This window comes from Pseudomonas sp. GW823-FHT06E10 (assembly GCF_058794995.1).
In genome coordinates this window covers 1-44,603 of record NZ_JBXAHJ010000025.1, presented here as the reverse complement: position 1 = coordinate 44,603, position 44,603 = coordinate 1, and the positions used below count along the sequence as shown (strand labels likewise).

Genomic DNA, 44,603 nt, shown 5'->3' with positions numbered 1-44,603 from the left:
GTTGTTTGGTCATCTGACACCTCGATCTGGCGAGCATTCTCGCCTAAATGGGTGTCCGGTTTCATTAGACCACTACAACGACCTGTTTGCACCAAAAGCGTCAACGTTCCGAACTATTTTTCATTTTCCTCTGTTGTCCATGCACCATACTTCTCAGCGTACTGACTATGTGACTGCGACCCGAGTGTAGATTGGGCTGAACAAGTATAAAAATGGTGAGCGCAATGAATTGTTTTATCTGTGTAAACGTCGCGGAGCGTATTGAATGCCAAGGTCCATGGGAGGAGAGAGATTGTCCGGAGTGCGGGCGCTATAGAGTTGCCGATGCGCTTATTTTGACTCTGATGGAGCAGGGCCAGATTTTTGATGTCAGCAAAACAAGAAGCTGGCTTGAAGGTCGACGTAAAAACGGTGCCATTCCGTCTATTGAAATACATCAAGCGCTATTGTTGCCTTGAAAGAGTCATTCCAGGCAGCCGTTCAATGCCACACGTCCTGTTATGCGCATTAATCTGCCATGGGGGAATCACAGGTGGATTCGGGTGCTGTACCGGTGCTGGCAGACCAGGACGTCCTACGATGAAATCGCCTATTTGAACGCATTGAGGTAGCTTGGGTCACCGCTCCTCAAGAGCCTTGATTTGGGTTGACTGACTTCCTCAGGGCGTGAAGCTGCCCTTTGACGCACGCAGTCCGACTGGTTGCTCGTAGAAGCTTTACGCAAAATTTACGGGGCCTTGAGGTTGGGCATCCGATACTGCGCGGTGCTAATTTGGAATGCTCTGTTATGTCCCTCGCAGCCATTCGGCTTATCGGCTTCATCTTAGGCATTTTTCTGATCACGCTGGCCGTAAGCATGGCTATTCCCATGATCACACTGGTGGCCTATGAGCGTAGCGACGATCTGTCGGCCTTTCTCTGGTCGAGTTTGATTACCTTCATCTGTGGCCTCCTGTTGATCGTGCGGGGACGCCCGGATACTGGCCAGCTTCGCCCGAGGGATATGTACCTGCTGACGACTGGCAGTTGGGTCGTTGTGTGTACCTTCGCAGCGTTGCCAATGGTGTTGATCAGCGATATCAGCTACACCGATGCATTCTTTGAAACGATGTCTGGCATCACAACCACGGGCTCGACCGTGCTCACCGGTTTGGATACCTCATCTCCCGGCTTGTTGATATGGCGCTCCATGCTGCATTGGTTGGGAGGCATCGGTTTTATCGGCATGGCTGTGGCGATCCTTCCACTGTTGCGCGTAGGCGGCATGCGTCTGTTCCAGACAGAGTCCTCAGACTGGTCGGAGAAAGTGACGCCACGTTCCCATGTAGCAGCCAAGTACATTCTTCTGCTCTATCTGGGGCTTACTGGTATCGGAGCTTTGGCGCTCTGGCTCGCTGGAATGACGCCATTTGAAGCGGTCAATCATGCAATGTCGTTGATCTCTACCGGGGGATTCTCAACGTCGGACGCCTCACTCGGGCATTGGACGCAACCAACGATTCACTGGGTGGCAGTGGCTATCATGATTCTGGGCAGCCTGCCTTTCACCTTGTACGTCGCGACATTGCGGGGCCATCGGCGTGCGCTGATTCAGGATCACCAGGTACGCGGATTTATCGGGTTCTTGCTCGTCACATCGCTGGCTGTGGGTACCTGGCTATGTTTTCACAGCGATTACGGATGGTGGGATGCGTTTCGTATCGTGGCAGTCAATGTGACCTCGGTCGTCACGACCACCGGAATTGCGGTTGGCGACTACACCTTGTGGGGCAGCTTCGCTGTCTTGCTGTTTTTCTATTTGACCTTCGTCGGTGGATGTTCCGGCTCCACTGCAGGCGGTCTTAAAATCTTCCGTTTTCAGGTGGCTGCCGCTCTACTGGTCAGTAGTTTGAAGCAGTTGATCCATCCTCGAGCCGTGATTCAGAAGAAGTACAACGGTCATCCCATCGACGAGGAGATCCTGCGCTCGCTTTTGACCTTCTCGTTTTTCTTCACCATCACCATTGCCGCCATCGCCTTGGGCCTGGCTCTCATTGGGCTGGATTGGACGACTGCCTTAAGTGGTGCCGCTACGGCGGTGTGTAACGTTGGGCCGGGGCTTGGCACGATCATTGGGCCGGCTGGTAATTTCTCCTCATTACCGGATGCCGCCAAATGGCTACTGACCGTTGGAATGCTCCTAGGGAGACTGGAAATCCTGACTGTGTTGGTGCTCGTAACTCCGGTTTTCTGGAGATATTGATCCACCTTGTCGGGCTCTGAGTCTAAAAGGTGCATGGGGGACGAAATAAACTGGTCGATACCCACCCAAGGGGCAGCGAGTACTTCCATAGAGAGATCAGTAGTCGTTTGGATTGCCGCTGTTGGCCGATTTCTGCCGCTGGCGAAGGGCGACTGGCGGGGGATGAGCCTGCTGTTCCCCATGGAGAAGCTATTCGAGCGCTATGTAGAAGGCTGGCTGCGGCAGCAGTTGCTGCCTGCCGCGGATTTAAAACCGCAATCTGCGAGCGCATACCTGTGCAAGCATGACAGCGATCAGATGTTCTGCCTGAAGCCGGATTTGTTGATCGATACGCCTGAGCAGCGTTGGATTCTGGATACCAAGTGGAAGCGGGTTGATGCCAGCAAGTCTGGCAAGAACTACGACCTCAGTCAGAGCGATTTCTATCAGCTGTTTGCCTACGGCCATAAGTATCGCAACGGCTCAGGCGTGCCTAGGCTGGTGCTGATTTATCCGTATTGGTCAGGGTTGAAAGGAGCACTGCCCGTTTTCGATTATGGGAATGACATGAACTTGTGGGTGTTGCCCTTTAATCTCGATGACGACAGCTTGGTAGATGCGGGGTTCGCTGGGATTCCTGTGCGGCTGGAAAGCCACTCTCAAATCACTCACTCTGCCAGCGAGGTGCGCTCGGTCATGTCTCAGTCCGGTAAGCTGTGCTTCTAAAAGTGCTTGGTCATACCAAAAGGAAGAAAAAGTCATTCTATTCATGGTGATCAAGCGATTGCAGCATATGCTCAAGCTTTGGCTAGATCAGATCTACGGCCTGGATCGACTGTTGCGTGGCAAGCTAATGCTAAAAGATGCCGTGGTAACGCCGGAGCAGGTGAGCGAGAGTGACATGATTCAGGCCGTGGGGTTGTAATTTGATGTTCAGCGCGTTCAATGTTCACCGAGAAGTTGGTCTTTCTGTCATTTGTTGGCTAGCGGTTTTGCTGTGGCGCAATCTGTTCAGCTCATCTTCACAATAATTAGAGAGGTAGGAATGCAGGTACTATCGAAGGAGCAGGGGGTATTCGAACTGACCTTGTTGAACGCCGAGCTTTCTCGCGATCAAATTGATGATTTCGTGGTCATGGGTGTATCTCGGGGCATTCCGGTTGAAATCATGACCCGTCTGCAAGGCCTATGGAATTTGACCAAGGAGATCGCAGGTGAGGTTGTGGCGATCGGCAAGATCGTTGTGCGGAAGATTTTCGATTTTCTGAAGGCGAACCCTAATCTATCCATTGGTATTGCTCTTGGGGCTGCGGTAGGAGCGTTGATTTCAGGTATTCCGTTCCTCGGGCCACTATTAGCTCCGCTTTCGGCTGGCCTTTCTATGCTTTATGGCGCAGCTGTGGGTTCAACGCTCGATCAAGGAATCCCATCTAATGATCCTTTTGTCGCAGCAACACTATTGGCTAGGAAGTTCTTCGAGCTGATTCAATCGATTTTTCTATCCATCAACGAATACTTTGCTGCTCCCTAGGAGAGGTTATGGGGATTGATTCTTATCTGACGCGGTTGAAATATGCCAAACAGTCTGTTCAGGAGCGCATTGAGGCTGAGATGCCCCGCGCCAAGGAGTTGCTGGAGAAATCGGTATCAGCGTCGGCGGCGATAACTACAAAAGCGGCGAGTGCTATTTCTGAGGGATGCTCCAATGCCGCTGTAAGGGCGAAAGAGCTCATTGAAAGTGAAGAGGCTAAAGCCGCAGGCACGAAGATAAAGGATGCTGGCCAACGGGCAAATCACTTATTGGCTGACACTGGAACCAAGGCCCTGGATTACTTGAGGAAATCTCCTTCCGCACCCAGCAGCTCTGTAGAGTTGACAGAGCCTGAACGGGACACCCGTCTGGCAATAGACAAGTTGAGTGCTCGAGATAAAGTCGGTGTCGCTGGTGAAGGTCTTGCAGCGCTTGGCGGTGCGGCTGCGGGAGTAGCGGCGGCGGGAACTATTGCGGGGGCGGCAGGTGCAACCACGCTTCTTGGCTCAACTACACTCGCCAGTGTTTTTGGTGGGGTGTTCCTGACTGCGACTCCCGTAGGTTGGGTGATAGGCTCGGCAGTGCTTGCAGGCGCTGCAGGCTATGGAATCGCCAAGTTGGTTCGTTCCGGCAGTGAACATGATCAGGTTCGCCGCGAAGTCATCCAGCGCCTGAGCGGTCGACTTGCGGCTCTCCAAGCAGATGCGATCACTGCTGATTGCAAGGTCGAACTGAATCAGCTCCTGGCTTTGATTGTGGGAACAGAGGCGATTACTGAAGAGGCTGCAGCCAGAATGGTGACGCTAGTGGAAAACGGTTCTTTGAGACCTGAGCTTGCGTTGGAGAGAATCAAAGCAATCGCACTGGCCAAGGGTGTTATTGAGATACTTTGATGGTGGATGACCTTCACTTGGTCGTTTTTTACTGTGGGCTTCAGTATTACAAGAAAAAATAACTCAGGATCGTTGATCGTCTTATGCCATGCAAGATTCGATAATTAACGATGCTGGGTCAAGTCAAATGCTGACTGGCATCTCCGCACAGATTTTACTTAACGGGTTGAATATTTTTAATGTCTGAAATGGATTTATGATTATGCCATTTTTTAAAGATTTGAAAATAGTAGTTTTATCCACTGGCAAAGCCATCAGTTGCGCTGTTGGGGTTTTAGCGGAGCTCGCTGCTGAAGCTGAAAAGGCGATGAGTGATCGTGATAAAAGGAGTGCAATTGAGCGGTTGGAAGAGGAGATTGAGTGTGGAGGTTTTTCTAGTGCAGCTCATGAAGCCGAAAAAAAGAAAGCCCTTGTGGCCAAGTATGACGAGTTGATAAGAGTTGTCGGGGCTCATGATTCAGGAGTTTTAGCGAAGAAAAGTATGTTGATGATTGAAATAGACTCACTGGAGCAGCAGCGTCATTCTTTACTTAAGGAATATCATCTTTCGGGTGTGCTCAGGCGCTCGGTTAGTACCTATGATGGAAAGAGGCACGGGGTGTGTGAATACAGGTATGAAAATGGCGCATTGAAAACTCAAGCAAATTTCAAAGGTGGTATACTGCATGGGAGCTTTAGAAACTATTACGATGATGGAGGTCTTAGATTTAAGGCGGACTTTGCATGCGGCGATGTAGCCTATGCTTGTTTTGTAATGAGGGAGGGTGCTGAGGTAATTACTGTGAAAAGAGATGATAGGGTGGGAGGTTTGATTGAAGTAAACATACGGCTTTGGAATGGAGTTGGCTTGGGGCGGGTTTATTGGTCGTCTGGAAAGATTCGAGGGAAGATGCTTTTTGCAGTTAAGGCTTTCTTTAACGTAAAAGCGCATCTTTCATTTTATCGTGCCCGAAAGGGCTGCTCAGAGCACGCTGATTATCTCGAGTTGATGAGCTTGCTTGGAACTGCTGTAATGCCCTCTGGCGATAATCTTGTCGGCCTTGATGCTTAGGATTTTCCGGAAATATTATTCTGAATCGCTGAAACCACTCTAATAAATGTTTAAAAAACGCCATGATTGGTCGGTAGTTCGTCAGAGGCTCCGATCAACTGCTCCCTCCTAGCGTCAAAGAATTGGAAGCTTCCGCCAAATTTATCTTGCATAACTTAAGAGCGATAAATAAGTGGGGGAACATACGTCCCTCTACTAGTTGCGGTATGCAGGTCTTCGATTTTTCTACTGAGAATCAGCTGCAACGTGGCATGCGCAGCGTGCTTTTGATCCTAAGGCCAATACCTGCCCGCAGTATCCGCTCTGCCAGTTCGGCATCTGCGATGCAGATGATACCGCGCTCATTCAAGGTGAAAAGCGATTCGGAAAGTCGGCCCTGGTTGCGGGCTTGAATGATCGCGGCCTTCGATATGCCAACGCGGCGGGCGATCTCGCTGATAGTGCATCGCATCACCTTTCACCTCGTTGCTAGCTTTTTGTAAGCATAGGTCAATTGATCGCTCTTTTCGTGCCTAGGGCTCGGTGAGGGCTGAGTTTTGACTACGTGTCCGCAGAGTTTTGAAAACTCACGCAAGGGTTTTTCGGGCAATCGTAGCGCCCTGAGCTTCCCGTTTTCCAGCTTGCGGGGTTACCGCCAGAAGCATTGTTGATCAGGTTGATGCGTTTTGAGCTGCATCAAAATTTAGCTTCCGATATCTCGCTGAAGCGGTGTTCTGTGAGTGACTATCCGATGTGTGATGGATTTCGTGAGTAGGATTGGTGAGTATAGTGAGTTAACTCAGAGATAATAATTCACTAATCGGAGTAGATATGAACGATTCATACTCAAAGCCACTCATGAGCGCCGTCGCTGAATTCATCCAGACACCCACGAAGGATAACCAGTGCCGATTGCTTCTGGCGGCCGACGACTATCGAGAGCAATGGATAGTCGCTCAAGCCTCCTCAACAGCTACCGTAAAGAGGCCTGCGGGCGGCACTCCATCGACATCCTATAATCGTCGGCTCGAAGTCGAGAGGGTGGTTGATGGCATTCCGGTAAAACTTGCATTGCAGCAACGTACCAGTTCGTCAGTCGATCTGCCTTGGTGGACATTGAGTTTTCGCACAAGGTATTCCAGCGGCTCGAACCGCCGTTTCTACCTGACAAAAGATGGCTGCTGGACAATTCCGGCGAAGGTCGCCCTAAGCATGATGGAAGAAATCGAGGCCCTCGGTGGAATGGACGAGGAGTACTTCGATCATCGTAGAAGGCCAGATTTTGAAACGCTGGTTTCTTGCGATATGACGCCTGAGCAAAAAGCCGAAGAGCTATCGAAAATAACCGGACCTGACGAAGACTTTGGGCAAAGTCCATTTTTTGTGATCGCTCACGACCCACATAAAGACTGGAAGAAAGTTCTTATCGTGAACACCGACACGGATTCCGCTACATTCCGCTCGATCACGGCGAATCCGGACTATATGCCAAGGAAAGCCCTAAGACCCGGTCAAGGCTGGTGGCTCGACAATTCCATGATCGATCTTAACATTCAGCAAATGCGAGAAATTTATTCTCAGTTGCGCAAGTACCTAAAAAATGACGCGCTGAATACCGCATTTGGTTTATTGCACAGACTTGACCCATAGCTGATGCTCTACTCAAGCTCGGGATGGGGCTTCTTCATGGCGCGGTTGGGATGGGTTGAGACAGGTCGTCGATCGGGCCGTTGGCTATTTATACAGCGGCTCCCTAGGTGTCGAGGTATTAATTCGCGTATAAAGCGGCGCCAGCTTTAGCATTGCGCGGAATACCACTCTATTGGAATAAATTAATTACAGCGTTGGCGGTCCCGACGATTAGTATCGTCCAAAATATAATCTTCAACAATATATACAGGTCTAAAGTGCGAGCTATCAATTTATCTAGTTGCTCGCGATTAGCAGGCATTTCTGTCAAGGTCTTGAGTCGGTCGCTTTCACTAATTTTGTCAGCAGTGATAAGTGGCATTGTAAAGGCGTATTTGCGCACAGGCATTTGTTTGATATTTTTGTTGTCCCACCTCTTCGGGCTGGAATCACTCGCGTGGGTTTCAATTTCGCGTACATCGACTTCAATTTTTGATGGGAGTTTTCCCTGGCGAGCGGCGTTAATCAGCTCGGCAAATTTTTGCCGCGGAAGTATAATTGACACTGCAATACTCGATGGAGTTCGATACATGGTTTTGTCATTGCGCTCAAAGTAGAGTAGGTTTCCAATGTCTTCAGTTGGCTCGGTGGTTTGGCTAGATATTATTTGAACAGTTTTATTAATATCTTCAATGTTTTCGCCTGTCGAAAGCTCCAGAGCGTGGTAACAATCAGCGCTATATAAGAGGGAGTCTACGGATCCTAATCCGTAACAAAGATATAAAGTCACGTCTGTTGGAGTGAATTTCAACTTGGCCATGCTGTTTCACCTCGCAGTAATCGCTAGTGTTCTGTCCCATAATGGTTATAGCTGATAGGCGCATTTGAGTCACCGCCGTAGGCCGGACTCTGCCGATAATGGGTCAGAACGAATGAAAACGACAGGTCAGGTCGAAAGCAAACGGGTGGTCGCACCGCATCTTCGGTCCAAGGCGAGGCTTCACATTAAAGTCAGGCATTTTGTCGAATACTGGTCACTAGTTTTGCGCGATGAAGTCGACGGAAATCGGGCTTCGAATTACCCGTGATCAAAAAAGGTAAAAAAGTACCTTGGCGGGGGGGGGATAGGTATTGTTGCACGTCAATGGCGTGCCACTATGGGGTGGGGCGTTGTGAATATGGATGACTGGATTTTTCCGTCAGTCCAGGCACTTGTAATAGCCCTGAGTTGTTAGTTGGATGGTGCGGAGCAATGGGTACTGCTCAGGAATAGCGTTGTTTACCATTTTTCCGCACGCACTCACCCGTTTTTTTACCTGAGACATGAACTCGTCAATTGACAGGATCTTCGCGCCACATAGTTCGTCTCGATTTTTAGGATGAGTGATAAGCACGGCGATTCGCTCAACTGGAGTTGTTGGGTCTAGCCATGGGAATACGCTGGTGAACATGTGTCGCTCGCCTGAATCAAATTTTTTCTTGAATCGGCGTTCTCTGGTTTCCCATGAATGCGCGTCGATGGATGGCTCGATATGAACAAGGTGTTTGGTCGTTGGATGAAATGCCAGAACGTCCAACTCCATCTCCCAGCCCCCATGAGTGAGTTTGCCAACCTTGAGGTTCCTTTTTACCAAGTAGCCAGTCCAGTCGTAGTACTCGGCAATGAGATCTTCTAGATGCGACATACCTATGGTTCCTCAGAAAGCCTAACGAAAAATAGACCCTACCTGGTGCCTTACAGGCCAGAAGAGTTTGGTTGATAACGTTCTGAAGGCAAGGCTCCTCGCTGCTCTGGCCGGTTGATCGGGGTTACCTCAGCCCCTGGAGTCAGCGGCATTACTTGATTGGCATCCCGCCATTGGTGCAGATCCATGAAGCCGGTCAGGGTTTCTACCAGTAGCGCATAGCTGGCGCTGTCGATGTGCTCGCGTGGTAGGATCACTGCTGCCAGCACCCAGTATCAGGACCCGGCCAGTGGAGAGCTGCTGATCTCGCACCTGGACAACCCCAACGTGCCGGAAGGCTTGCCGCCGGTGCACACCGACCGCCATCTCTACCCGGACCGCACGGCCGCTGATGAGGCCGCGAAGGCGCGTCTGGCGGCGTTCAATCGTTCCACCGCCTCGGTCCGCATGGACCTGCCGGGCCGGACCGACCTGTTTGCCGAAATCATGATCGAGGCGCTGGGATTCAAGCTTGGGCTCGATGGTGAGTACCTGGTGGAGTCGGTGAATCACACGTTCACCCCGTCCGGATGGACGGCGTCGGTGGAGTGCAATGGGGGTAAGGAGGGCAAGGCCAAGGCGTCAGGGAAGCCGCAGAAAGTCGTGCTCGAAGTGCCGGTTTGATTACCCCGGCGAGTGAATCGTGCTGGGTCAAAAAAGTCTCACCCTGAAATAAAAGGAGCGGCCAGGCTGGATGCGTCAACATCCCGCCTGGCCATCGTCCCCGCAGATTGTCCCTGATGGCAGGGAGGGAGTAGATCAGAGCTTGGTGTCGCGAGCCCTCCATGGTGAATCCAGCATGCTAGCGTGCGCGCTTGGAGGAAGATGGTGTGCGGTCTGCGGAATGTCGAAGAAAAGGGGTTATGCCCATTCGGCATGGGGGAGTGAAACCGCCGCTGGGACCAGTTCAGGAACCAGCGGGTTCATTTCTGTGCGTTACTGGTGATTACTCAAGCCAATTTACCCCAGCAAACACTGATCACAAGCAATCATGAAGATGCATTTCATACCGCATCGTGATGCTACTTGCGCACGTTTTGGTACAGCATCAAGCGTGAGGTTTCATGCATGGCGCGGGTCAACGCTGACAGCCGCTTGAACTCTTCAGGGTGTTGCTCAGCGACGTTGTCCAGCGGTGTCGGCGAGGCGAGGTCATGGAGACTTGGCGAGCTGCCGTCGTGTTCCATCTGTACCAAGTAGTGCTGAGTCACGCCGGCAATCAGCGGGAAGGTGCCTTCACGCAACACCAATGGCACCACGCGTTCGCCTTCGGGCGCAGGCTGCTGAATATCACGGCCCATACCGCTGTTGCGAAACCCAAGGCCGGCCATACCTGCCACGGTTGGCAGCAAGTCCACCAGGCCGACGGCTTCCTCGACCTTGCGCGTCCCGATCATGCCTGGCGCGTGGATGATCATCGGCACCGCGTTGCTTTCCAGACCCAGTTGCTCGTAGGCCGGTGCCAGGAAGGGGATCTGGGCGATACGGGTGTTGTGGTCACCGAACAGCACGAAAATAGTGTTTTCGTACCAGCCGCCGGCCTTGGCAATTTCTATCAAGCGCCCGATGTTGAAGTCGAGCAAACGCACGGCGTTGTATTGTTCAACACTACGCGAGCCTGCCGCCTGGACTTCCTCTAGGGTAGGGTACTTAACCTCGAATCCGTCGTTGCTCCTTGGAATCGTGAAGGGGCGATGGTTGCCGGCCGTTTGTATATAGGCGAAGAACGGTTTGTCCTTGGGTAGCGCTTGCAGGATCTGGTCGGTCTCCTTGAACAGGTCCAGATCCGAGATCCCCCAGACATCCACCACTGGGGATTTCCAGTCCCGCTCTTCGTACAGGCGAACGCCGTCGATACTTTGCTTGATCAACGCATTCATGTTGGCCCAACCGGAGTTTCCGCCAATGGTGTAGATTTTCTCGTAGCCGGTGAAGGCATTTATCAGCGTGTTTTGATTGGTGATCAGTGGATTACGCGTCGCGGTATCCTGTCGAGTAACGTCTGGCACCCCGCTAATGCTGGCCCAGACTGTTTTTGCGGTCCCCGTGACAGGCACGTAGAAGTGCTTGAAGAACCAGCTTTGCGTGGCCAGGCGATCGATATTCGGCGTCGGATTAATCGGGTTGCCATAGGCCCCGACGGCGCTGGTACCCAACGACTCAAGCATGACGAACACTACGTTCGGTGGCCGCGATCCCGGTACTTTGTAGGGCTGTGGCGCCTGGTGGCGGACGAAGTTCAGGGTCTGTGGGTCGGGTTGGTCGACGCCCAGATAGTTGGCCATGACCGCGTAAAGTTCGCGCACTTTCGCTTCGTCATAACGCGAAGGACCGACCTTGACGGTGTCGTAGAGGAAAATCACCGGGTTCAGGCCCAATGCGGCGATCTGGTTATTGCCCGAGAAGAACGCATCGCTCCAGCGCAACGGCACCGGGTTTTCAAGATTCAAGTGTTCGACTCGACCCAAAATACCCAGCAGCACCAGCACGACCATCAACGCACTGCCCCACGTTACGGAGAGCGGGTGAATGACTTTGCCGGGGCGGTCTAGCGTGACGCGCTCCATACGCACCAGGGCCAATGTCACGAGCGCGACGGTTGCCAGCCAACCCAATGAAATCCAGACAACCGGGTAGGTTTGCCAGACCATATCACGGGATATTTGCGCATCCTCGATGAAGCGCAATACCGTGGCGTTGATCCTCACGCCGAGGTACGCGTAATGGCCAAAATCGATGATGTAGATCAGCACCAGAGCGCTGAGGGCGGCGACCAGATACACCCGGGCGATGCAGCGAAGGAGGCGGCTGCCGATCAGGTTCCAGCGAGGGACCCAGGCCAACAACGCCAATGGCAGCATGACCAGAATGGCCAGGCGCAAGTCGAAACGAAAGCCGATGCCCAATGTTTCCAGGACGGCATTTTCCTCGCTCAGGGCTTTGGCTTCGAAACCGGAAAATCCGAAAAAGAACACTACCCGCAGGAGTGCAAACAGCACAAATGCGATCGCTGTTGCGCCCAGCCAGTATTGCAACCGTCTCGATTTCAGCCAGCCCATCGACGTTTCCCTATTAAGAATTTCGTTAAATTTCAAGCGGATCAGGTTCGCGTTGGGCCGCGCAGCGTGATGAGTCGGCGATACCCCCATCGCGTCGCAACAATCAGCAGTGCCAGACAGCAATACAGGCCCAGCAGCGGATCAATCAAGTAATCCCAATAATTGTGGGAAGGTTTGATCCCCGCGATAAAGGCCAGGGTCGCACTGGTCAACAACACGACGCCCAGGTAATTGCGCAGGTAAAACAGGCTGAATGTCAGCAGTGCGACGACAAATAACAGAGGGCGCGGGCTGAAACCCCGCCGGTAAGGATCCAGATCGCTCAAGCCCAGCGTTGCCGGGTATAGCACCAGTGCCATTACGGCGAAAAGGATCAGCACGCCAGTTTGATCATGCTGCACAGGTGGCAACACATTCAGTCGACGTAAACAGCCCCACCCCATGAACACCAATGAGGTGATCGCAAGGTCATCCATGTGGCTGCGCAAGTAAGCGGCCAGCGAAATTCCGTCCAGTGGTATGAAGCTGACGGTCAGCAATGCAAGCAAAAGCGCGATACGCCAGACCCTGCTCAAGCCAAAAGACGGCAGTACCAGGAAGATGATCATTGCGAAGCTGACATGGGCTTGCCACAGACTAATCATTTGAGACGCTCGGACAGCCACGCATCGTTAAAGGTGACGTGTTTGATGAAGGTGTTGTTCCAGGTATAAACCAAGTGATACATCCCGTCGGGGCTGCGGATGAAGTACGGGTATTCATATTCAAACTCACACCCTTCGTTTTTGCAGACGCGTTTGTCCAAGTTGCCGAGGAATTGCGCCTCCAGCGGTTGGCGGAGCTTGCCACTGGAATTGCGGAAATCTTTGCCAATGAGTTCCTTGTAGGCGAGAGGCGAATACGGATCGCCTTCGGGATCCGGTGATTTGTCCAGATCGTGCACCGAGCGCCAAACGCCCATTTTTGCATCGGTGGCATAAAGGCTGAGCTTGAAGCGCCCCTCTTGCAGGTCATTGAGCGCTACCAGTAGTTCGTGTTCAGGCGTCGCAACGGCCGCCAACGAGGAATTCGGGTTCGAAGGCGCGAGCGGATGAGGCTCACTCCAAGTTTGCCCGGCATCCTCGGTACGGCTCGCCAGGACTCGGTGGTGTGTGTCGCCCGCATAGCGCAACAAGGCGATAGCGCGCTGGCCGTCCAGCGGAACGACCGCGGGTTGCAATGAATTATTGCCGTGGCTGATGCGGTATTTATCGATAACTTCACCGTCTGCGCTCAAGTACAGGTATTCGGCAAACTTACCTAGAAATTCGTGGTAGACCGGCAAGCCGATGGAGCCATCGGCATGAAACACCGGTGCCGACCGGACCAGGGTGCTGATGTTCAGAAAAGGTGAAGTGATCAATTGGCGCGGCGCCGACCAATTCACGCCCAAGTCGTCTGAAACCATCACATTGACCGCGCTGCCGGCCCAGCCGCCCATGGACACAGAGACGAAGAACAGCCACAGGCGATTGTCCGGCGCGAGTGCAATGACCGGGTTACCCAGTTTTCGAATGTATTTTCGAGTGCTTTCCTGGGTCGACTCACGTGTTGCCATGACCTGTTCTTCCCCCCACTCGCCGGTGCTCACGTTGAACCGGGCGGAGCGCACCTGCACATCGGCGGCGCCTTCGCGAGTGCCGGCGAACCAGACCGCCATCAAGCTGCCGTCAGGCAGGGCTGTTATCGCCGAAGAATGCACGAAGTCCACCAGCCCGGAGGAAGCGAAACGGCTGGTATAAATGGGCTTGGCTGTTTCATCTGCCTTAGGCAAAACCGGACTTATCAGGGCAAAGGAAGAATGCTTGGGGGCAGGGTGGGTGAGCCATGCACCCGCAAAGAGGCAAGCAAGGGCCAGGTAAACACCTAGGGCAGGAATGCTGGGGAGCTTTATGCGCATAATTTGGGCGTTGGCATCTCATGGCCAGATAAAGGGCAACAAGCTAACACTCGGTAGTACAGAATCGGACTTTATGAATTTCTATTCTGTAAGCAGTTGTTTTAAAGGGGCTGCCCTGTCGGCGAACAATGACTGATTGAGTCGCTAACACTACCGGGTTAGATGCATTGCGCATTTATCCAAGATACTCGTTAGCTATCTCTACCGCTGGTCGCAAAGTAGGGCTTGAACAACGAGAATCAGAAAAAAGCTGAATGGACGCTTCGCTCGATCGGTATTGATAATTGTTTCTCTAACTTTTATACGGTTGATCGCAATGGTTGTCTGTGCGGTTCGTAGACATTTTTGACAGGCTGCTTTTGGCCCAGAGTGTGTAAAAACGCTTTCGCGAACCCTTGCTATGATTTCTGAGGATTTCATCGCCGGGATCGCCCATGAAGCGCTTTATCCAAGGTGAACATCGAGGCCAAGGCACCTTACTTCCCGAGAGCCTCGACGACTACGTCAGCGATACCAATCCGGTGCGCGTAGTCGACGTCTTCGTCGACGAACTTGACCTGGTCAAACTGGGTTTTGACGGTGCCATTCCTGCCGACACAGGCCGACCGGCTTACCATCCCGCGATCTTGCTGAAGATCTACATCTACGGTTATCTCAACCGCATCCAGTCGAGCCGATGGCTGGAGCGAGAAGCCCAGCGCAACGTCGAGCTGATGTGGCTGACCGGGCGTTTGATGCCGGATTTCAAGACCATCGCCAACTTCCGAAAAGACAACAGCAAGGCCATCCGAGGCGTCTGTCGCCCGTTCGTTGTGCTGTGTCAGCAGTTGGGACTGTTTGGAGAAAATCTGGTCGCCATCGATGGCAGTAAATTCAAAGCCGTCAACAACCGCGACCGCAATTTCACCAGCGCCAAACTGAAGCGGCGCATGGAAGAAATTGAATCGAGCATCGACCGTTACCTGACGGCACTCGATGCTGCCGATCGGCAAGAGCCCACAGCTTCCGAGCCCAGCGCCGTGCGGCTGGAAGAGAAAATCGCCAAGCTCAAAACGCAAATGAAGGAGCTTCAGGCGATCGAAATCCAGCTCAATGAATCGCCGGATAAACAGGTTTCACTGACCGACCCAGACGCTCGCTCCATGATGACGCGCGGCACGGGAATCGTCGGCTACAACGTACAAACAGCGGTCGATACGCAGCACCATTTGATCGTTGCACATGAGGTGACCAACGTCGGTTCCGACCGCGATCAACTCAGCACAATGGCCAAGCAGGCCCGCGAGGCCATAGCGTCAGAAACGTTGTCGGTAGTGGCTGACCGAGGTTATTTCAAAAGCGAACAAATCCTCGCTTGTCACGATGCCGGCATCACCGCCTACGTGCCCAAGCCGATGACCTCTGGAGCCAAGGCTGACGGGCGTTTCAATAACGACGCGTTCATCTATGACGCGGCAAAAAACCAATACATTTGCCCGGCTGGCGAGGCGCTGATCTGGCGCTATTCCAACATTGAAAAAGGCTTGAAGTTGCACCGTTACTGGAGTTCGAAATGCCAGGGCTGCACGTTGAAAGCACAGTGCACGCCGAGCACGGAGCGACGAGTTCGACGCTGGGAGCATGAAGCCGTCTTAGAGGAAATGCAGCTTCGGCTGCCCCACCGCCGACACCAGGCCCTTGCCCATGCCTTGATTCTCGTAAATGGTTATGGCTTGGTCTTCGGTAACGGCCGTGAGAATGCCACCACCCTCATCAACGAATATCTGGCCGGCTTCATCCTGTACGAGCTTGGGCATGATCATTCCTCACTGGTGGCCGCCGTAGGAGCGGCATGGCAACATGCTTGAACCTGATTTGAGCGGCTGCCAAACAGCCGCCTTGCATCACCTGGGGCTTCTAGCGCCCCAAATGATGATCGAGCGCAATCATACCTTCGCGGCCACCTTCTCCAACCAGAATGCGTGGTAGGCGTCTCGGGTTCGCTGCACCCATACCCGGCGCTGTTCCACCAGTTGGGAAGGGCTCAGGCCATCCAGGCTAAGCCCACGGCGTTCGAGCTGGCCGAAGTAGCGGTTATCCGCGCCGTTGCAGAAGTTGCAGGCGCAGACTATGTACGCCGGATCATCGCGCTGTGGGTGGCCCTTGGGCAGCAGGTGATCCCACGACATGGCCGCCCAGGCGTCGAAGGATGCCGTCCCGTCTAGCCCGCAAAACACGCATTTGAAGCCGTCGCGCTCAAGTATTTTGAAGGCATAGCCGCGCAGGCTGTCGCTGTATTTTTTCACGCCGCCACCTCGCCAAATACCGACCAGCCGCCCTCAAACCCTTCGCTGGCCGGATACGTCCAGTGCACTCCGCCGTCTCTTGCAGGCGTGAACTTTGGCCCGAAGCGCTCCGGCTGATCGGCCAACACGTTACCTGGAACAATGCAGTACTGCGCCGCTTCATCAGGTTTGTTCACCAGGACGAAGACGTAAACGCACGTCCTGATAACTCGATGGGAACGAAGCCAGAAGGTGCCATTGCGGTCGCACTTGGCTTTGACCTGAACGGCGAACGAGCACCCCGTCTCGGGATTGAAGGCGAGGATATCGACGTCTTTTGCATTGCCCATCGTCAGCGCCGAATGCAAGCCGCGCTTGCTCAGCTCAGCCGCGACCAGGAACTCACCAGCCACGCCGGTCATTTGCCTGTCAGCTCGTTTCTTGATTGTCATCTATTCACCTAAAAGGCCCGTTTGTAGCCAGCTCTCAGAACTGCGGCCCGGTGCATTGGCCGTTGAGCATCTGGCCATAGCAGGTCGCTATCGGTTGCGCTGCGCCGGTGCTGCCATGACACACACCATTGACCACCGCGCCGATGCAATCCTATGCGCGGTATACCGGCTGGCCGTACTGCTGCATCTGCACTTGCTGCTGCATAGGTGTTGTTTGTCGCGGCAAATCGAGCGAATTCCGCCATTGCAAGTAGTCGCGACGGGCGTCGATAAGTTCGGAGCAGCCTGTCGTGGATATCAACGCCAGCGCCAGTAGGAATGGCATAACTTTGTTCATATCGGCTTCATATCGCGTATGGGGTTCCGTATCGACGGACCCAGCCTGTACATTTTGGCAGCCGCTACGAGGACCTGATTGACCCCGGTCAACACCCGGTCGACGGTGAGGAAGTTCCCCTCGTCGCAGGCTGTTTGCTTTCACTGAGATAAAATGCAGCCGGTTGCCATCTTTCAGCTCAAGCAAAACTCTGCTCGGGCCGACACGGTCACGATACTCGAAACATAGTGCCTGCTTGTTCCAAGTGGCGCCCCCTGGATACTCATCATGGAAGGCTTCTTTCTGGCTATTAAAGGCCTCGTCAATAAACTGGGCGTCGTTATGCGCTAGCCCCACCAAGCTGATCAGATACGTACTCACTGAATCGCGCACCGGTTTCCGATGTTTCCAGTACGACATAAGCGCTGCCGCAAAATAGCGAGTTAAGCCGTTTCATGTCCGCGATCAGTTCCAGATGCAGGGAACTGGTTTCGATACTCTGCACCACCTTGCGCTGCAAGCGGCTGATGTGGGCATGGGCCAGTCGCCGCTCCAGTGCGCGGAAACGTCGTTTCTCACGCAGTAGTTGTCGCGCGCTTTCCCGATCGGCGCTGACAAATACCGCCAGTCCCAGATGCAGGTTCGACAGCAGCTGGCTGTGCAGCCCGGTCAACTCCTCCAGTCCGACTTCGGAAAAAGAGCGCCGCTGCGAGGTATTCTGCTGCTGGATCCTGCGCAGCATGCGCTCGATCAGATCACTGGCCAGTTTGAGGTTGAGCACCAATTCGATGATTTCTGCCCAGCGCCGGCTGTCTTCCTCGCAGAGGTCTTCCCGGGGCATTTGTGCCAGATAGTGCTTGATTGTGCTGCACAACACTTCGACATCGTCATAGAGGCGGCGTACTTCCAGGGTGACCGCCGCTTGCGTTCCACGCAGTACTCCTTGCATGGCGATCAGCATACTTTCGATCAGGTCACCCAAACGCAGAGTTTCGCGTACGGCATTGGCCAGCGCCAGACTCGGGGTCATTAGTGCTGCCGCGTCCAGATACCGAGGTTTGGTTATGCCGTTGGTTTCTGGGCGTTCGGGCAATAGCCAGGAACACAGACGGGCCATCGGCTTGACGCTGGGTAGCATCAGCAGGCAACGCAGAGTGTTGTAGGACAGATGGAAGCTGATCACCAGGCTTTGTGGGCTGGAGCCGAACGTGTCCATCCACTTCACCAATAGATCCAGCACTGGAATGATCAACAACAGACCAATCAACTTGAACAGTAGGCTTCCCAGCGCTACCTGTCGTCCGGCGATGTTTTGCGTGCTGGTGCTCAGGAATGCCAGTAGGCCGCTGCCGATGTTTGCACCGATCACCAGACCGATCGCCACCGGCAGACTGATGATGTCCGAGCCAGCCAGAGTTGCGGTCAGCAGCACGGCAGCGAGGCTGGAGTAGGAAATCAGCGCGAACATCGCGCCGACCAAGGCATCGAGCATCAGATCCCCCGTCAGCGAGGCAAAAAGTACTTTCACGCCTGACGCATGTGTGATGGGCTGTGCGGACGTAACAATCAATTGGAGCGCCAGAATGATCAGGCCCAGGCCGATCCCTACCCGTCCAAGCTGCCCGGCGGGGGTTTGCTTGCGCGAGAGAAAAAAGATCACCCCGAGAAAAATTAACAGCGGTGACAGCCAGGCCAGATCGAAGGTCAGCACACGGGCCATCAAGGCTGTGCCGACATCCGCGCCGAGCATGATCGTCAACGCTGGCGTCAATGTCATCAGGCCTTGGCCGACGAATGAAGTGACCAGCATTGCCGTGGCGTTACTGCTCTGTACCAAAGCGGTGACCAGAATCCCGGCGATGAAGGCTAAGGGGCGCTTGGCCATGTTCTGGCTGAGTATGTGGCGCAACTGTGAACCGTACACCCGCATGATGCCGGTACGGACAATGTGCGTACCCCAAATCAGTAGGGCAACGGCAGAAAGCAAATCAAGCAGGGTCAGCATAAAAAACCCCAACGGTTGAGGATTGGAAGTGCAGCGTATGAAAAGCGACGTGTTATCTCCTGAGGCGTTTAGCACTCACCCAAGGAGTCGCTGATTAACGTCAATCAGCGACACCATCCTGATAAATCAAGGATCGCAGGCCGTTGAGGCCGAACGGATCGCAGCGGTCGTACTGCGACTTGTTGAGAACAACAGCAAGTTCGTACGTGAGAGAAAGCAAGCCAGAGAGAACATCAAACACCACCTGCTTAAATCATTTCAATCGGGGTTGAATTCAGGGTAGAAAACGGCCAGGGGTTAGCTGGGCATGGCTTACACTCTCTAATTGAGTAAACACCGCTGGTTGTCACGTGAGGTTCAGGCGCTTGCGTGGTTGGCCAATGCCAACTCGGCCAAGGTTCTGAATTCGGCGAGCAGGCCTCGTACATAGGTGATTTGATTATTCGCCCAACGGTGTTCCTCAACCATCATTCGCTCCATCGAGAAGCCTGGAGGAAGTGCCGTTTCGCTCATCTCCCGGTAAGGAATGAAAGGGTCAGCGGCTTCTCCGATATGACGGAAAGCTGGGGCTATGTAATGGTTTTCCTGTTCAAGGATGAATGCGATCACCTGCGGGGTTAACTCCCCTAGCATTAACAGCTCAAACAGCATGCGTGCGTTGGGCAGATCATCCTCGTCAGAGCCCTGCAGGACGCCGTAATGGCCGAATCCATTTTGCTCCGGAACAATGCGCACACCCTTGAGGTGGGCTTGGCGAATATGCGGGGCCATAGTTTGAAGCGCGGGCAGAGGAGCTTCACAGGCGTTGATCATGTTGCCGAAGTCGAACAATGCATGAAGTCGAGGGTGGTTGAGCCGGTTCAGTAGCTCTGCAATTTCACCGCTTTTGAGTTCCTCATGCTGCTCAAAATCGAAGAACAGATCGTGTTCATCTGCCTGTTTTGCGAGGTAATGCAGGTCTGACTCAATAATGTCCATAACCCCAGACAGAGTCCCCTCATAGCGTGAGTAAACGCGGATGTTCTGGCTGCCAAGGGTCTTGGCAATGGCGATGACTTGATCGACATCTTTTCTCCGTGTACTACTGATTTCCAGGTGCACATCCAGGCCCAGACAATTGGCCTTTTCTGCAAACTCGCGCAACTGTGCCTGCGTCATTTGGCTAAGGCTGTTTTCCTCGCCATCGAGCAAGTGCAAGCTGAGGCCTTGCAACTCGTGGCGATAGGCGAAGTCCAGCATGTCGGCAGGCGTGAGACGTCCATTGTTTAGGTTGGCCAGTAGGGGATAACTATGAGCAAACAAGCGCAGCTGCCCGAGCCTGTCGAGCAGTTGGCGGGCGAGTGCTTCGGTCAGTGCAGGAGGCGCCTCAGCCCCGACAGCCTTGTGGGTCAATAAGGCATTGAATCGTTTTTGGATAGCGTTCATTCGAGTCATTCCAGGGTATAGGTGGCGGGTCTACCGGGGCAGCCTTTATGTGTTATTTCCAGCTATGAATCGGCCACCCGGCCTGTTCCGCCTGATCACGCAGCACTGCGTCCGGGTTGACCACATTGGGGTGATCGACCTTCAACAACAGAGCCAGGTCATTACGCGAATCGGAATAGAACGCTGCGCCTTCGAGGCTTTCCCCTTCGGTATTCAGCCATTCCAGCAAACGCGTGACTTTGCCTTCGCGGTAGGTCAGTACGCCCTGGGTCGAGCCTGTATAGACGCCATGCTTGACCTCCAGCTCGATGGCCAATACTTCGTCGACGCCGATCCGTTCAGCTATCGGTTTTACCAGGTGCAAGCCAGAGGCCGAGATCACCAGTATCCTGTCACCCGCCGCACGATGGGCGGCGATTGTAGTGCAGGCGTCGTTGTAGATGATGGGGACAATGAAGTCCTCGATCCAGTGGCCGATCAGGTGTTTGACGTCTTCCGGCGTGCGGCTGACCAAGGGTTCCAGACTGAAGGCCATGTAGTCTTCCATTGACAGTTGCCCGGTGTTATAGGCAGCCATCAGTTCATTGTTCTTGCGCATGAATGATGCAGGGTCAACCCAGCCGAAGCGGCCCATCTGTTCGTTCCACAAGCTGGCGCAGTCGCCGTCGATCAGGGTTTCGTCCAGATCGAAAATTGCTAAAGTCATTAATGCGGTCCTCTAAAAATTCTTGCGACACCGGGTGCATGGTCGTCAGGCAAGTCTTTGGTGCCTGACAGTCAGGCTTGCGTACGAATCGTTTGATGCGGTGCCTCAGGCCACCTCACAAAGCGCCGACGCTTCGATGTTCAGGGTGACGCGTCGACCGTTGGGGTGTAAGTCGTCGGCGGAGCGGTTGAGCACGTCGACCACCAGTTCCACGCCACGGGCTTCAACTCGGTAACGAATCACGTTGCCCAGCAAACTGTGGCTGCACACTTCGCCGTCCAGCTCGCCGCTCAGGCTCAACTGGATGGCTTCCGGGCGAATCGCCAAGCGGCACTTGATCGGCCGCTGCAGTAGACGACTGGCGCATTCGGCGTCCAGCAGGTTGTAGTTACCGATGAAACCGGCGGCAAATACATCCACCGGCGCGGTGTACAGGGTTTCGGCGTCGCCGCTCTGCACAATCCGGCCTTGGTTCATCAGGAAGATCCGATCACTCATGGTCAGCGCTTCCTCTTGATCGTGGGTCACGAAAATCGTGGTCAAGCCCAGTTCACGTTGAATGGCGCGGATCTGTTCACGAAGATGTTTACGAATCCGTGCATCGAGCGCCGACAGCGGCTCATCAAGCAGAAGCAAGCGCGGCTGGGTCACCAACGAACGCGCCAGCGCTACACGCTGACACTGGCCGCCGGACATTTGGTGCGGATAGCGGTTGGCGAAGTCGGTTAGTTCCACCAACCGGAGGATTTCTGCCACGCGCTTGTGGCTGTCGTCACTGTTGATTTTTTGCATGCGCAAGCCGAACGCGACGTTTTGCTCGACGGTCATATTCGGAAACAACGCGTAGCTCTGGAACACCATACCAATGCCGCGCTTTTGCGGTGGGATCGGGACCAGGTCCTGACCGTCCAGCAGAATGCTGCCACTGGTGACCGACGTCAGGCCTGCGATGCAGCGCAACAGAGTGGACTTTCCACAACCGGATGGGCCGAGGAGAGTAACGAATTCGCCTTTATTAATTACGCAGTTGATGTCACTGAATACCGCGGTACCGGCGTAGTTCTTTTGCAGGTGTTCAACGCTGACGAAGTTCATTGGCTTTGGTCCTTATTCAGTAAATTGGCAACCCAGGTCAGCACTAGGACGAACACGAAGTAAGAAATCACCAGTGCACTGGTAAAGTGGCCGCTGCTGTTGCCCATGTTGTTCAGGTAAACCTGCAGGGTTTCGTAGCGGGTACCCACCAGGATGTTGGCGAATACGAATTCACCGAGTAGGAAGGAGAACGACAGCAGCAAAGCAATCATCAAGCCCTTACGCAGGTTCGGCAGCACCACCAGGAACGCTGCTCGCCAGGTGCTGGCACCGAGTAGTTGCGAAGCGTCCATCAGGTCGGTCAAGTTGATCGCTTGCAGGTTGTTGGTGATGGCCCTGTACATGAACGGCAGTGCCACGGTGAAGTAGCAACCAATCAGAATCCACGGCGTGCCAACCATGGCTAGCGGTCCTGAACCGTAGAGCTGCAACAGGCCCACCGACGACACCACGGGTGGCACCGCGAACGGCAGCAGAATCAGGATGTTCATCAGTGCGTCGAGCTTGGGAAAGTGATAATGCACCACGAACAGCAGTGGCAGGATCAGCACCACAGAGAAGATCAGCGAACCGATACACACCAGCAGCGACTGACCAAAAGCGCTCAGGAAGCGTGGGTCACTCCACAGTTGTGCGTACCACTTGATCGTGAATCCGCTGGGCAAAATGGTCGCCGACCAACTGCTGGAAATTGAGTAGATAAAGGTGCCTGCCAGCGGCAGCAAAAGAATGGCAAATATCAAGTACACCACTGCTCGGTGATAGACACCGGCGGGATCGAGTTCAACGCGAGACATGGTAGCTCCTCTTCAATAGCCACTGGTGGATGATGGTCACCAGCGTCATCAGGCCCACCAGAATCGCCGCCAGGGCGCTGGCCATGTTCGGGTCCAGGGAAATGTCGCCGGAAACCATCGCCGCGATACGGATCGGCAGCACGTTAAAGTTGCCGGTGGTCAGTGTGTACACCGTAGCGTAGGCGCCGAGGGCGTTGGCCAGCAGGATCACGAAGGTGCCCAGCAGCGCAGGCGTCAGCACTGGTAGACCGATATGCCGCCAGAACTGCCAGCCATTGGCACCGAGCAGCGAGGCAGACTCCCGCCAGTCCTCACGCAAGGCGTCGAAGGCTGGGTAAAGCAGCAACACACCCAACGGAATCTGGAAGTAGGTGTAGAGAATGATCAGGCCGGTTTTCGAGTAAAGATTGAAATCTTGAATGATCCCAGCCTGTTTGAGCATGATCGTAAAGGTGCCGTTGAACCCCAGCAGGATGATGAAGGCAAAGGCCAGCGGCACCCCAGAAAAATTGCTGGTCATGTTGGCGAAAGCGTTGACGAAATTGCGCAGTCGCGAGCTGACCCGACGCAAGGAATAAGCACCGAGCACCGCGATGATGATGCCGAACAGGCTCGACCAAAAACTGATCTCAAGGCTGTGCCCGATCGCTTGCCGATAAAACCGCGAATTGAACACTTCGGCGAAGTTTGACAGGCCCCAGCCGTTGGCTTCCGATTGCACGCTATTGAGCAGCACCCACACCAGCGGGGCAATCTGGAACACGATGAAAAACACAGCGAAGGGCACCACGCATAGCGCCGCCAGCCATTTACCTCGAACTGAATTCACTTGAGTAACTCCCTGCATATAGGTTTGTTGTGAGTCACGCCGAGCAGTTCGCAAACGGTGCCGCAGATTTCAGTCTGTTTCGGTGCCGCGCTGGCATTGAAACTGAAGCCGTTGCCGAGGACGAACAACGGCACTTCTCGTTCTTGCGGTAGCAGCCCGTTGTGAGAGCGATCGTTGTTCATGCCGTGGTCGGCCGTTACCAGCACTTGGTAATCGGCATCCAGCCAGCCTTGCAGGTAGTCGGCCAGGATGATGTCGACGGAGCGGGCGCTGTTGCGGTATTGCGGGGTGTCGAGGCCATGTTTGTGCCCGGCGTCGTCGATGTTCATGGGGTGCACCAGTAAAAAGTTCGGTGCGTGGCGCAGGCGCAGGTCTTCGGCGTCGGCGAACAGATGCGAGTCCGGGTAGTGATCGTTCCAGTAGAAATGGGCGTGCTGGATCGGCAGGTCGTAGTCGTCAGTGTGGCGGTCCCTGGCAGCGACAAACGGTGAACGGTTGTACAGCTCGCTGATCCAGTGATAGGCCGCCGCGGCGGTTGTCAGGCCGGCATCGGTGGCGTAATGAAAAATGCTGCGCTGATTGGACAGGCGCGAGACGTTGTTGTGGACGATGCCACTGTCAATGGGTGTCACACCGGTCAGGATGCATTCGTAAAGCGGACGGGACAGAGCAGGCAGTTCACACTCCAGTTTGTAGAGCGCCGCGCGTCCTGCGCCGACATAAGCCTGCAGGTGCCCCATGGCGTAGCGCGCAATCTCATAGTTGAGTCCGTCGAGCACGACAAGGATGACGTTGTGATTCATGGGGAAACTCCGGGGACCGTATTGAACACACACCACTGCGTAGGAGCGAACTTGAAGCGGTGTGTCGCACACCGCCATAGTGGACAAGTCCGCTCCTACAGGGTGTGGCCTTACTTCATTTCGACGATAACAGTCTCGTTCCACTTCTTGGGCAGCGCCTTTGACGTATTTTCCCATGCGTCGGCGTCTGTGATCGGTTTGACCTTTTTGTACTGTTCGTTGGGTAGCAGTTTGGCCTGCACGTCGGGCGGCAACGTCAGGTGTTCTGCACGAATTGGACGGGCGTTGCCGCGCGCCAGATTGATCTGGCCAGCATCGCTGAAGATGTATTCACGGGTTAGCTTGGCGGCATTCGGGTTCTTGGCGTATTTATTGATGATGGTGGTGTAGCCAGAAATCACCGAGCCGTCAGACGGGATCAGCACCTCGAAGTCATCCGGATTGACCATCTTGGCGCGATAACTCAGGCCGTTGAAGTCCCAGACTACGCCGACTTCGATTTCACCTTTTTCAATGGTGGCGATCGTTGGACTGGACAGTGACAGGCGATCTTGCTTGGCGAGTTCAGAAAACAACATAAGCCCCGGCCCAATGTTCTTTTCGTCACCGCCGTTGGCTAGCGCAGCAGCCAGTACGCCGTTGGAAGCCTGGGCAGCGGTACTAACGTCACCAATGGACACTTTGTATTTGCCCGTCTTCAAGTCAGCCCAGCTTTTCGGTGCTTCGGAACCATGCAGCAGTTTCTTGTTGATGATGAACGCGATAGTGCCGGTGTAGGCCAGCGCCCAGTGTCCGTCTTTGTCTTTGGCCCAATCCGGAACTTCAGCCCAGGTGGTCGGCTTGTACGGCTGGGTCACGCCCTGTTTAACAGCGATAGGACCGAAGGCTGCCCCCACATCGCCGATGTCGGCGCTGGCATCGTCTTTTTCTGCAGCGAACTTGGCGACTTCCTGAGCGGAGCTCAGATCAGTGTCGATGTGCTTGAGGCCGTAGGTCGTTGCCAGGTCTTCCCAAGTGCCTTTCCAGTTCGCCCAGTTATCGGGCATGCCGAGGCTGTTGACTGCACCTTCCGCTTTTGCGGCGGCTTCCAGGGTTTTCAAATCATCAGCCGCCATGGCTGCGGTGCACATGGCAATGGTCGAACCTAACAGTGATGCCAGAAAAAGATGTTTCATTCGAAGCTCCTTCATGGGCGTTTCAGCGTTGCGTTTTATCGACGGTATTTTTGTTAATCTGGTCTAGTCCAGCAAAACTTGAGCCACTTTAGGTCCGTGAGATGACATTTTAATGTCGAGATCAGTCCTGCCCGGGTTCTGCTCAGATGGGAGAAGTACTCCGCCTCGCGAACTGAAATAAGAGGTAATTCTTTGATAGCCATGGATTTATATTTTTTTTTTTTAGTACTTTTAGGCTCCTGGCAACGTTTTTTTCATCTGTCCGTCATACGCTTTGCCTCGGCTGTAAAATACTTGCTAAGGTGGTATTCACACTCGAATCCGCCAAAAAAACGCACTGCACTAGTCCAGATAGGTAACGTTGATGCGCGAAAATACACCTAGAGCGGTAACAACCATCGGTCAGGCCTTACAGGAGCAGATCGAGCACGGCATGTTGCCTCCCAGTAGCAAACTGCCTTCCGAGCGTAAACTCAGCGAGCTGTTCAACACCACGCGGATCACCGTGCGCGAAGCGCTGTTGCAACTGGAAGCTCAGGGGCTGGTGTATCGCGAGGAGCGACGTGGCTGGTTCATTTCGCCGCCGCGCCTGGCGTATGACTTGATGCGCCGCAGCCACTTTCACGCCATGGTAAGTGCGCAGGGGCGAGTGCCGTCGACGGAGGTGCTTTGCGCGCGCCTGCAACCGGCGTCGGCAGTCATCTGCGATCTGCTGCAGTTGCCGGCGTTGTCCAGCGTGATCCAGATTTGTTGCGTGCGGCGCATCGATCAACGGCTGGTACTGTACGTGGAGCATTACCTCAAACCAGAGTATTTCCCGCAGATACTCGACTTCGATCTGAATCAATCGCTGACTGAGCTATACGCCAGCCATTACGGCATTCGCTATGGACAGGTGCGATTCGAGATCGTACCGACAGCGCTGCCGGTGGATGCAGCTGCAGCGCTGAAGGTCTCGCTGGGCAGCCCCGGCCTACGCATCGCCCGGGTCAATTATGACCAACATGGATTTTTAATCGACTGTGACCTGGAGTACTGGCGACACGATGCGATTCATATGAGTGCGGTGGTGCCGGGGTAGGGAGTATTTATTAGCGACGCTTTTTTATGTCGCATGCACTGGAACCAGCTCTCGAATTTCTATAACCGTACTCCTTGGTGTGGAGTGAGCGATTCAACTTCGTACAATGCAACGAGGTAGTGCAGCGGTTTTTCGGCGATCTGGCTGTTGTTTGTCGCGGGCAAATCGAAGAACTTAGGCCGCGCATGGACCGCACAGCCGCTCTGCGTAACACCTAGGTAAAGTTCTGCTCTGTAGCTAGCAAAGTCATCCAGACCATCTTGCCGTTCAAGATGAAGGAAGTTGCGGGAATGTTCGCCAGCACGGCTCGGGCTGAAGTAAAAGACCGCCGCCAGATCCGAGAACTGGCTGATGGCATAAGCCCGGAAAACAGTTTCATGTCCCGAGCCTCGACCTTGCACGACCGTCCGTATATGGACTCCTCCTCATTGCAAGCCCCCTTTGCTTTGGCGCCCGTGCCGACTGCACATGTATATTCGGCCTCTGACTTCGGCATCGATTCGATGTAGGGCCATGATGGGCTATTCGCGCGTCGGCTCCCAATCGCTTCTACGTGCTTTACGCACCTGGACACTTGAGGGTTTTACCAACGCTGGTTCGACCGGTTTGCCGTCGTTCGGGTTGCTTAGCAATCTGGGTAGACGGTTGTTTATGCGTTGGACGTGGCGGCTTGGTAGATCAGGCCGCAGCCCGATCCGGTTGGTAATTAGTGTCGTTGCGCAGCATCGCCCAAGCCATGCGTGCGGTTTTGTTCGCTAGTGCGATAGCGGCCACATTGGGATGTGAGCGCTCAGCCAAGCGGACGACCCACTGGCTAAGTCGATCGTCTTTGGACTTGGCTGTGCGCAGTGTCGACCGCGCACCGTGGACCATCAACGTTCGCAGATAAGCATCCCCACGTTTGCTGATGCCAAGCAGTCGATCCTTGCCGCCAGAACTGTGTTGCTTTGGCGTCAGCCCTAGCGAGGCGGCCAGTTGTCGGCCATTGGCAAACTGTCGGGCATCACCGATGGCAGCAATGAGTGCGGTGGCGATCATCGGGCCGACGCCGCGCAGTTGCTGCAAACGGACGGCCGTCGGCTCACTTGCCGCGATCGCAGATATTTCGCTGTCGAGTTGGCCAACACGTTCATCCAATGCGCGAAGGTCGCCCCACAGGCCATTCAGCAGACGACGCAAGCGTACCGTCAAACCGTTATCCGCCTCTTCCAACCAGCACGGTATTGCGCGACGCAGCATGAGCAATTCCTTCGGCGCAATGAGGCCGTACTCGGCGATCAACCCATGAATCTGATTGGCTTTGGCCGTCCGCTGTTCGATTAAGCCGGCCCGGATGCGATGCGTCGCCTGGATATCCTGTTGCTCGATGGTCTTGACGGCGACGAAGCGCATGCTGGGGCGGCTCATCGCCTCACAGATTGCCTCGGCATCGTTGGCGTCGTTCTTGTTGCTCTTGACGTACGGTTTGACGAACTGCGGCGCGATCAGTCTCACCCGAAATCCGCGTGCCTGTAGCTGCCGCGCCCAATGGTGTGCACCACCGCAACTTTCCATGCCGATTTCACAGCCGGGCTCGATCTTCTCCAGCACCGTTTGCAGCCAGCGATCGCGCGGTAAACGCTGCCGCCAGACAGGCTGCTCATGACGATCCACGCCGTGAATCTGAAACACGTTCTTGGCCAGGTCGACCCCAATGCGCAAAAGCTTCATGTGTGGACTCCTTCTCACTGTTGACTGTGGTTCGCACTTTCAGTCTGGCACTCAAGATGCCGAGGTGAGGAGGAGTCCATCCCATTGCTTCTGGCCGATCGCTGCCTGTCGCAAAGGGTAGAAAACGGCCCTTTACGGTCGTTCACTGCTGGACGCTACCTGCTCGTCCATGAACGACTGGCCCCCGTTACGCGAACTACAGAGTGGTCAGGGAGAGCAAGCCCAACAGCGGCCAGATATACGAATGCAATCGCACTGACGACAGCGTTGGAAAAGCGTTACTCATCACTTGTGGGGAGAGTCCATATATGTGATATCCATCGGGATGAAGAGCAAAACTCTTCTCCGCTAATGGTTAGGAACCGGACAGGCAACCAGAGGCGGCCTAAACCCATTATTTTTTCGCCATCTGTTTGACGGAACACTTACCCATCGACCGTCTCGGACTTCTTTTGCATCACCGTACAATCCTGTAAGCAGCACAGTAGAAGGTGTCAAGGCTGTTTCGACCCTGTAACTCGACAAGGTGATCTCCTAAATCTCTTTGCTCACGAAGTCGCGCATGGCGAAATTTTGATACTACTCGTCGAGTTGGCGGGAGCGACGAAGGGCTGACGACGATTATTGTTTTCGCACAGAAGCAGGAAACAATAATCATGCTGCCGTTGATCAAAAGAATAGACAGTCACGTTCATTTTTACACTTCGCAAGACCTGCGCCGAGTAGCCGGTTCGCTGCCCTATGCATTACCGGAGCCGCATCCGCTGACGGCTTATCTGGATACATTGATCGATGCCGGAATTGCTCCGACGTTCCTCAATAACGTCCATTTGAGCATCCTGCCCGACTCTGAAAACGTGTTCGCTTCTTTCGAGGAGCTCAGGAACCTCCAGGCAACAGATCCGCTGCGCTACGGCGAAGTGAAACTGGTGGGGACGATCAAGGCGCAGCCTGCTTACGCCACCCAGGAACGTCTGGCACATCCTCAAATTATCGGCGCCCGAATCGTTCTGCACGATGCCAGGCCCGAATCTGTTTCTGATACCCAGTTCCGTGATGAACAATGGCTGGCGTTTTACGCCCGCCTGCTCCCTCACCAGCATCTGCACATTTACGCGAAAGAAGCCGAGACGAATCTACGTGTACTGCGCCAGGTTCCGGGCGATGTGCGGGTCATCATCGATCATGTGGGCACCTGTCACAGCGAGCGTGGCATTACTGAACCGGCTTACATCGCACTACTCACTGAAGCACGAGAGCGAGGCAATGTTTGGTTCAAAGGCCCTGGCTATCGCACCTCTGTTGATCCCGAGGAAACCGCTCGCTTCGTGACGCAGATTGTCTGCTCGGTCGGCGCGGACAAGATTCTTCTGGAGGCAACTGACGCACCGCATGTTGGAACTGACAACAAGGGTGTGCCGTATTCCGACCTGTTGGATTTAAACAAGGCTTTCAACTTTGTTGATGCCGTTGCACATCAAGTTTCCAAAGAAACCCGAATTCCTGTTGGCCAACTGCTCAGGGGAGCACTTGGTCAGTTGGTAAGTTGAGCTACGCCCACGCTATAACTTCGAGATATCCTGAGATGACTAACATTATTACAAAAGAAATCAACTTTACTGTTAAGTACGGCGAAGACACCCTAAGTCTCAAAGGCGCCGTATTTCAGCCAGAACAGCTGGACGCTGCCTCGCAAAAGCTTCCACCCGTAGTTTTTAACTCCGGTTTCACTGGCGGGGTGACGATGTACGGCCAACTGTTCGGCCGCGCCTTGGCCGCCCGGGGTTATCGAGTCATGACCTACGATGTGGCCGGTTTCTTTTCCAACAAGTACATGCGCAATACGATCAAGTCTGGGGACATTGAGATCACCAATGTCAGCCTGGAAGACCAGAAAGATGAAGTTCTGGGCGCCGTAGAATGGGCGCGCGAGAATTTCGGCGAAATGCCCGTGGTCGCATCTTGGGCGATGGGGTCGGTGGCGAGCCTGGGCGCAGTGGCTGAACTGGCCGCTGCCGGTGGTGAACAAATCCGCTTTTGGGTGCCGATGAGCTACACCAACATCCGTAAGCTGCAAGCCTTGCGTGCAGACAAAGGTGCGGCGGATGCAGCCATTCACCAACTCCTGGATGATGCTCCGATTCCTCCGTTCGATACCGGGACCGATGCGACCCGCCTCGGCTACTACCCGCTTGATCCAGAGACTCAGGCTTACGTTGATCAGCAACTGGGTGGCTACACCGAAGCGGGTGGCGCGGACCGTTGGCCTGGTTGCACTCACGTGACGGCTAAGTCTTACAAGTCCTATGTAGCGTATGACCCGGAGCTGTCCATCGAAGGTGCAAAAGGCTTCCCGCCAGCGCTGATCATCCACGGCGCCGACAACACACTGCACATGCCGTCGGAGTCTGTACGTCTGCACCAGAACTATCCAGGTGATGCAGGCCCAAGCGCGCTGATCATTTCGCATATGCAACATGGCCAGCAGAATCAGGTGGACAGTCCTGTATTCAAATCGATGATCCAGAGCATCGATGAGGCGATCCGCGCGCGCGGCTGATCCGCTCGCCATTATCCTGTGGGACCCCGGGTGACGAGGTTTCACAGCGATTTCCGTTGTTGTGGGGTGCGCTCCCCGTCATTACGATCTATCGCTGCGCTTCGACCTGGCTCGTTCGCAGTCTCAACGGTGCAATCTGGCTGAATGCCTGTCTAACCCCTAACATGGCGTGTCCAAAGCCCCTCGGGCCGGCCTAAGCTATTCACTTGAATGGCTGGAACTTCCCATGAAAAGGATCTGGCGATGACAGCCCCCAACGAATCAGCGACGTCTGTGAATAGCTCCACAACCAAACGAATCGGGTTGCTCATTCTCCCTGAGTTTTCAATGATGGCCCTGGCGGGAGCCAGCGAGCCTTTGCGGTCTGCCAATCGGTTATCCGGTAAAGCACTTTATGAGTGGACCCTGCTCACAGAGTCGGGCGGGCCGGTCAGCTCCAGCAGTGGTATCGAAATACAGACCCAGGCAATTGATCAGGCGCCGGAGTTAGATCGCGTTTTTGTCCTGGCGAGCCTAGACATCGAACACCAGAAGCCACCGAAAATACTGCGCTTTCTCCAGCGAGCAGCTGCGGGGGGGAAAACCGTGGGCGCCCTGAGTACCGGTACATTCATTTTGGCGCGCGCCGGATTGCTGGAGGGAAAGCGGTGCACCTTGCACTGGGAGTGCATCGGACAATTTTCGGAAGAATTCCCCACGATCGAGGTCACCAAAGACCTGTATGTCAACCATGACAATCGATGGACCTGTGGGGGCGGGACGGCGGCCATTGACCTCATGCTGGCGCAAATCGCTCTTGATTTCGGTAATCAACTCGCTGCCAGTGTTGCCGAGCAATTCCTGCACACCAGAATAAGGGCGCCGGAAGAACATCAGCGGATGTCGATTCAGTGGCGGTTCGGAATTCACGATCGACGGCTGACGGCGGCCATTGCTTTCATGGAAAACAATCTGGAGAACATCGTCGGCATCGAAGAGATCGCCGACCGATGCAATCTGTCGCACCGTCAGTTGGAGCGCTTGTGGCATCAGCACTTCGGCATGACGCCAAAGAAATTTTATCTGGAACTCCGGTTGAACGAAGCACGCCGATTGCTGCGCGAAAGCACTCAGCCCATTGCTTCCATTGCTTACACCTGCGGGTTCGTCTCTGCGTCGCATCTGGGCGCCGCTTACCGGCGTGTCTGGGGATGCACTCCCGGAGAAGAGCGACGGAAATTTGATGATGCGCATTCCTGATCGCGAGTCCTGAGCGCCGTGGTCGATGGGCGCCAATCCCTCAATAAACCTCAGACTCGATTCGCCCTGTAAAACCGCATAGCTAGCTAATGACTTGGCCCGACTGTTGGTGTGCACGGTTAGAACTTGGTGAACTGGCGATCCAGTATTCTTTCTGTCTTACTCGACCTTTTGAGCTGTATTGCAAGCCGAATGCATCGCGACGTCGGTTTTTTGATAAGAATCGTCGAGCTCAAAGCTCAGTGTCCGCTCAGTGACGCGGTAATGTTTCTCACAGAGTCCGGCGTCCACTTCCAGATGCTCAGCCGGCAATAACAACAATGACGTACAGAAGGCATAACAACCATGGAAACCTTGAGTTTCGTTCTGGAAAACGGCGGGCTGATCAGTCTGCTACTCGGACAGCACCTTCTCATCGTCGCGATAGCGGTGGGGCTGGCGATTCTGACCGGTGTGCCTGTTGGGATCGCGATCTCCCAGCACCCCAGGATGCGCCATTGGGTGCTAGCCTTCGCTGCGGTCCTGATGACCATTCCCTCCGCCGCGCTGTTCGGGCTTATGATTCCGGCCCTGTCGTTGATTGGCTACGGGATCGGCGTAGTACCGGCGGTCATTGCGCTGTTTCTCTATTCTCAGCTGCCCATCATCCGCAACACCACCACTGCGATCTCTAACATCGACCCGGCCTTGCGCGAAGCAGCGATCGGGATGGGCATGTCAACCTGGCAACGGCTGCGCAAGGTTGAGCTGCCGATTGCGGTCCCGCTGATCATGGCGGGCGTCAGGATGGCCACTGTCATCAATATCGGCATTGCGGCCATCGCGGCCTATATCGGCGCCGGCGGCCTGGGCAGTCTCATCATTCGCGGCATCGCTCAATCCGATACACGGCAGCTGTTGGCCGGAGCCATCGTCATCAGTGTCATTGCAATTGCGGCCGATTACGCGCTGTACGGCTTGCAGCGGCTCCTGACGCCGAAAGGCCTGAACAAGAACAAAGTGGCCACTGGCCGAATGAAGGAAGCGACGACGTGATCCAGATCGAAAACCTCAACAAACAATTTGGCTCAATCACCGCTGTGGAAGATGTCTCCTTCAACGTTGAAGAGGGACAGATCTGCGTACTGCTTGGGCCGTCGGGCTGCGGTAAAACCACGACGCTGAAGATGATCAACCGACTGATCACGCCTACCTCGGGCACGATCCGAATTGGTGGTCGCGATACCTCTGAACTGGACAGCGTTACCCTCAAACGCTCGATCGGTTACGTGATTCAGCAAGTCGGGCTGTTCCCGAACATGACCGTCGAAGAAAACATCTGCGTCGTGCCCAACCTGCTGGGCTGGGACAAGACCAAGAGCCGCAAGCGAGCCGCAGAGCTGCTGGAAGTGGTCGCGCTGGAACCGGCCAAATTCCTGAAACGTTACCCGTGCGAACTGTCGGGTGGTCAGCAGCAACGCGTGGGAGTGGCTCGTGCCTTGGCCGCGGATCCGCCCGTGATGTTGATGGACGAGCCCTTTGGCGCGATCGATCCCATCAACCGGGAGGTGATCCAGGACGAGTTCATGCGCATCCAGCGTCAGGTCAACAAGACCGTGCTGTTTGTCAGTCATGACATCGACGAAGCCGTGAAGATGGCTGACTGTGTCGCCTTGTTCCATAACGGCAAAATTCAGCAATTCGGCAGCCCGGATGATCTGCTGGCGCGGCCCAATAGCGAGTTCGTGGCGAACTTCATGGGCAGCGACCGGATCATGAAACGCCTGTGTTTGCTGCGGGCCGGTGACATCGCCAGCAAGATCCCGCCACGGGAACAGATGCAGGTCGTCGGCGGCAACAGCGGTATCGCTTCGCGCTCGCAACTGATCGTCAAACCTGGAGATGACCTGCGCTACGTGCTCTCGCAGCTACTGGGTCGCGGCCAGGACTGGGCGTTGTGCAACGACAGCGACGGTCGCTTCATCGGCTATGTCCACCAGGCTGACATCTTGGCGCGACTGGTTGAAAACATTACTCCGGCGGTGCACTGACGATGTCTGACTTACTGATCAGATTTTGGGAAGGGCTCCAGTTTTACTGGAGCGACATCAGCTACCTGACGGTCCAGCATCTGCAGATCGTGGCGGTCAGCGGGGTGCTGGCCCTGGCCATCGCGCTGCCGTTGGGCGTCTGGATGAGCCGTCCGGCGAACCAGCGTTACGCCATGGTCAGCATGCAGTTCCTCAATGTGGGACAGGCGATACCCAAACTCGCACTGTTGGCGTTGGCAATGAGCGTTATCGGCATCGGCAGCGGCGCAGCCATCATCGGTTTGTTTGTCGCCACGTTGCTGCCCGTGGCGGTTAACACCTATGAAGGTTTGCGCGCGGTACCACCGCACTTGGTCGAAGCGGCCGAGGCCATGGGCATGACGCCACGGGAAACACTGTGGAAAGTCGAGATTCCGAATGCGATGAACGTGATTTTCGCGGGCATCCGCACGGCGCTGGCGATCAACGTCGGCACCGCGCCGCTGGCCTTCCTGGTCGGTGGTGGTGGGCTGGGCGAGTTGATCTTTACGGGTATCGACCTGAACGACTTTGGCATGATGTTGGCAGGTGCTGTGTCGACTGCCCTGTTGGCCATCGCCGTCGATCTAGCGTGCGGTTTGATCCAAAACGTTGCAGTGTCGCGTGGTTTGAGGTTGGCCGGGCGTACATGAATTTGAAGACCCTAGACATAAACTAATAATACGAGGTGCATCATGATTCATCGAGTGCTAACCAGTCTGATCTTTACGCTAGGCCTTGTTTTAAGTTCCGTGGGCAGTGCTTCTGCCGATAGTACTATTGTGGTAGGTGGCAAGAAGTTTACAGAGCAGCAACTGGTAGCGGAGATGACAACTCAGTTATTGCGTGCCAATGGATACAACGTAGATAAGCGCCCGGATTTGGGGTCGTCTGTACTGCGCGCGGCACAAGAGAACGGTCAGGTTGATGTGTATTGGGAATACACCGGCACCTCCCTGATTACTTACAATAAAGTCATGGATAAGCTGAACGCTGAAGAAACGTATAAGAAGGTCAGCACCCTTGACGCACAGAAGGGCATAACTTGGCTGAATCCATCGAGAGCCAACAACACCTACGCCTTTGCCATGCGCAAGGAAGAGGCTGATAAAGATGGCATCGTTTCGATCAGTGATCTGGCGAAAAATATTGGTGCAGGCAAAGCCTATAAATTCGCCTCTAACGCTGAATTTTTTTCGCGACCCGATGGCTTGCGGCCTCTTCAAGAGACCTACAAGTTTGAATTCGAGCGCAAAGATGTCGTGCGGATGGACGGCGGCCTGACTTACCAAGCGCTCAGGGATGGCCAGGTGAATGTAGCGTTGGTGCTGTCGACTGATGGGCGGATTCCGGCATTCGGCTTTGTCGCACTGAAGGACGATAAAGGGTTTTTCCCCAGCTACGCGTTGACGCCTGTGATCCGTACGGAAGTCTTGAAAGAAAATCCGAAGATCGGCGAGTTGCTGAACGCTCTGTCTTCCAAACTGGACGACGACATTATTGCGGGTCTCAATTCTCGGGTAGACGTTGGTCGCGAGTCTATCGAGAGTGTATCCAAGGAATTTCTGCAGAAGAACAAGTTGATTTAGTTAAAGCTTCGTCCGCTTCAGGATTGAGGTCTCTCGGCTTTATAATCCTTAGGCCAGTGTCTTAGTGCTGGCCTCTTTTTATCTTGCTTATTTATAACGCCCAACCGAATAGCTCGAGGCTTGAGCCATTCCGTTCGCCTATACTGACTAGGAGAATTACCAATGCAGTTTAATAAAAAGTTGCTGGCTTGTTCATTGTTGGTGCTGGCGGCAAGTGCTCAAGCGGGTAATGATATTGACCGCATGACCCTCAGCGACATGCGTCATGCATTAAATAAAGGGGACATCACCTCCGAGCAACTGGTCCAGCACTATCTGGATAACATTCGCGCGAACAACCATCAGGGTCAGAACATCAATGCGCTGGTGACGCTCAATGAGCAGGCGATCGAACAGGCTCGCAAGTGGGATGCTGAGCGGGCTAAAAATCCCAATGCCAAGTATGCACCGCTGGCTGGCATTCCGTTCGTGGTGAAGGACAATTTTGACGCCGTCGGGATGGTCACCTCCGGTGGGTCCTACGTACTGCGTTCATCAGTGCCGAGCCAGGATGCCTTCACCGTCAAGAAGCTGATTGACGGGCAGGCGATTCTTCTCGGCAAAGCCAACCTGTCGGAACTGGCCGCGTCTTTCGGCTGGTTTGGCTACAGCTCGTTTGGCGGCCAGACGCTGAACCCGAGAAATACCAAGCGTGACGCTTCTGGCTCCAGCAGTGGTTCTGCCGCCGCCGTGGCTGCATCGTTCGCACCTTTTGCGCTGGCCTCGGATACCAGCGGTTCGATCCGCGCACCGGCCAGCGTCACAGGTACGGTGGGTTTTCGACCTTCGCTGGGGCTGATCAGTCGCAGCGGCATTATTCCGCTCTCGCTCGCCTTCGATACCAGCGGCGTCATTACCAACAACGTGCTGGATCAGGCCATCGTGTTGGATGCGATCAAGGGACAAGACAAAAGCGATTCAGCGACCTTGGATCTTGTTTCAGACCGTATACAGTTTGAGCAAGCATTGAACCGTGCTTCGCTGGAAGGCAAAACCATTGGGGTGATCACCAACTTCAAAGACGCCAACCCAGAGGTGGATGCAGTCTTCAAGTCGGCGCAGGAAACCCTCGGCAAGCGTGGTGCTCATGTCGTCGCCATCGAGCTGCCCAAGGCATTTGAAACTCTGTGGAGTGATGTGCTCGGCCCCGTGGGAGAAAGTGAATTCAAACCTCAGTTCGAGCGTTACCTGTCGACGCTCAACCCGAGCCAACCGCGAACACTTGCTCAGTTTCTCGATCTGGCCAAAAAAAATCAGGCGGAAAACGGACCGCATGGGATGAACCCGGCACGCCTGGCCGGCCTGGAAGCCGTATCGAACATCGCAAGCACCGATTCGCCGCAGTACATCTCCATTCTCTCCAGAAAGATCCCGCAGCTGCGCGTGCAACTGATGGACATCATGAAGAGGAACAAAGTGGACAGCCTGTTCTTTGCAACCATCAATTGCCCGGCCTCGGTAGTTCACGGCGTGACCGATGACAGTTACGTGTGCAACTCCGGTGATACCTACGCCTCGTCGTACATCGCCTCGGCCACAGGATTTCCTGAGATCACGGTTCCGGCAGGCACCATCAAGGGCAACCTGCCGGTCGGTGTTTCGTTCCTGGGTGGCTACGGTGACGATGCCAAGGTCGTGGGTTTTGGCTACGCGTTCCTCGGGCGCTAATCGTTCAGATTTGTTCCAGCAACCAGCTACGGAACGCGATGAGCGAGGGAAGCCTTTCATTGCGCGGTGGGTAAGTCAGGTAGTAACTGCGCTGGCTGGCGAAGGGCTGATCGAGGCTGATCAGCTCTGCGCTGGCCAACTCGTCGGCCACTAGGATACGTGGCACCAAACCGATGCCGATGCCAGCTCTGACAGCCTGGATCAAGTGCGAGGTGAGTTCGAAACTCGGCCCCAGCCGCATCATTCGATGGGGCAGGCCGTGGTGGCTGAACCACTCGCCCCAGACGTTGGCGTTGCTTGCGACGTTGAGCAGTGTCTGTTCGCCAATGCGCTCCGGCGTCCAGGCGTCATGGAGTTCGGCCGCTTCTGGAGAAATGATCACCATCAGTTCTTCAGTGTGCAGACGATGGCTGATCAGCCCTGGCAAATCGGCATTGCCGACGACGATCGCGGCATCGATACCGCTGGTTTCGAAGTCGATGGCGTCGATCCGGGAGTTGATGTGCACCAGCATGCCGGGATGGGTTTTGTAGAAGTCATGAAGGCGCGGCAATAACCACTTCGAGCCGAAGGTCGGCAAGGTGGCCAGGCGCAAGGTGCCGCTGCCCGATTGATAAGCCATGGCTTGCAACGTGGCGCTGCGGATGCGTCCGAGCGCTTCGCTCATTTCCCGCTGGTAGAGGCGACCGACATCGGTCAACTGCACTTGCCGGCCTTCACGGCGAAACAGTGTCAGGCCCAGTTGCTGTTCCAGCGCCTGGACTTGCCGGCTCACGGCGCTTTGGGTCAGTGACAGCTCCATCGCGGCGCGGGTGCAGCTTTCATGGCGGGCGGCGGCTTCAAAGGCGAGCAGCAACGACATCGAGGGCGTGAGGTGACGGTAATTCATTCGTAAAAGTCATTGATAGCGGCAGGATTATCCGTTTGTCCGGCGCCAGAGCCTGCAGGATCATTGGCGCAGCCGACGACCTGAGGCTGACCCATTAATGCTCAGGCGACAAGTGTTTTGATTATTCCCATGATTAGACCGACAAGAGAACAGTCTGCGATGATCGCTCAGTTGCCCACCGTTGCACTCGCGGCACACTACCCGGAATTTCTTGAGGCCCTGCGCGTCAGCGGCTTTCGTGGTCAGCTCAGCGCCGACTACGCCACCCGCACCGTACTGGCGACCGACAACTCGATTTACCAGCGCCTGCCGCAAGCGGCGGTGTTCCCCGTGGACTCGGACGACATCGCACGCATAGCGACCTTGATGGCCGAACCACGTTTTCGCCAGATCAAACTGACCCCGCGGGGCGGCGGCACCGGCACCAACGGCCAGTCATTGACCGATGGCATCGTGGTCGACTTGTCGCGGCACATGAACACCATCCTCGAAATCAACGTCGCCGAGCGTTGGGTGCGGGTGCAGGCGGGCGTGGTCAAGGACCAGCTGAATGCCGCGCTCAAACCCCATGGGCTGTTCTTCGCCCCGGAGCTGTCGACGTCCAACCGCGCCACTATCGGGGGCATGATCAACACCGACGCCAGCGGCCAGGGGAGTTGCACCTATGGCAAGACCCGCGATCACGTGCTGGAACTGCACAGTGTGCTGCTCGGTGGCGAGCGCCTGCATAGCCGGCCTCTGTCCGACGCGGAGCTGGAAGTGGCATGCACGCAACCCGGCCGCATCGGCGAGGTGTACCGGACGGCGCGGCACATTCAGGAAACCCAAGCCGACCTGATCGAGTCGGTGTTCCCCAAACTCAACCGCTGCCTGACCGGTTACGACCTGGCGCACCTGCGCGACGAGCACGGGCGTTTCAACCTCAACAGTGTGCTGTGCGGGGCGGAAGGTTCGTTGGGCTACATCGTCGAAGCCAAGCTCAACGTGCTGCCGATTCCCAAGTATTCGGTGTTGGTGAACGTGCGCTACAGCAGCTTCATGGATGCGTTGCGCGACGCTAATTCGTTATTGGCGCACAAGCCGTTGTCCATCGAAACCGTGGACTCCAAAGTGTTGATGCTGGCGATGAAAGACATCGTCTGGCACAGCGTCGCCGAGTACTTCCCGACGGACGCTGAGCACGCGACGCTGGGCATCAATCTGGTGGAGTTCAGTGGGGAAGCCCTGGCGGACGTGAATGCTCGCGTGGCGTCGTTCGTGGAGCATCTGCAGGCCGACACGACGATTGAGCGACTGGGCCACACCTTGGCCGAAGGGGCCGAAGCCGTGACCCGCGTATATGCCATGCGCAAACGCTCGGTCGGGCTGCTGGGTAACGTCGACGGCGAGGTTCGCCCGCAGCCTTTCGTCGAAGACACCGCCGTGCCGCCGGAGAAACTGGCTGACTACATCGCCGAGTTCCGCGCCTTGCTGGATAGCCATGGCCTGGCCTACGGCATGTTCGGTCACGTCGATGCCGGTGTGTTGCATGTACGTCCGGCGCTGGATATGAAAGATCCGGCCCAGGCCGCTCTGATCAAGCCGATTTCCGATGCCGTGGCCGAGCTGACCCTGAGTTATGGTGGGCTGCTGTGGGGTGAGCATGGCAAAGGTTTGCGTTCGGAATTTGTCCCCGGTTTTTTTGGCGAGCTGTACCCGGCGCTACAATCGCTCAAGGGGGCGTTCGACCCGCACAATCAACTCAATCCCGGCAAAATCTGCACCCCACCGGACGCCGCCCAGGGCTTGCTCAAGGTCAACGAAGTCACGCTGCGCGGTGATCTGGACCGGCAAATCGACGAGCGCGTCTGGCAAAGCTTCGGCACCGCCGTGCACTGCAACGGTAACGGTGCCTGCTACAACTACGATCCCAACGACGCGATGTGCCCGTCGTGGAAAGCCACCCGTGAACGCCAGCATTCGCCAAAGGGCAGGGCCTCATTGATTCGCGAGTGGTTGCGTCTGCAAGGCGCGGCCAATATCGATGTATTGCAAGCGGCCCGAGGCAAGTTGTCGTGGCTGAGCGGGTTGCCAACGCGGTTGCGCAACAACCTGGCGCGCTCGCGCGGCGAGGCGGATTTCTCCCATGAAGTCTACGACGCGATGGCGGGGTGTCTGGCCTGTAAATCCTGTGCGGGACAATGCCCGGTCAAGGTCAACGTGCCGGAATTCCGTTCGCGATTTCTGGAGCTGTACCACGGTCGTTACCAACGCCCGCTGCGCGACTATCTGATCGGCTCGCTGGAGTTCACCCTGCCTTACATGGCCTACGCGCCAGGTTTGTACAACGCAGTGATGAGCTCGAAATGGGTGAGCCGTCTGCTTGAACGACAGGTCGGCATGCTCGACAGTCCGTTGATCAACCGCCATAACTTGCAAGCCACGCTGACCCGCTGCAAGGTCGCTGTCGCCAGTGTGCCTGCCTTACGCGAGCTCACTGTCGCGCAACGTGAGCGCAGCGTGGTGCTGGTGCAGGACGCCTTCACCCGGTACTTCGAAACCCCGTTGCTGGCGAGCTTTATCCAGTTGGCGCATCAGCTGGGTTATCGGGTGTTTCTGGCGCCCTATAGCGCCAACGGCAAGCCTTTGCATGTACAGGGTTTCCTCGGTGCCTTCGCCAAGGCAGCGATCCGCAACGGCCATCAGCTCAAGGCGCTCGCCGACTGTGGAGTGCCGCTGGTGGGCCTGGACCCGGCGATGACGCTGGTCTACCGCCAGGAATATCAGAAAGTACCGGGGCTCAACGATTGCCCAAAGGTCCTGCTACCCCAGGAATGGCTCTGCGATGCGTTGCCGGAAAATCCGCATCCCGCGACTGATACATTCCGTTTGTTGGCGCACTGCACCGAGAAAACCAATGTCCCGGCCAGCACTTCGCAATGGGAAACCGTTTTTGCCCGGCTCGGGCTCAAGCTGACGACTGAGGCGACCGGCTGTTGTGGCATGTCGGGTACCTACGGCCATGAGGCACGGAATCAGGGCACCTCACGAACCATCTTCGAGCAGTCATGGGCCAGTAAGTTGGATAAGCAGGGTGAAGCACTGGCGACGGGGTACTCTTGCCGCAGCCAGGTCAAACGCATGGCCAACAGGCAACTGCGCCACCCACTGGAAGTGATCCTGGAACATACGCTCGCGAAGCTAAAGCGGGAGCGGGCGTTTTGAGTTATTGCTGTAGCTCCAAGTTTCACAGCCCCACCTGAGAGGCCGCTTTTGGCCGATTCTGTTGAAAAAGTCGGTCTGCCAAAACTGCCTGATCATTGACTGGTGAAAGCGCCTTTTTTGCACGCTGCTACGTGAAATCCGAGTCCGGAAGCCTTTGCCAAAAGTAAAGATTTCAATCTCGGACGCGTACTTTTCTGATGTGCAAACGATGGCCGACTTTTTCAACAGAATCGGCCGAACTCTGCCGTTGCTCACCGGCAGTTATAATGGGTCGGTTACAGCCCTTCGCGCCGGGCAGCAATCGGCCCAGAGTGTGTAAAAACGCAGACACCGTTTGGCAATCTGCGTTGCTATGTAAAATCTGCCAGCGCTTGGCTAGTCGGCCAGACCTGAAATTTGCGTAGGAACGCGAATTTCGTTCTGGTTTTGACCGTCAAACCTGCTCTAAAACGTTTTTACACAGTCTCGACCAAGAGCGGCCATTCAATCCAAGTCCGCTACGAGCCATAAAAGATCTGCCAGGTGCGTATCCCGCTAGTTACCTAGTCTGTAGCCTTTCTCCACGGACCAACTCCCTCCACGATCGTCCGACCTAAGGATGGTCTGAAGTAGCCATGTATTTCTGGCTGACTTCGGTCACCGCCGATTTTAAAATTGGCAAGTCGATCCAAAATACTCAAATCCCTCACTCATTCCCGTCTTTTTAGGCGTTGCGAGTACCTCGCGGCGGCTATTCCCACATTCACAGGCGCACCTCTCCGGCATTGCTCAGTAAATGTCGGCGGGCCATCCACAGATTCGACAGTGCAAATAGCGTCACCAGTTGCGCTGTGTTCTTGGCCAGGCCACGAAAGCGTGTTTTCACATAACCGAACTGGCGCTTGATCACCCGGAACGGGTGCTCGACCTTCGCCCTGACTTGCGCCTTGGCTTTTTCGATTTTGCGTTTGGCTTTGTACAGGACGCTGCGCTTGTCCAGTTTCTGGTAAGTGCTGCGCCGTGCTGCGATCTGCTAGATGACCTCGCGACCTTCATGCTCGGGGCGCTTCTCCACGCCGGTATAGCCGGCATCGGCACAAACCACGTTTTCGTCGCCGTGCAACAGCTTATCGACCTGCGTGACATCGGCCACATTGGCCGCTGTGCCCACCACGCTATGCACCAACCCCGACTCTTCATCCACACCGATATGGGCCTTCATGCCGAAGTACCATTGATTGCCTTTCTTGGCTTGGTGCATTTCCGGGTCGCGCTTGCCGTCCTGGTTCTTGGTCGAACTCGGCGCATGAATCAGCGTGGCATCGACGATGGTGCCCTGGCGCAACGACAGGCCGCGATCACCCAGATAGCCATTGATCACGCCCAGAATCCCCGCCGCCAGCTCGTGCTTTTCCAGCAGGCGACGGAAGTTGAGGATGGTGGTTTCGTCGGGAATGCGCTCCAGGCTCAGCCCCGCAAACTGGCGCAGAATAGTCGTCTCGTACAGTGCCTCTTCCATCGTTGGATCGCTGTAGCCGAACCAGTTTTGCATCAGATGGACACGTAGCATCGCCATCAGCGGATAGGCCGGACGACCACCATCACCCTTCGGATAGTGCCGCTCGATCAAAGTAATCAAGCCCTTCCATGGCACCACCCGATCCATCTCGATCAGGAACAACTCTTTACGGGTCTGCTTACGTTTGCCGGCGTACTCGGCATCGGCGAAAGTCATTTGCTTCATCGGAAAACTCGGTGGGTGGAGTCTGGGTATTTTGCCAAAATCAGGAAGTCTTCTTCAGAGTTTCCCTAAAAACCTCCTATCCATCTGGTTCTCTTGATTTTTGATTGCAGACTTCAAATGGCTTAGGTTGTAATTGGCATGTGCCCAACGACGTTGAGTTTTTGGGGGCGAACTCATCGAACTCACCTGTTTTCATTCTCATCCAGCTATACGCCCGCCGATCTGCTGACTCCATAAACAGAGTCCAGGCCGCGAATGCAGCTTCGTTGCACTCTGATGTCCAATAAGAATTCCACCAATAATGCGCGCACGCTTCTTTATGTCGCCATTGCGCTGCTTCATTTCTTCGCGATGTTCGAAGATCTGTTTCTGGCCCCTCAGGCCAAACATTAAGTAACGGATTCCCACTTTTGAAACCATACAGTTTCTGTGCGCGTTGTTTACGCCAGACCACCCCAGAAGATTCGTCAGTCTGAATGACACGATCTAGCCACGCCTCTCTACGGTTGACGGTGGCTGCAATCGCTATTTTAAAGAGATGCTGATCGTTGCTAGCATCGTCCACCTGCTCCTGAAGTAGCCTTTCAACCTCTTCTGATTCGAGTACGCGAAAGAGCATTTTAGTCATTTCTTCAATTTGAGCTACCCCAACAAAACGGGTTATCAGAACTTCACTCAGGGCACGCCACAGCGTCGCCCCTTGCTTAGGTGATGCAATTAGCAGTGGTTCGCACAGTGCCAGATAGAGAGCTTCGGCCAAGCGCACGCGCTGCTTGAAGTCGGCCGTAGGCACATTACGATCGAGGCGAGCCCACTCTATCTTTGCCTCATCCAGATCGCTGCCTAGGGGGGATTTCAACCCTTCGGCCTTCAGCATCCCTGCCTGTAGTGGTCTAATGAAACCGGACACCCATTTAGGCGAGAATGCTCGCCAGATCGAGGTGTCAGATGACCAAACAA

General features: G+C 55.1%; 37 protein-coding genes and 5 pseudogenes. 20 read left to right on the top strand and 22 right to left on the bottom strand.

All coding sequences use genetic code 11. The features are described 5' to 3' along the window. Positions 1-224 precede the first annotated feature (224 nt). The 7 genes and pseudogenes from AC1Q6Y_RS27390 (at position 225) to AC1Q6Y_RS27360 (ending at position 5,696) form a co-directional block, all read left to right on the top strand. Positions 225-458: a hypothetical protein gene (locus AC1Q6Y_RS27390; protein WP_154947713.1), complete on the top strand. Its 234-nt coding sequence runs from the start codon at positions 225-227 to the stop codon at positions 456-458. A gap of 329 nt (positions 459-787) precedes the next feature. Then, a complete protein-coding gene (locus AC1Q6Y_RS27385) occupies positions 788-2,242 on the top strand; it encodes a TrkH family potassium uptake protein (protein WP_492625580.1) in 1,455 nt (484 codons plus the stop codon). 33 nt (positions 2,243-2,275) lie between these two features. Next, on the top strand, positions 2,276-2,947 hold the full coding sequence (locus AC1Q6Y_RS27380; protein WP_492625579.1) for a 5-methylcytosine restriction system specificity protein McrC: 672 nt from the start codon (positions 2,276-2,278) through the stop codon (positions 2,945-2,947). 19 nt (positions 2,948-2,966) lie between these two features. Continuing rightward, positions 2,967-3,146: pseudogene (locus AC1Q6Y_RS27375) on the top strand (hypothetical protein); the annotation flags it as partial. Positions 3,147-3,266: 120 nt separating this feature from the next. Beyond that, positions 3,267-3,752 carry a hypothetical protein gene (locus AC1Q6Y_RS27370; RefSeq protein ID WP_492625578.1) on the top strand — a complete coding sequence of 162 codons (486 nt, stop codon included), beginning with the start codon at positions 3,267-3,269 and terminating at the stop codon, positions 3,750-3,752. 8 nt (positions 3,753-3,760) lie between these two features. Next, the gene (locus AC1Q6Y_RS27365; protein ID WP_492625577.1) at positions 3,761-4,645 is read left to right on the top strand and encodes a hypothetical protein; all 885 of its coding nucleotides are present in this window, start codon (positions 3,761-3,763) and stop codon (positions 4,643-4,645) included. A 196-nt stretch (positions 4,646-4,841) separates the two neighbouring features. Beyond that, the gene (locus AC1Q6Y_RS27360) at positions 4,842-5,696 is read left to right on the top strand and encodes a toxin-antitoxin system YwqK family antitoxin (RefSeq protein WP_492625576.1); all 855 of its coding nucleotides are present in this window, start codon (positions 4,842-4,844) and stop codon (positions 5,694-5,696) included. A 235-nt stretch (positions 5,697-5,931) separates the two neighbouring features. Here AC1Q6Y_RS27360 and AC1Q6Y_RS27355 read toward each other — a convergent pair whose 3' ends face one another. Next, entirely contained in the window at positions 5,932-6,147 is a 216-nt protein-coding gene (locus tag AC1Q6Y_RS27355; RefSeq protein WP_492625575.1) for a hypothetical protein, read from the bottom strand. Positions 6,148-6,506: 359 nt separating this feature from the next. On the opposite strand from AC1Q6Y_RS27355, the gene AC1Q6Y_RS27350 reads away from it, so the two are divergent. After that, positions 6,507-7,325, top strand: a complete 819-nt coding sequence (locus AC1Q6Y_RS27350; RefSeq protein ID WP_492625574.1) for a hypothetical protein — start codon at positions 6,507-6,509, stop codon at positions 7,323-7,325. Positions 7,326-7,494: 169 nt separating this feature from the next. Here the strand turns inward: AC1Q6Y_RS27350 and AC1Q6Y_RS27345 are convergent, their stop codons facing one another. Further along, positions 7,495-8,124: a hypothetical protein gene (locus AC1Q6Y_RS27345; RefSeq protein ID WP_492625573.1), complete on the bottom strand. Its 630-nt coding sequence runs from the start codon at positions 8,122-8,124 to the stop codon at positions 7,495-7,497. 379 nt (positions 8,125-8,503) lie between these two features. After that, positions 8,504-8,989, bottom strand: a complete 486-nt coding sequence (locus tag AC1Q6Y_RS27340; RefSeq protein ID WP_492625572.1) for a hypothetical protein — start codon at positions 8,987-8,989, stop codon at positions 8,504-8,506. A 258-nt stretch (positions 8,990-9,247) separates the two neighbouring features. Between AC1Q6Y_RS27340 and AC1Q6Y_RS27335 the strand changes: the two are divergent. Next, positions 9,248-9,652, top strand: a pseudogene (locus AC1Q6Y_RS27335) (phage late control D family protein); the annotation flags it as partial. A 398-nt stretch (positions 9,653-10,050) separates the two neighbouring features. On the opposite strand, the gene AC1Q6Y_RS27330 reads toward AC1Q6Y_RS27335, so the two are convergent. From AC1Q6Y_RS27330 to AC1Q6Y_RS27320, 3 genes are read right to left on the bottom strand one after another with little or no spacing between them, the layout of a single operon-like run. After that, positions 10,051-12,087 carry an LTA synthase family protein gene (locus AC1Q6Y_RS27330; RefSeq protein ID WP_492625571.1) on the bottom strand — a complete coding sequence of 679 codons (2,037 nt, stop codon included), beginning with the start codon at positions 12,085-12,087 and terminating at the stop codon, positions 10,051-10,053. Between the two features lie 41 nt (positions 12,088-12,128). Next, entirely contained in the window at positions 12,129-12,731 is a 603-nt protein-coding gene (locus AC1Q6Y_RS27325) for a hypothetical protein (RefSeq protein WP_492625581.1), read from the bottom strand. Next, positions 12,728-14,026 carry a sialidase family protein gene (locus AC1Q6Y_RS27320; protein ID WP_492625570.1) on the bottom strand — a complete coding sequence of 433 codons (1,299 nt, stop codon included), beginning with the start codon at positions 14,024-14,026 and terminating at the stop codon, positions 12,728-12,730. The genes AC1Q6Y_RS27325 and AC1Q6Y_RS27320 overlap by 4 nt, the downstream gene beginning before the upstream one ends. Before the next feature lie 434 nt (positions 14,027-14,460). On the opposite strand from AC1Q6Y_RS27320, the pseudogene AC1Q6Y_RS27315 reads away from it, so the two are divergent. Then, positions 14,461-15,687 (top strand): annotated as a pseudogene (locus tag AC1Q6Y_RS27315) (IS1182 family transposase); the annotation flags it as partial. A 264-nt stretch (positions 15,688-15,951) separates the two neighbouring features. On the opposite strand, the gene AC1Q6Y_RS27310 reads toward AC1Q6Y_RS27315, so the two are convergent. The 11 genes from AC1Q6Y_RS27310 to AC1Q6Y_RS27260 form a co-directional block, all read right to left on the bottom strand. Next, entirely contained in the window at positions 15,952-16,311 is a 360-nt protein-coding gene (locus tag AC1Q6Y_RS27310; RefSeq protein WP_492625569.1) for an HNH endonuclease, read from the bottom strand. Continuing rightward, the gene (locus AC1Q6Y_RS27305) at positions 16,308-16,742 is read right to left on the bottom strand and encodes a hypothetical protein (protein WP_492625568.1); all 435 of its coding nucleotides are present in this window, start codon (positions 16,740-16,742) and stop codon (positions 16,308-16,310) included. Before AC1Q6Y_RS27305 ends, AC1Q6Y_RS27310 begins: the two co-directional genes overlap by 4 nt. 151 nt (positions 16,743-16,893) lie before the next feature. Then, entirely contained in the window at positions 16,894-17,439 is a 546-nt protein-coding gene (locus AC1Q6Y_RS27300; RefSeq protein WP_492625567.1) for a hypothetical protein, read from the bottom strand. Then, the gene (locus AC1Q6Y_RS27295) at positions 17,399-19,063 is read right to left on the bottom strand and encodes a Na/Pi cotransporter family protein (RefSeq protein ID WP_492625566.1); all 1,665 of its coding nucleotides are present in this window, start codon (positions 19,061-19,063) and stop codon (positions 17,399-17,401) included. The genes AC1Q6Y_RS27300 and AC1Q6Y_RS27295 overlap by 41 nt, the downstream gene beginning before the upstream one ends. Before the next feature lie 357 nt (positions 19,064-19,420). Further along, positions 19,421-20,488: a sugar phosphate isomerase/epimerase family protein gene (locus AC1Q6Y_RS27290; protein WP_492625565.1), complete on the bottom strand. Its 1,068-nt coding sequence runs from the start codon at positions 20,486-20,488 to the stop codon at positions 19,421-19,423. 52 nt (positions 20,489-20,540) lie between these two features. Next, positions 20,541-21,194: an HAD family hydrolase gene (locus AC1Q6Y_RS27285; protein ID WP_492625564.1), complete on the bottom strand. Its 654-nt coding sequence runs from the start codon at positions 21,192-21,194 to the stop codon at positions 20,541-20,543. Positions 21,195-21,299: 105 nt separating this feature from the next. Continuing rightward, on the bottom strand, positions 21,300-22,289 hold the full coding sequence (locus AC1Q6Y_RS27280) for an ABC transporter ATP-binding protein (protein WP_492625563.1): 990 nt from the start codon (positions 22,287-22,289) through the stop codon (positions 21,300-21,302). Next, the gene (locus AC1Q6Y_RS27275; protein ID WP_492625562.1) at positions 22,286-23,086 is read right to left on the bottom strand and encodes an ABC transporter permease; all 801 of its coding nucleotides are present in this window, start codon (positions 23,084-23,086) and stop codon (positions 22,286-22,288) included. Before AC1Q6Y_RS27275 ends, AC1Q6Y_RS27280 begins: the two co-directional genes overlap by 4 nt. Continuing rightward, positions 23,073-23,933: an ABC transporter permease gene (locus tag AC1Q6Y_RS27270; RefSeq protein WP_492625561.1), complete on the bottom strand. Its 861-nt coding sequence runs from the start codon at positions 23,931-23,933 to the stop codon at positions 23,073-23,075. Before AC1Q6Y_RS27270 ends, AC1Q6Y_RS27275 begins: the two co-directional genes overlap by 14 nt. Then, the gene (locus AC1Q6Y_RS27265; RefSeq protein ID WP_492625560.1) at positions 23,912-24,718 is read right to left on the bottom strand and encodes an alkaline phosphatase family protein; all 807 of its coding nucleotides are present in this window, start codon (positions 24,716-24,718) and stop codon (positions 23,912-23,914) included. The genes AC1Q6Y_RS27270 and AC1Q6Y_RS27265 overlap by 22 nt, the downstream gene beginning before the upstream one ends. A gap of 110 nt (positions 24,719-24,828) precedes the next feature. Then, entirely contained in the window at positions 24,829-25,893 is a 1,065-nt protein-coding gene (locus tag AC1Q6Y_RS27260) for an ABC transporter substrate-binding protein (protein WP_492625559.1), read from the bottom strand. A gap of 364 nt (positions 25,894-26,257) precedes the next feature. On the opposite strand from AC1Q6Y_RS27260, the gene AC1Q6Y_RS27255 reads away from it, so the two are divergent. Further along, positions 26,258-26,974, top strand: coding sequence for a UTRA domain-containing protein (locus tag AC1Q6Y_RS27255; RefSeq protein WP_492625558.1), 717 nt, complete (start codon positions 26,258-26,260; stop codon positions 26,972-26,974). Positions 26,975-27,066: 92 nt separating this feature from the next. On the opposite strand, the pseudogene AC1Q6Y_RS27250 reads toward AC1Q6Y_RS27255, so the two are convergent. Continuing rightward, a pseudogene (locus AC1Q6Y_RS27250) lies at positions 27,067-27,387 on the bottom strand (IS66 family transposase); the annotation flags it as partial. 265 nt (positions 27,388-27,652) lie between these two features. Continuing rightward, positions 27,653-28,684: an IS110 family RNA-guided transposase gene (locus AC1Q6Y_RS27245; RefSeq protein WP_492625557.1), complete on the bottom strand. Its 1,032-nt coding sequence runs from the start codon at positions 28,682-28,684 to the stop codon at positions 27,653-27,655. A gap of 656 nt (positions 28,685-29,340) precedes the next feature. Here AC1Q6Y_RS27245 and AC1Q6Y_RS27240 point away from each other — a divergent pair. From AC1Q6Y_RS27240 to AC1Q6Y_RS27205, 8 genes are all read left to right on the top strand, one after another. Further along, complete coding sequence (locus tag AC1Q6Y_RS27240) at positions 29,341-30,234, top strand: amidohydrolase family protein (protein ID WP_492625556.1); 894 nt, start codon at positions 29,341-29,343, stop codon at positions 30,232-30,234. Between the two features lie 35 nt (positions 30,235-30,269). Further along, complete coding sequence (locus AC1Q6Y_RS27235) at positions 30,270-31,244, top strand: alpha/beta hydrolase family protein (protein WP_492625555.1); 975 nt, start codon at positions 30,270-30,272, stop codon at positions 31,242-31,244. Positions 31,245-31,487: 243 nt separating this feature from the next. Next, entirely contained in the window at positions 31,488-32,483 is a 996-nt protein-coding gene (locus AC1Q6Y_RS27230) for a GlxA family transcriptional regulator (RefSeq protein WP_492625554.1), read from the top strand. A 345-nt stretch (positions 32,484-32,828) separates the two neighbouring features. After that, positions 32,829-33,518, top strand: coding sequence for an ABC transporter permease (locus AC1Q6Y_RS27225; RefSeq protein ID WP_492625553.1), 690 nt, complete (start codon positions 32,829-32,831; stop codon positions 33,516-33,518). After that, positions 33,515-34,513, top strand: coding sequence for an ABC transporter ATP-binding protein (locus tag AC1Q6Y_RS27220; protein ID WP_492625552.1), 999 nt, complete (start codon positions 33,515-33,517; stop codon positions 34,511-34,513). The genes AC1Q6Y_RS27225 and AC1Q6Y_RS27220 overlap by 4 nt, the downstream gene beginning before the upstream one ends. Before the next feature lie 2 nt (positions 34,514-34,515). Beyond that, complete coding sequence (locus AC1Q6Y_RS27215; protein WP_492625551.1) at positions 34,516-35,184, top strand: ABC transporter permease; 669 nt, start codon at positions 34,516-34,518, stop codon at positions 35,182-35,184. 42 nt (positions 35,185-35,226) lie between these two features. Further along, positions 35,227-36,120, top strand: a complete 894-nt coding sequence (locus AC1Q6Y_RS27210; RefSeq protein ID WP_492625550.1) for a glycine betaine ABC transporter substrate-binding protein — start codon at positions 35,227-35,229, stop codon at positions 36,118-36,120. A gap of 162 nt (positions 36,121-36,282) precedes the next feature. Further along, a complete protein-coding gene (locus AC1Q6Y_RS27205) occupies positions 36,283-37,827 on the top strand; it encodes an amidase family protein (RefSeq protein ID WP_492625549.1) in 1,545 nt (514 codons plus the stop codon). Between the two features lie 4 nt (positions 37,828-37,831). On the opposite strand, the gene AC1Q6Y_RS27200 is transcribed toward AC1Q6Y_RS27205, so the two are convergent. After that, a complete protein-coding gene (locus tag AC1Q6Y_RS27200; protein ID WP_492625548.1) occupies positions 37,832-38,716 on the bottom strand; it encodes a LysR substrate-binding domain-containing protein in 885 nt (294 codons plus the stop codon). A gap of 159 nt (positions 38,717-38,875) precedes the next feature. Here AC1Q6Y_RS27200 and ydiJ point away from each other — a divergent pair, with 159 nt between their 5' ends. Beyond that, positions 38,876-41,920 carry a D-2-hydroxyglutarate dehydrogenase YdiJ gene (gene ydiJ / locus AC1Q6Y_RS27195; RefSeq protein WP_492625547.1) on the top strand — a complete coding sequence of 1,015 codons (3,045 nt, stop codon included), beginning with the start codon at positions 38,876-38,878 and terminating at the stop codon, positions 41,918-41,920. 742 nt (positions 41,921-42,662) lie between these two features. On the opposite strand, the pseudogene AC1Q6Y_RS27190 reads toward ydiJ, so the two are convergent. Together AC1Q6Y_RS27190 and AC1Q6Y_RS27185 are read right to left on the bottom strand one after the other, a co-directional pair. Next, positions 42,663-43,643: pseudogene (locus AC1Q6Y_RS27190) on the bottom strand (IS5 family transposase). Between the two features lie 76 nt (positions 43,644-43,719). Then, positions 43,720-44,603: hypothetical protein (locus AC1Q6Y_RS27185; protein WP_492625546.1), on the bottom strand; the 884-nt coding region annotated here is incomplete at its 5' end.

Excerpts from the sequence above, each read along its gene's own strand:
- AC1Q6Y_RS27390 (WP_154947713.1), top strand. The coding sequence starts at position 225 with ATGAATTGTTTTATCTGTGTAAACGTCGCGGAGCGTATTGAATGCCAA.
- AC1Q6Y_RS27385 (WP_492625580.1), top strand. The coding sequence starts at position 788 with ATGTCCCTCGCAGCCATTCGGCTTATCGGCTTCATCTTAGGCATTTTT.
- AC1Q6Y_RS27380 (WP_492625579.1), top strand. The coding sequence starts at position 2,276 with ATGGGGGACGAAATAAACTGGTCGATACCCACCCAAGGGGCAGCGAGT.
- AC1Q6Y_RS27370 (WP_492625578.1), top strand. The coding sequence starts at position 3,267 with ATGCAGGTACTATCGAAGGAGCAGGGGGTATTCGAACTGACCTTGTTG.
- AC1Q6Y_RS27365 (WP_492625577.1), top strand. The coding sequence starts at position 3,761 with ATGGGGATTGATTCTTATCTGACGCGGTTGAAATATGCCAAACAGTCT.
- AC1Q6Y_RS27360 (WP_492625576.1), top strand. The coding sequence starts at position 4,842 with ATGATTATGCCATTTTTTAAAGATTTGAAAATAGTAGTTTTATCCACT.
- AC1Q6Y_RS27355 (WP_492625575.1), bottom strand. The coding sequence starts at position 6,147 with ATGCGATGCACTATCAGCGAGATCGCCCGCCGCGTTGGCATATCGAAG.
- AC1Q6Y_RS27350 (WP_492625574.1), top strand. The coding sequence starts at position 6,507 with ATGAACGATTCATACTCAAAGCCACTCATGAGCGCCGTCGCTGAATTC.
- AC1Q6Y_RS27345 (WP_492625573.1), bottom strand. The coding sequence starts at position 8,124 with ATGGCCAAGTTGAAATTCACTCCAACAGACGTGACTTTATATCTTTGT.
- AC1Q6Y_RS27340 (WP_492625572.1), bottom strand. The coding sequence starts at position 8,989 with ATGTCGCATCTAGAAGATCTCATTGCCGAGTACTACGACTGGACTGGC.
- AC1Q6Y_RS27330 (WP_492625571.1), bottom strand. The coding sequence starts at position 12,087 with ATGGGCTGGCTGAAATCGAGACGGTTGCAATACTGGCTGGGCGCAACA.
- AC1Q6Y_RS27325 (WP_492625581.1), bottom strand. The coding sequence starts at position 12,731 with ATGATTAGTCTGTGGCAAGCCCATGTCAGCTTCGCAATGATCATCTTC.
- AC1Q6Y_RS27320 (WP_492625570.1), bottom strand. The coding sequence starts at position 14,026 with ATGCGCATAAAGCTCCCCAGCATTCCTGCCCTAGGTGTTTACCTGGCC.
- AC1Q6Y_RS27305 (WP_492625568.1), bottom strand. The coding sequence starts at position 16,742 with ATGACAATCAAGAAACGAGCTGACAGGCAAATGACCGGCGTGGCTGGT.
- AC1Q6Y_RS27295 (WP_492625566.1), bottom strand. The coding sequence starts at position 19,063 with ATGCTGACCCTGCTTGATTTGCTTTCTGCCGTTGCCCTACTGATTTGG.
- AC1Q6Y_RS27290 (WP_492625565.1), bottom strand. The coding sequence starts at position 20,488 with ATGAACGCTATCCAAAAACGATTCAATGCCTTATTGACCCACAAGGCT.
- AC1Q6Y_RS27285 (WP_492625564.1), bottom strand. The coding sequence starts at position 21,194 with ATGACTTTAGCAATTTTCGATCTGGACGAAACCCTGATCGACGGCGAC.
- AC1Q6Y_RS27280 (WP_492625563.1), bottom strand. The coding sequence starts at position 22,289 with ATGAACTTCGTCAGCGTTGAACACCTGCAAAAGAACTACGCCGGTACC.
- AC1Q6Y_RS27275 (WP_492625562.1), bottom strand. The coding sequence starts at position 23,086 with ATGTCTCGCGTTGAACTCGATCCCGCCGGTGTCTATCACCGAGCAGTG.
- AC1Q6Y_RS27270 (WP_492625561.1), bottom strand. The coding sequence starts at position 23,933 with ATGCAGGGAGTTACTCAAGTGAATTCAGTTCGAGGTAAATGGCTGGCG.
- AC1Q6Y_RS27265 (WP_492625560.1), bottom strand. The coding sequence starts at position 24,718 with ATGAATCACAACGTCATCCTTGTCGTGCTCGACGGACTCAACTATGAG.
- AC1Q6Y_RS27260 (WP_492625559.1), bottom strand. The coding sequence starts at position 25,893 with ATGAAACATCTTTTTCTGGCATCACTGTTAGGTTCGACCATTGCCATG.
- AC1Q6Y_RS27255 (WP_492625558.1), top strand. The coding sequence starts at position 26,258 with ATGCGCGAAAATACACCTAGAGCGGTAACAACCATCGGTCAGGCCTTA.
- AC1Q6Y_RS27245 (WP_492625557.1), bottom strand. The coding sequence starts at position 28,684 with ATGAAGCTTTTGCGCATTGGGGTCGACCTGGCCAAGAACGTGTTTCAG.
- AC1Q6Y_RS27240 (WP_492625556.1), top strand. The coding sequence starts at position 29,341 with ATGCTGCCGTTGATCAAAAGAATAGACAGTCACGTTCATTTTTACACT.
- AC1Q6Y_RS27235 (WP_492625555.1), top strand. The coding sequence starts at position 30,270 with ATGACTAACATTATTACAAAAGAAATCAACTTTACTGTTAAGTACGGC.
- AC1Q6Y_RS27230 (WP_492625554.1), top strand. The coding sequence starts at position 31,488 with ATGACAGCCCCCAACGAATCAGCGACGTCTGTGAATAGCTCCACAACC.
- AC1Q6Y_RS27225 (WP_492625553.1), top strand. The coding sequence starts at position 32,829 with ATGGAAACCTTGAGTTTCGTTCTGGAAAACGGCGGGCTGATCAGTCTG.
- AC1Q6Y_RS27215 (WP_492625551.1), top strand. The coding sequence starts at position 34,516 with ATGTCTGACTTACTGATCAGATTTTGGGAAGGGCTCCAGTTTTACTGG.
- AC1Q6Y_RS27210 (WP_492625550.1), top strand. The coding sequence starts at position 35,227 with ATGATTCATCGAGTGCTAACCAGTCTGATCTTTACGCTAGGCCTTGTT.
- AC1Q6Y_RS27205 (WP_492625549.1), top strand. The coding sequence starts at position 36,283 with ATGCAGTTTAATAAAAAGTTGCTGGCTTGTTCATTGTTGGTGCTGGCG.
- AC1Q6Y_RS27200 (WP_492625548.1), bottom strand. The coding sequence starts at position 38,716 with ATGAATTACCGTCACCTCACGCCCTCGATGTCGTTGCTGCTCGCCTTT.
- ydiJ (WP_492625547.1), top strand. The coding sequence starts at position 38,876 with ATGATCGCTCAGTTGCCCACCGTTGCACTCGCGGCACACTACCCGGAA.